The sequence below is a fragment of the Cupriavidus neocaledonicus genome, from assembly GCF_000372525.1.
In the GTDB taxonomy this organism is placed as follows: domain Bacteria; phylum Pseudomonadota; class Gammaproteobacteria; order Burkholderiales; family Burkholderiaceae; genus Cupriavidus; species Cupriavidus neocaledonicus.
Genome location: NZ_AQUR01000102.1, coordinates 115344 through 170819, shown reverse-complemented (window position 1 = coordinate 170819; position 55476 = coordinate 115344). Strand labels below are relative to the sequence as shown.

52 protein-coding genes (2 of these 52 running past the window's edge) are annotated in these 55476 nt (G+C 69.1%); 25 read left to right on the top strand and 27 right to left on the bottom strand.

The annotated features are described in order from the left end of the window. A protein-coding gene (pgi, locus tag A3AG_RS0120910; RefSeq protein ID WP_026164348.1) for a glucose-6-phosphate isomerase crosses the window boundary here: on the top strand, window positions 1-800 show its 3' end. Its footprint begins 847 nt before the window's first position; the window shows 800 of its 1647 coding nt (coding positions 848-1647); the start codon falls outside the window, past its left edge; it ends in the stop codon at window positions 798-800. Between the two features lie 38 nt (window positions 801-838). After that, window positions 839-1789, top strand: coding sequence for a carbohydrate kinase family protein (locus tag A3AG_RS0120905; RefSeq protein WP_018007304.1), 951 nt, complete (start codon window positions 839-841; stop codon window positions 1787-1789). On the opposite strand, the gene A3AG_RS0120900 is transcribed toward A3AG_RS0120905, so the two are convergent. Beyond that, complete coding sequence (locus tag A3AG_RS0120900; protein ID WP_018007303.1) at window positions 1746-2459, bottom strand: hypothetical protein; 714 nt, start codon at window positions 2457-2459, stop codon at window positions 1746-1748. The genes A3AG_RS0120905 and A3AG_RS0120900 overlap by 44 nt on opposite strands. A gap of 446 nt (window positions 2460-2905) precedes the next feature. Between A3AG_RS0120900 and A3AG_RS0120895 the strand changes: the two genes are divergently transcribed. The 3 genes from A3AG_RS0120895 to A3AG_RS0120885 all read left to right on the top strand — a co-directional run bounded on the left by A3AG_RS0120895 (window position 2906) and on the right by A3AG_RS0120885 (window position 6480). Then, complete coding sequence (locus A3AG_RS0120895) at window positions 2906-4231, top strand: MFS transporter (protein ID WP_018007302.1); 1326 nt, start codon at window positions 2906-2908, stop codon at window positions 4229-4231. A gap of 1 nt (window position 4232) precedes the next feature. Then, entirely contained in the window at window positions 4233-5474 is a 1242-nt protein-coding gene (locus A3AG_RS0120890) for a metal-dependent hydrolase family protein (protein ID WP_018007301.1), read from the top strand. A 109-nt stretch (window positions 5475-5583) separates the two neighbouring features. Next, entirely contained in the window at window positions 5584-6480 is an 897-nt protein-coding gene (locus tag A3AG_RS0120885; protein ID WP_026164347.1) for a LysR substrate-binding domain-containing protein, read from the top strand. Between the two features lie 4 nt (window positions 6481-6484). Here the strand turns inward: A3AG_RS0120885 and A3AG_RS0120880 are convergent, their stop codons facing one another. Then, a complete protein-coding gene (locus A3AG_RS0120880; RefSeq protein WP_018007299.1) occupies window positions 6485-7456 on the bottom strand; it encodes a Bug family tripartite tricarboxylate transporter substrate binding protein in 972 nt (323 codons plus the stop codon). Between the two features lie 327 nt (window positions 7457-7783). Here A3AG_RS0120880 and A3AG_RS0120875 point away from each other — a divergent pair, with 327 nt between their 5' ends. Continuing rightward, complete coding sequence (locus A3AG_RS0120875; RefSeq protein WP_018007298.1) at window positions 7784-8020, top strand: DUF2795 domain-containing protein; 237 nt, start codon at window positions 7784-7786, stop codon at window positions 8018-8020. Window positions 8021-8059: 39 nt separating this feature from the next. On the opposite strand, the gene A3AG_RS34065 is transcribed toward A3AG_RS0120875, so the two are convergent. The 3 genes from A3AG_RS34065 to dkgB all read right to left on the bottom strand — a co-directional run bounded on the left by A3AG_RS34065 (window position 8060) and on the right by dkgB (window position 10826). Continuing rightward, complete coding sequence (locus A3AG_RS34065; protein WP_145987521.1) at window positions 8060-8446, bottom strand: hypothetical protein; 387 nt, start codon at window positions 8444-8446, stop codon at window positions 8060-8062. Between the two features lie 385 nt (window positions 8447-8831). Next, a complete protein-coding gene (locus tag A3AG_RS0120865) occupies window positions 8832-9947 on the bottom strand; it encodes an alkene reductase (protein WP_018007296.1) in 1116 nt (371 codons plus the stop codon). 72 nt (window positions 9948-10019) lie between these two features. Next, window positions 10020-10826 (bottom strand): 2,5-didehydrogluconate reductase DkgB, encoded by an 807-nt coding sequence (gene dkgB / locus A3AG_RS0120860; protein WP_018007295.1) that lies wholly within the window; start codon window positions 10824-10826, stop codon window positions 10020-10022. Window positions 10827-10999: 173 nt separating this feature from the next. On the opposite strand from dkgB, the gene A3AG_RS0120855 reads away from it, so the two are divergent. Next, window positions 11000-11926, top strand: coding sequence for a LysR substrate-binding domain-containing protein (locus A3AG_RS0120855; RefSeq protein ID WP_018007294.1), 927 nt, complete (start codon window positions 11000-11002; stop codon window positions 11924-11926). Window positions 11927-11933: 7 nt separating this feature from the next. Here A3AG_RS0120855 and A3AG_RS0120850 read toward each other — a convergent pair whose 3' ends face one another. Then, window positions 11934-12842: a LysR substrate-binding domain-containing protein gene (locus A3AG_RS0120850; protein ID WP_018007293.1), complete on the bottom strand. Its 909-nt coding sequence runs from the start codon at window positions 12840-12842 to the stop codon at window positions 11934-11936. Between the two features lie 186 nt (window positions 12843-13028). Here A3AG_RS0120850 and A3AG_RS0120845 point away from each other — a divergent pair, with 186 nt between their 5' ends. Genes A3AG_RS0120845 through A3AG_RS0120805 form a run of 9 tightly spaced genes read left to right on the top strand, consistent with a single transcriptional unit; the run spans window position 13029 to window position 21364 of the window. Then, a complete protein-coding gene (locus A3AG_RS0120845; protein ID WP_018007292.1) occupies window positions 13029-14060 on the top strand; it encodes an ABC transporter substrate-binding protein in 1032 nt (343 codons plus the stop codon). Window positions 14061-14112: 52 nt separating this feature from the next. Beyond that, entirely contained in the window at window positions 14113-15192 is a 1080-nt protein-coding gene (locus A3AG_RS0120840) for an ABC transporter ATP-binding protein (protein WP_018007291.1), read from the top strand. Between the two features lie 34 nt (window positions 15193-15226). Next, entirely contained in the window at window positions 15227-16120 is an 894-nt protein-coding gene (locus A3AG_RS0120835; protein WP_026164346.1) for an ABC transporter permease, read from the top strand. Between the two features lie 12 nt (window positions 16121-16132). Then, a complete protein-coding gene (locus A3AG_RS0120830) occupies window positions 16133-16927 on the top strand; it encodes an ABC transporter permease (protein WP_018007289.1) in 795 nt (264 codons plus the stop codon). Window positions 16928-16939: 12 nt separating this feature from the next. Continuing rightward, window positions 16940-18076 carry an NAD(P)/FAD-dependent oxidoreductase gene (locus A3AG_RS0120825; protein ID WP_018007288.1) on the top strand — a complete coding sequence of 379 codons (1137 nt, stop codon included), beginning with the start codon at window positions 16940-16942 and terminating at the stop codon, window positions 18074-18076. After that, on the top strand, window positions 18066-18434 hold the full coding sequence (locus tag A3AG_RS0120820) for a (2Fe-2S)-binding protein (RefSeq protein WP_018007287.1): 369 nt from the start codon (window positions 18066-18068) through the stop codon (window positions 18432-18434). Before A3AG_RS0120825 ends, A3AG_RS0120820 begins: the two co-directional genes overlap by 11 nt. Continuing rightward, window positions 18427-19806 (top strand): FAD/NAD(P)-dependent oxidoreductase, encoded by a 1380-nt coding sequence (locus tag A3AG_RS0120815; RefSeq protein WP_018007286.1) that lies wholly within the window; start codon window positions 18427-18429, stop codon window positions 19804-19806. The genes A3AG_RS0120820 and A3AG_RS0120815 overlap by 8 nt, the downstream gene beginning before the upstream one ends. Beyond that, a complete protein-coding gene (locus A3AG_RS0120810; protein WP_018007285.1) occupies window positions 19796-20965 on the top strand; it encodes an NAD(P)/FAD-dependent oxidoreductase in 1170 nt (389 codons plus the stop codon). The genes A3AG_RS0120815 and A3AG_RS0120810 overlap by 11 nt, the downstream gene beginning before the upstream one ends. A gap of 45 nt (window positions 20966-21010) precedes the next feature. Beyond that, window positions 21011-21364: a RidA family protein gene (locus tag A3AG_RS0120805; protein WP_018007284.1), complete on the top strand. Its 354-nt coding sequence runs from the start codon at window positions 21011-21013 to the stop codon at window positions 21362-21364. 149 nt (window positions 21365-21513) lie between these two features. Here the strand turns inward: A3AG_RS0120805 and A3AG_RS0120795 are convergent, their stop codons facing one another. Continuing rightward, on the bottom strand, window positions 21514-21939 hold the full coding sequence (locus A3AG_RS0120795) for an SRPBCC family protein (protein ID WP_018007282.1): 426 nt from the start codon (window positions 21937-21939) through the stop codon (window positions 21514-21516). A 34-nt stretch (window positions 21940-21973) separates the two neighbouring features. Then, complete coding sequence (locus tag A3AG_RS0120790) at window positions 21974-22993, bottom strand: aldo/keto reductase (protein ID WP_018007281.1); 1020 nt, start codon at window positions 22991-22993, stop codon at window positions 21974-21976. Window positions 22994-23119: 126 nt separating this feature from the next. On the opposite strand from A3AG_RS0120790, the gene A3AG_RS0120785 reads away from it, so the two are divergent. The 3 genes from A3AG_RS0120785 to A3AG_RS0120775 all read left to right on the top strand — a co-directional run bounded on the left by A3AG_RS0120785 (window position 23120) and on the right by A3AG_RS0120775 (window position 28289). Beyond that, window positions 23120-24046, top strand: a complete 927-nt coding sequence (locus A3AG_RS0120785; RefSeq protein WP_018007280.1) for a LysR family transcriptional regulator — start codon at window positions 23120-23122, stop codon at window positions 24044-24046. A gap of 134 nt (window positions 24047-24180) precedes the next feature. Next, window positions 24181-27651: an adenylate/guanylate cyclase domain-containing protein gene (locus A3AG_RS0120780; protein WP_018007279.1), complete on the top strand. Its 3471-nt coding sequence runs from the start codon at window positions 24181-24183 to the stop codon at window positions 27649-27651. Next, on the top strand, window positions 27648-28289 hold the full coding sequence (locus A3AG_RS0120775; protein WP_018007278.1) for an HD domain-containing protein: 642 nt from the start codon (window positions 27648-27650) through the stop codon (window positions 28287-28289). The genes A3AG_RS0120780 and A3AG_RS0120775 overlap by 4 nt, the downstream gene beginning before the upstream one ends. On the opposite strand, the gene A3AG_RS0120770 is transcribed toward A3AG_RS0120775, so the two are convergent. The 3 genes from A3AG_RS0120770 to A3AG_RS0120760 all read right to left on the bottom strand — a co-directional run bounded on the left by A3AG_RS0120770 (window position 28270) and on the right by A3AG_RS0120760 (window position 32097). Then, complete coding sequence (locus A3AG_RS0120770; RefSeq protein ID WP_018007277.1) at window positions 28270-29301, bottom strand: patatin-like phospholipase family protein; 1032 nt, start codon at window positions 29299-29301, stop codon at window positions 28270-28272. The two genes, A3AG_RS0120775 and A3AG_RS0120770, sit on opposite strands and share 20 nt — an antisense overlap. A gap of 169 nt (window positions 29302-29470) precedes the next feature. After that, window positions 29471-31615 carry a xanthine dehydrogenase family protein molybdopterin-binding subunit gene (locus tag A3AG_RS0120765; protein ID WP_018007276.1) on the bottom strand — a complete coding sequence of 715 codons (2145 nt, stop codon included), beginning with the start codon at window positions 31613-31615 and terminating at the stop codon, window positions 29471-29473. Then, window positions 31612-32097: a (2Fe-2S)-binding protein gene (locus tag A3AG_RS0120760; protein ID WP_018007275.1), complete on the bottom strand. Its 486-nt coding sequence runs from the start codon at window positions 32095-32097 to the stop codon at window positions 31612-31614. The genes A3AG_RS0120765 and A3AG_RS0120760 overlap by 4 nt, the downstream gene beginning before the upstream one ends. Window positions 32098-32241: 144 nt before the next feature. On the opposite strand from A3AG_RS0120760, the gene A3AG_RS0120755 reads away from it, so the two are divergent. Further along, complete coding sequence (locus tag A3AG_RS0120755) at window positions 32242-33108, top strand: LysR substrate-binding domain-containing protein (protein WP_018007274.1); 867 nt, start codon at window positions 32242-32244, stop codon at window positions 33106-33108. A gap of 161 nt (window positions 33109-33269) precedes the next feature. On the opposite strand, the gene A3AG_RS0120750 is transcribed toward A3AG_RS0120755, so the two are convergent. From A3AG_RS0120750 to A3AG_RS31830, 5 genes are read right to left on the bottom strand one after another with little or no spacing between them, the layout of a single operon-like run. After that, on the bottom strand, window positions 33270-35000 hold the full coding sequence (locus tag A3AG_RS0120750; protein ID WP_018007273.1) for an acetyl/propionyl/methylcrotonyl-CoA carboxylase subunit alpha: 1731 nt from the start codon (window positions 34998-35000) through the stop codon (window positions 33270-33272). Window positions 35001-35026: 26 nt separating this feature from the next. Continuing rightward, on the bottom strand, window positions 35027-36667 hold the full coding sequence (locus A3AG_RS0120745) for a 5-oxoprolinase subunit B/C family protein (RefSeq protein WP_018007272.1): 1641 nt from the start codon (window positions 36665-36667) through the stop codon (window positions 35027-35029). A 27-nt stretch (window positions 36668-36694) separates the two neighbouring features. Next, window positions 36695-37513: a putative hydro-lyase gene (locus A3AG_RS0120740; RefSeq protein WP_018007271.1), complete on the bottom strand. Its 819-nt coding sequence runs from the start codon at window positions 37511-37513 to the stop codon at window positions 36695-36697. Between the two features lie 38 nt (window positions 37514-37551). Continuing rightward, complete coding sequence (locus tag A3AG_RS0120735) at window positions 37552-37746, bottom strand: hypothetical protein (protein ID WP_018007270.1); 195 nt, start codon at window positions 37744-37746, stop codon at window positions 37552-37554. Window positions 37747-37750: 4 nt separating this feature from the next. Further along, window positions 37751-39037: an MFS transporter gene (locus tag A3AG_RS31830; protein WP_018007269.1), complete on the bottom strand. Its 1287-nt coding sequence runs from the start codon at window positions 39035-39037 to the stop codon at window positions 37751-37753. Between the two features lie 331 nt (window positions 39038-39368). Between A3AG_RS31830 and A3AG_RS0120725 the strand changes: the two genes are divergently transcribed. After that, the gene (locus tag A3AG_RS0120725; RefSeq protein WP_026164343.1) at window positions 39369-40037 is read left to right on the top strand and encodes a GntR family transcriptional regulator; all 669 of its coding nucleotides are present in this window, start codon (window positions 39369-39371) and stop codon (window positions 40035-40037) included. Between the two features lie 41 nt (window positions 40038-40078). Here A3AG_RS0120725 and A3AG_RS0120720 read toward each other — a convergent pair whose 3' ends face one another. The 7 genes from A3AG_RS0120720 to A3AG_RS0120690 all read right to left on the bottom strand — a co-directional run bounded on the left by A3AG_RS0120720 (window position 40079) and on the right by A3AG_RS0120690 (window position 47558). Next, entirely contained in the window at window positions 40079-41569 is a 1491-nt protein-coding gene (locus A3AG_RS0120720) for a M81 family metallopeptidase (RefSeq protein WP_018007267.1), read from the bottom strand. A gap of 19 nt (window positions 41570-41588) precedes the next feature. Continuing rightward, on the bottom strand, window positions 41589-42872 hold the full coding sequence (locus A3AG_RS0120715) for a Zn-dependent hydrolase (protein WP_018007266.1): 1284 nt from the start codon (window positions 42870-42872) through the stop codon (window positions 41589-41591). A 45-nt stretch (window positions 42873-42917) separates the two neighbouring features. Then, entirely contained in the window at window positions 42918-43622 is a 705-nt protein-coding gene (locus tag A3AG_RS0120710; protein ID WP_026164342.1) for an ABC transporter ATP-binding protein, read from the bottom strand. Next, on the bottom strand, window positions 43619-44395 hold the full coding sequence (locus A3AG_RS0120705) for an ABC transporter ATP-binding protein (RefSeq protein ID WP_018007264.1): 777 nt from the start codon (window positions 44393-44395) through the stop codon (window positions 43619-43621). The genes A3AG_RS0120710 and A3AG_RS0120705 overlap by 4 nt, the downstream gene beginning before the upstream one ends. After that, window positions 44392-45387: a branched-chain amino acid ABC transporter permease gene (locus A3AG_RS0120700; RefSeq protein WP_018007263.1), complete on the bottom strand. Its 996-nt coding sequence runs from the start codon at window positions 45385-45387 to the stop codon at window positions 44392-44394. Before A3AG_RS0120700 ends, A3AG_RS0120705 begins: the two co-directional genes overlap by 4 nt. Continuing rightward, window positions 45387-46244 carry a branched-chain amino acid ABC transporter permease gene (locus A3AG_RS0120695; RefSeq protein WP_018007262.1) on the bottom strand — a complete coding sequence of 286 codons (858 nt, stop codon included), beginning with the start codon at window positions 46242-46244 and terminating at the stop codon, window positions 45387-45389. The genes A3AG_RS0120700 and A3AG_RS0120695 overlap by 1 nt, the downstream gene beginning before the upstream one ends. Before the next feature lie 111 nt (window positions 46245-46355). Next, a complete protein-coding gene (locus A3AG_RS0120690) occupies window positions 46356-47558 on the bottom strand; it encodes an ABC transporter substrate-binding protein (protein WP_018007261.1) in 1203 nt (400 codons plus the stop codon). A 426-nt stretch (window positions 47559-47984) separates the two neighbouring features. Between A3AG_RS0120690 and A3AG_RS0120685 the strand changes: the two genes are divergently transcribed. Next, window positions 47985-48809 (top strand): FadR/GntR family transcriptional regulator, encoded by an 825-nt coding sequence (locus A3AG_RS0120685; protein ID WP_018007260.1) that lies wholly within the window; start codon window positions 47985-47987, stop codon window positions 48807-48809. 28 nt (window positions 48810-48837) lie between these two features. Here the strand turns inward: A3AG_RS0120685 and A3AG_RS0120680 are convergent, their stop codons facing one another. From A3AG_RS0120680 to A3AG_RS0120670, 3 genes are read right to left on the bottom strand one after another with little or no spacing between them, the layout of a single operon-like run. Then, the gene (locus tag A3AG_RS0120680) at window positions 48838-50052 is read right to left on the bottom strand and encodes an aminotransferase-like domain-containing protein (protein ID WP_018007259.1); all 1215 of its coding nucleotides are present in this window, start codon (window positions 50050-50052) and stop codon (window positions 48838-48840) included. A gap of 13 nt (window positions 50053-50065) precedes the next feature. Next, window positions 50066-51088, bottom strand: coding sequence for a DUF1338 domain-containing protein (locus A3AG_RS0120675; protein ID WP_018007258.1), 1023 nt, complete (start codon window positions 51086-51088; stop codon window positions 50066-50068). Window positions 51089-51141: 53 nt separating this feature from the next. Beyond that, window positions 51142-52134 carry a Bug family tripartite tricarboxylate transporter substrate binding protein gene (locus tag A3AG_RS0120670; RefSeq protein WP_018007257.1) on the bottom strand — a complete coding sequence of 331 codons (993 nt, stop codon included), beginning with the start codon at window positions 52132-52134 and terminating at the stop codon, window positions 51142-51144. A 164-nt stretch (window positions 52135-52298) separates the two neighbouring features. Here A3AG_RS0120670 and A3AG_RS0120665 point away from each other — a divergent pair, with 164 nt between their 5' ends. Continuing rightward, entirely contained in the window at window positions 52299-53240 is a 942-nt protein-coding gene (locus A3AG_RS0120665) for a LysR substrate-binding domain-containing protein (RefSeq protein ID WP_018007256.1), read from the top strand. 20 nt (window positions 53241-53260) lie between these two features. Here the strand turns inward: A3AG_RS0120665 and A3AG_RS0120660 are convergent, their stop codons facing one another. Then, window positions 53261-53812: a MarR family winged helix-turn-helix transcriptional regulator gene (locus tag A3AG_RS0120660; RefSeq protein WP_018007255.1), complete on the bottom strand. Its 552-nt coding sequence runs from the start codon at window positions 53810-53812 to the stop codon at window positions 53261-53263. Between the two features lie 96 nt (window positions 53813-53908). Here A3AG_RS0120660 and A3AG_RS0120655 point away from each other — a divergent pair, with 96 nt between their 5' ends. Both A3AG_RS0120655 and A3AG_RS0120650 read left to right on the top strand, forming a co-directional pair. After that, window positions 53909-54886 (top strand): Bug family tripartite tricarboxylate transporter substrate binding protein, encoded by a 978-nt coding sequence (locus A3AG_RS0120655; RefSeq protein WP_018007254.1) that lies wholly within the window; start codon window positions 53909-53911, stop codon window positions 54884-54886. Between the two features lie 34 nt (window positions 54887-54920). Further along, on the top strand, window positions 54921-55476 hold the start of the coding sequence (locus tag A3AG_RS0120650) for a sulfatase-like hydrolase/transferase (protein WP_018007253.1). 1013 nt of this gene lie beyond the right edge of the window; 556 of the gene's 1569 nt are visible here — the first part of the coding sequence; the start codon lies at window positions 54921-54923; the stop codon falls past the right edge of the window.

Genomic DNA, 55476 nt, shown 5'->3' with positions numbered 1-55476 from the left:
TCGCGGTGGCGATCGGCTTCGACCGTTTCCGGCAATTGCTGGATGGCGCGCGCGCCATGGACCTGCATTTCGCCAGCGCACCGCCGCCGCGCAACCTGCCGATGATCCTGGGCTTGCTGGACGTGTGGTACCGCAGCTTCCTGGGCGCCGGCAGCCGCTGCGTGGCACCTTACTGCGAGCCGCTGGAGCTGCTGCCGTCCTTCCTGCAGCAGCTGGAGATGGAAAGCAATGGCAAGTCCGTGCGGCTCGACGGCGGCGCGCTCGCGGCGGACTCGGCCGCGGTGGTGTGGGGCACCACCGGCACGAACGGGCAGCACGCCTACTTCCAGATGATGCACCAGGGCTCGCAACTGGTTCCGGTCGACTTCATCGCCACGCTGGCGCCCGTCAGCGACCTGCCTGGCCACCATACCAAGCTGCTGGCCAACTGCTTTGCGCAGGGCGAGGCGCTGCTGCGAGGCCGCAGCGCCGATGAAGTGCGCGCCGAAGGCGTGCGCGACGAAACGCTGGTGCCACACCTGGTGTTCGCGGGCAACCGGCCCAGCAATACGTTGCTGCTGCAGCGGCTGGATCCTTACCACCTGGGCGCGCTGCTGGCGCTCTGCGAGCACCGCACCTTCGTGCAGGGCGCACTGTGGCAGATCAACTCCTTCGACCAATGGGGCGTGGAGCTTGGCAAGAAGCTGGCGGCGCCGATCCAGCAGGAACTGGAAGGCACGCCTGCAGCGGCGGCGCACGATGCCTCCACCGCGGCGCTGATCCGGCGCGCCCGCGCGGCGCGGGCCACGGTGCCATACTGACGCGCGGCAGCGCAAACCCTACCTCCAAGGAGACATCGATGGCCACGCCCCTTCCCCGCTATGTCGTGTTCGGCGAAGCCCTGACCGACATGGTCCGGCAGGCCGACGGCAGCTGGCTGGCCCTGCCGGGGGGCTCGTGCTGGAACGTGGCGCGGGTAGGCGCGCGCCTCGGCCTTGCCACCGGCTTTGCCGGGGCCGTCAGCCAGGACCTGTTCGGCGACGACCTGGCACGGGCCAGCGCCGAAGCCGGCCTCGATGGCCGTTTTTTGCAGCGCATGGACCGTTCGCCGTTGCTGGCCTTTGTCGCCTCGCGCCATCCCCCGCGGTATTTCTTTGTCGGCGACGACAGCGCCGACCTGCATTTCGATCCGGCACGCCTGCCCGACGGCTGGCGCGCGGCGGCCGACGTGATCCACTTCGGTTCGATCAGCCTGGTGCGCCAGCCGCTGGCGCAACGACTGTGCGAAGAAGCCACGCAGGCCGCGCGCGCCGGCAAGCGCATTGCCTTCGACCCTAACTTCCGCGACCTGATGCGCGCGCCCGGCTATGCCGGAGTGCTGGCGCATATGCTGGCGCTGGCAACCTACGTCAAGGTCTCCGACGAAGACCTGGCCGGGCTGTTCCCCGGGCTCGATCCCGGCGCGGCGCTGGCCCGCGTGCGCGAGATGGCGCCCCGCGCCACGGTGATGCTGACGCGCGGCGCGCACGGCATGACGCTGCTGCATGGCAATGCCGCGGTCGAACAGCCGGCAATCCGCGTTGATGTGGCCGATACCGTGGGCTGCGGCGACGCGGCCATGGGTGGCTGGATGGCCAGCGTGCTTGGCGATGCCGCCGCCGACCTCGGCGCCCAGGCACGTCTTGCCAGCGCCGCGGCGGCGATCGCCGCGACCCGCGCCGGCGCCTATCCGCCGCTGCGGCAAGAGGTGGACGCGCTGCTGGCCGCTACGGCAGGAACGGCGGCGACAGCAAACGCAGGCCGACCGTAAAGAAGCGCGTCCCCGTGCCGCCGCCGAACACGTTGCCGTAGGTGGTGTCGACCTGCACCCGGTCCTGTACCACCCAGAAGCGAAAGCCGCCCTGGAACGACGGCTTGCCGCGGTTCTCGCCGAAGGTCTCGGCGATCAGGAACACACGCGGATGCAGCTGGGTCTCGGTGCCTGCGCCCCAGGTCATGCGCGTCTGGCGGTTGCCGGTGTCGCGGTTGGCGCCGAGGTTCAGGTGCGCGACGAAGCGGTCGTCGGCGAACGAGATCGACACCGGCACGTTGACATACAGGTTGCCCAGCACCTTGCCGGGCTCGGCATCGGGATGGTGGATCACCCCGCCCGACAGCGCGATGCCGTAGCCGTTGGTTTCCAGCGGCTTGAGCAGCGTCTTGGCCTGGAACTGCACGTTGGTGCCGTCCCAGCCGCCATCGACGCGCTGCAGCGAACCGCCCAGCGTCAGCTCGAGGTTGCCGGTGGGATTGCAGCCGGGCAGCGCCCACAGCTCATTGCCGCCGGACTGGAACTGCATCCACGATTCCAGCTGGCAGGCCTTGGGATCGACGATGCGGGCATCGTCCGTGATGAGCGGCCGTGCCGCCAGCGCGGGCCGGCAGGCCGCGGCCACCATGGCCAGCGCGGCCACGCGTACGAAGAACTGGTGCCACACCATGGCAACCTCCTGAGCAAACAGCCATATACCCGGCGACGATACACACGGGCCATGACAAGACATCGAAAGGCAGCAAGGGAGGTCTGGCACCGGCGGGCGCAGGCATCGGCCTGGCCGCATGGGGCATGGCAGCGCCGGGGCGGCGGCACTGCAGCGAAAGACCGCAGTGCCTCAGCGCGCCGGCGCGGCCGGGAAGGCTCCCGTTGCGCGAGAAGGACTGGGACAACTGTCCACGGATAGCTCCGTTGGCTGGAACGGGGCGCAGTGTAATGCCGGCCCGTGGTGCGGTCAACCCGACCCATGCGCCACGCGCATGGCGGCATGCGGAGATATCGCTACCGCGCGCCGGCCGCCCTCTCCTAACATCGTCTGCACCATCTGCCCGGCCGGGCGCAGGCCAGCGACCGTCCCATGCCCCGGGCAGGTGCCACAGAGGAGGAATCCAGATGCCTAACAGTGCTGCGCCAACGAGCGCGCCCTACACGCCGCCGACCCAGGCGGCGCCCGCCATCCAGCCCAGCCAGCGCCGGCGTGCCATCATCGCCACGGTGATCGGCAACGGCCTGGAGTGGTTCGACTTCACCGTGTACAGCTTCTTCGCGGTCATCATCGCCCGGCTGTTCTTCCCCACCGGCAACGACCTCAGCTCGCTGCTGCTGGCCGTGGCGACTTTTGGCGTGGGCTTTTTCATGCGCCCGGTGGGCGGCATCGTGCTGGGTGTCTACGCCGACCGCGTCGGGCGCAAGGCGGCGCTGTCGCTGACCATCCTGCTGATGGCGGTGGGCACCACGCTGATCGGCATTGCCCCGACCTATGACCAGATCGGCATCTTCGCCCCGTTGCTGATCGTGGTGGCGCGGCTGATGCAAGGCTTCTCCGCCGGCGGCGAAATGGGCGGCGCCACCGCTTTCCTGACCGAATACGCCCCCGCACGCCAGCGCGCCTACTACTCCAGCTGGATCCAGGCCAGCATCGGCGTGGCGGTGCTGCTGGGCGCCGCGGTGGGCACCTTCGTCACCAGCTCGCTGAGCCCCGAGGCACTGAACAGCTGGGGCTGGCGCCTGCCGTTCCTGCTGGGCATCGTGATCGGCCCGGTGGGCTACTACATCCGCCACCACCTGGATGAAACCCCGGCGTTTCGCGATACCGCCGAGCGCGCCGATTCGCCGCTGAAGGAAATCTTCCGGACCTACCCGCGCGAAACCACCGCCAGCTTCTCGATGGTGATCCTGTGGACCGTGTGCACCTACGTGCTGCTGTTCTACATGCCGACCTACGCGGTCAAGGTGCTCAAGGTGCCGCAGGCCGACGGCTTTGCCGCCGGCATGGCGGGCGGCTGCGCCATCATGGTGTTCGCGCCGCTGGTGGGTCTGCTGGCCGACCGCATCGGCCGACGCGTGCTGCTGAGCGGCTCGGCGCTGCTGATCCTGGCGCTGGCCTGGCCCATGTTCGCGTATATCAACCATGTGCCGGGCCTGGGCTCGCTGCTGGTGTTCCAGCTGGTGTTCGGGGTGCTGATCGCCACCTATACCGGCCCGATCCTGGCGGCCTTCTCCGAGCTGTTCCCGGCGCGCGTCCTGTCGACCGGCCTGTCGGTCGCGTACAACTTCGCGGTGACGATCTTCGGCGGCTTTGCCTCGTTCATCATCACCTGGCTGATCGCCACCACCGGCAGCAGCATGGCGCCGGCCATCTACGTGATGATCGCCGCTGCCATCAGCCTGGTCGGCACCCGCTTCGTGCGCGAACCTTCCTACCTGCAACAACGCTGACATGCTTCACCATACCCAGATCCTCTTCCACGGCGGCGATGTGCTCGAACCCGGCACCGGCGAGCTGCTGCGCGGCCATGACGTGCTGGTCGAAGGCGAGCGCATCGCCGCGGTCGGCCCCGCCATCGACGCACCGCATGCGCAGCGCATCGACGCGCGCGGCAAGACCGTGATGCCGGGCCTGATCGACTGCCACGTGCACGTGCTGGCGTCGCTGGCCAATCTCGGCCTGAACGCGGTGCAGCCCAATGTGCTGGTCGCGATCCGCGCGCTGCCGATCATGCAGCGCATGCTGGAGCGCGGCTTTACCACCGTGCGCGATGCCGGCGGCGCCGACTGGGGCCTGTCGCAGGCGGTCGCCACCGGGCTGGTGCCGGGCCCGCGCATCTTTGCCTCGGGCAAGGCGCTGTCGCAGACCGGCGGCCATGGCGACTTCCGTCCGCGCTCCGATGTGCTCGAGCCCTGCTCGTGCGCCTTCCGCGCCGGCGCCATTGCGCGCGTGGCCGACGGCGTGGACGCCGTGCGCCTGGCAGTGCGCGAAGAAATCCAGAAGGGCGCGGCCCAGATCAAGATCATGGCGTCGGGCGGCGTGGCCTCGCCCACCGACCCGATCGGCAACACGCAGTACAGCGAGGACGAGATCCGCGCCATCGTCGCCGAGGCCGAGGCCGCGCAGACCTACGTGATGGCCCACGCCTACACCGGCCGCGCCATCACGCGCGCGGTCCGCTGCGGCGTGCGTACCATCGAGCACGGCAACCTGGTCGATCGCGCCGCCGCCGACGAAATGCGCAGGCACGGCGCCTTTGTCGTGCCGACGCTGGTCACCTACGATGCGCTCGCCCGCGACGGTGCCCGCCTGGGCCTGCCGGCCGAATCGGTGGCCAAGATCGAGACCGTGCGCCAGGCCGGCCGCGACTCGCTGCGGCTCTATGCCGATGCCGGCGTGCCGATGGGCTATGGCTCCGACCTGCTCGGCGAGATGCACGACCACCAGGCCGACGAGTTCCGCATCCGCGCCGAGTTGCTGGGCAACCTGGAAGCGATCCGTTCGGCGACCTCGATCGCCGCGGCCATCGTGCAGCGCGAAGGCGAGCTCGGCACCACCCGTGCCGGCGCGCTGGCCGACCTGCTGCTGGTCGACGGCAACCCGCTCGCCGACATCAGCCTGATCGCCGGCCAAGGCGAACGCCTGAGCGTGGTGATGCAGGCCGGCCGCATCCATCGCCGCGCCGCCGGCTGAGCCAGCTGACCCCAGCCGTTGGCCACGAGTGGCCCGCTCTTTCTCCCGCCCCACCCGCCGGCACATGCCGGCGGTCTATCATGGCGGCATCTCCGGCCCGGACGCCCCCATGCGCATTTCCCCGCTCCCGCCCCTGCCCAACCTGGTCGCCTTCGAAGCCGCGATGCGGCACGGCAGCTTTACCCGCGCCGCGGCTGAACTGCACCTGACGCAGAGCGCGATCAGCCGCCAGGTGGCCCAGCTGGAACGCTTCCTCGGGCGCAAGCTGTTTATCCGCGAACCACGCGCGCTGCGCCTGACCGTCAGCGGGCAACGCTATGCCGAGGTGGTGCAGCGCCTGCTGGTCGGCTGCGCCGAGGCCACCGAAGACGTGATGAAGGTGCGCAGCCACACCGCGCTGACGGTGGCGTGCTCCAGCGGCGTCGCGGTGCTGTGGCTGACGCCGCGGCTGGCGTCGTTCCGCGCCGCCCACCCGGAGATCCAGCTGCGCCTGACCGTCAACGACAGCCTGTCGGCGCTGGCGCCGGCGGAGTTCGACATCGGCCTGTATTACCTGCGCGAAGGGCCACCGGCCGGGCTGGCCGCGCGCCGGTTGTACGGGGAGGAAGTGTTCCCGGTGTGCACGCCCGGCTATCTCGGCGGGCGCACGCTGGCGCCGTCCGACCTGGCCGGCGAGACCCTGCTGATGCTCGACGACGGCCAGCGCCAGTGGATGTCATGGCAGACCTGGCTGGCCCACCAGGGCCTGCCCGACGCCACGCCCCGCAACGTGCTGACTTCGAACCAGTATCCGATCCTGCTGCAGCTGGCCATGGAGGGCCAGGGCATCGCGCTGGGCTGGCGCCACATGATCGATGCCTGCCTGCGCGACGGCCTGCTGGTGCGCGCCTGCGACGCCAGCGCCAGCCTGGGCGGCGGGTATTACGCGGTATGGCCGCGCGACCGCATGGAACCGGCGGCGGCGCGCGCGTTCCGCAACTGGCTGGTGCGCCAGGCGGCGTCGTGAAGGCTCAGGAACCCGCCTTGTAATTCGTTTCCTTGACGATCTTCGCCCACCTTGCCGCGTCCTCGGCGATGGTGGCGGCGAACTGTTCCGGGGTGCCGCCCACCACCTCGTAGTCGATCGCGGCCAGCCGCTGGCGGATCTCGGGCTGCGCCAGGATGCGGTTCATCTCCTGGTTCAGCCGCGCGACGATCTCCCGGGGCGTGCCGGCCGGGGCCAGCAGGCCGGCCCACGAGTTGAACGCCATGCCGTCGAAGCCGGCTTCCTGCATGGTCGGCACCTCCGGCAGCGCGGGCGACCGCCTGGACGCGAACACCGCCAGCGGGCGCAGCTTGCCGGCCTTGATCATCGCCATGCCGTTGAACGGATCGATGGTCATGTCGACCTCGCCAGAGACCACCGCCTGCATCTGCGGGCCGGTGCCGCGGTACGACACGCTGACCACGTCCGGCGTGCCCGCGGCGCTCTTGAAGGTGGCGCCGATCAGCTCGATCATGCTGCTGCCGGCCGACAGGCTAAGCGGCCGGGACTTTGTCCTGGCCAGCGCGACGAACTCCTGCACGGTCCTGGCCGGCACCGACGGGTGCACCACCATCACGAAGCCGATATTGCTGATCTGAGCGATCGGCGCGAAGCTTTTCAGCGGCTCGTAGCCGGCCTTGTACAGCACCGGGCTGAGGGTCTGCGCGCCGGCGGTATTGAGCAGCAGCGTATAGCCGTCAGGCGCCGCGCGTGCCACCGCGTCGGTGCCGATGATGCCGTTGGCGCCGGGACGGTTCTCGACCACCACCGGCTGCTTGAGCGCCTCGCCCAGCTTCTGCGAAATCAGGCGCGCCACCACGTCGGTGGCGCCGCCCGGGGCAAACGGCACCACCATGCGGATCGGCTTGCTGGGATAGGTGTCGCCCCAGGCCAGCGCGGGCAGCGCGCTCAGCACGGCGGCGCACAGCATCAGGCGGCGGCGCGGATTCAGTTGCATCAAGGTGTCTCCTGGATGGCGGTGGCTGGGAGCGTGGCAGCATCGAGGGCGCATCCGCCGTTTTTCATATTTATGAATTTTATTTTACGCATATAAACTTTACCGTCAATTAGGGGTATGTGCGGACAGCGCAGACGATGCAGAACTGCGCAGAAGACGCCGGCAGCACTGATACGCGGGCGCGATTCTGCCATGGCATGTGCCTTGCGTTTCCATCAGGCTCCGACGTCGGCAACCAGACCGCAGCGCCCGGCGCCGGGGCCTGGAATGCGCAGGTGGTCCGGATCGGGAGCATCGCGCGTCCGGCGCAATCCACGGAGAGCAACCATGGCAAACGACAGGCATCCGCAAGGAACGCCGCGCACGGATCGATGGGATCCGGCCGCCCTCGAGCAGGCATTGCGCGGCCTGGACTATCCCGCGACGCGCGGCGCGTTGATTTCTACCGCGCGCGACAACCACGCGGAGGACGCGATCGTCGATGCCCTGCTGGGCATACCCGAGCAAAACTACCGGGATGCCGCGGAAGTGGCGCAGGCCGTTGCGCGGCACCTCGGCACATAGGCGGGAGCGCCGCGCATGCCGGAACCCATGCCCGGGATTTCAGCGTCGATCGCTGTACAGCGGATCCAGATCGTGCCGGAATAGTTTTCGCAGCGGACTGGGATACTGGAATGCCAGCACGGGCTCCAGTGCGTCATGCCGGTTGCGGAACACCTCGAACAGGCGGCGCCTGCCGCCCGTGTCCCAGCCGAAGACATAGACGTAGGCGCTGCCCCGCCACGCCAGCGTTTCGGCGCCGAACGGCGGGCCCACCTCGGCGAGCCGGCAATAGCGCGAACACAGCGCCAGGGCAATTTTTTCCGGTCCGGTCGGCTCGCGCTCCGGGTCGGTTTCAAACGGCGCTTGCAGGACCGCTCCAAGCGACCAAGGGTGACCGTTGGGGTGTGCCGGCGCAAGGCTATGGTCTGGCGACTGGTGGACAGGCACGGTCTGGCTCTCCTCTGGCTCGTTCTATTTCTTGCACCGCCGCGCATCGAGCGAATTTCACCGTCTTGGCGGCGCTCCCGGGTTTCCGGCGTGGCCCCGCCGGCCTGGCATCTGCTGCGTGGTCCCGCTCCGGCGCGACCTCCCCCGCGCGCCCGACGGCATACGCCAATCAAACGCGAATGATTCGCACCTTCATGACGTTTTGCCGCGCCCCAAAAACAAAGCGCCCGCCGGTGGGACCTGGCGGGCGGACATTGCCGAATGGGGGCGCATTCGGACAGTGCCGATCATGCCTAGTTATGCGGGGACGAGCATATCCCTCTAAAGCAGTACCATGGCCGCGGCGCACCCCGGTGACCGGCGCTCGGGTCCGCCGCGGAACCACTCAGGCCGCGGCCTGCGCCAGGGTCGGGTAATCGGTCAGGCCCCGGGCGCCGCCGCCGAACAGCGTGTCGCGCTGGTGCAGCGCCAGCGGCGCGCCGATGCGCAGGCGCTCGGGCAGGTCGGGATTGGCGACGAACGGACGGCCGAACGCGATCAGGTCGGCCCAGCCCGCGGCAACCGCCTCGCGCGCGCGCTCCGCGGTGTACTTGCCGGCATAGATCAGCGCCCCCGGGAAGGCCTCGCGCAGCCGCTGCTTGAATGCGACCGGCATCAGCGGCGCGTCGTCCCAGTCCGCTTCCGCGATATGGAGATAGCCGACGCCGAGCCGGCCCAGCAGTTCGGCCGCGCCCAGGTACGTGGTTTCGGGATCGTCGTCGACGCAGCCGTTGAGCGTGGTCAGCGGCGCCAGGCGAATGCCGACGCGCGACGCGTCGCCGGTACCGTCGATCAGTGCCTGCGCCACTTCGCCGAGGAAGCGCAGCCGGTTCTTCAGCGCGCCGCCGTACTGGTCCGTGCGCGTGTTGGCGCCGGAGTCGATGAACTGGTTCACCAGGTAGCCGTTGGCGCCGTGCAGCTCGACGCCGTCGAAGCCCGCCGCCATCGCGTTGCGCGCCGCGGCACGGTACTGGGCGACGATCTCGCCGATTTCCTCCACCGTCAGGGCGCGCGGCACCGAGGCCTGGACGAAGCCCGGGGTGCTGCCGTCCTCCCCCGCGATGAAGACATTGACGCCCTGCGCCTGGATCGGCGACGACGACACCGGTTGCCGGCCGCCCAGCAGGCTGGTGTGGCTGAGCCGGCCGACGTGCCAGAGCTGCGCGAAGATGCGGCCGCCGGCGGCGTGGACCGCCGCTGTGACCTTGCGCCAGCCCGCGACCTGCGCCGGCGTGTGGATGCCCGGCGTCCAGGCGTAGCCCTTGCCGAGCGGAGCGATATAGGTGCCCTCGCTGACGATCAGGCCGGCGCCGGCGCGCTGCGCGTAGTAGGCGGCCATCAGGTCGTTGGCCTCGTCACCGGGCTGGCTGGCGCGCGAGCGCGTCATCGGCGGCATGACGATGCGGTTCGGCAGCGTCAGGCCACCCAGTTGCAGCGGTTGAAACAGCGGATCCTTGCTCATGGTGCTTGTCCTGTCAGGTTCGCGGCCGGGGGCCGCGAACGGGTCATCGGGAATGTCGGCGCGCCGGGTCGCTCAGTCCCATTGCGGCGCCAGGCCGTCCGGGCTGACCTCGCGGCCGTTGCGCTCCAGCGCGGCGATCTGTGCCATGTCGTCGTCGCCCAGCCGCAGGGTCTGCGCCAGCAGGTTGCTGGCCAGGTTCTCGCGCCTGGTCGACGACGGGATCACCGAGTAGCCCAGCCGCAGCGCCCAAGCCAGCACCACCTGCGCCGGCGTGGCCTGGTGCCGCTGCGCGATCGCGCCGATCACCGGGTCGCCCAGCACCTTGCCGTACGCGAGCGTCATGTACGACGTCACATGGATGCCTTCGCGCTGCAGGAACGCCACCAGCTCGCGGTTCTGCAGGTAGGGGCTCAGCTCGATCTGGTTGGTCGCGATCGCATCCTTGCCGACCGCGGCGATGGCCTGGCGGGTCAGCGCGATATTGAAGTTGGACACGCCGATCCGCCGCGTCAGCCCCTTTTCCTGCGCCTGCGCCAGCGTGGTCATGAAGGTCTCCGGCGGCACGCCATTGCCGGGCGCCGGCCAGTGGATCAGGGTCAGGTCGACGTAGTCGGTGCGCAGCTTGCGCAGGCTCTCCTCGAGGCTCGGCACGAGCTTGTCCGGGGCGTAGTTGTCGACCCAGATCTTGGTGGTCAGGAACAGCTCGTCGCGGCGCACGCCCGACGCGGCAATGGCCTCGCCGATGTCGGCTTCGTTGCCGTAGATCTGCGCGGTGTCGATGGCGCGGTAGCCCAGTTCAAGGCCGTTGCGGACCGAGTCGATGACAACCTGGCCTTGCAGGCGGAAGGTGCCGAGGCCGAAGGCGGGAATCTTGCTCATGGTGTTAACTCCTGGGGAGAAGCCAGGGAAGGCTGGTTCGATGCAGCCATTCTGCCGTCCGGGACTGATGAGATAAACGCCTTTACTGGACAAAAATATTTGATTTGAAATCAAGGATTGCCACGCGCTGCCGCATCGTCTATAAACCAGTCTGTCCTGATTCCGGCGCACCCATGAAAATCACGCTCGACGAACTGCTGGCCTTTGCCACCGTGGTCGACAGCGGCTCGATCACGGCCGCCGCGCAACAGCTCGACCTCACCGTCTCGGCGACCAGCCGCACCCTTGCCCGCCTCGAGGAAAAGCTCAAGACCACGCTGCTGCGCCGGACCACGCGCCGCCTCGAGCTGACCGAGGAAGGCCAGGCCTTCCTGCACGACGCGCGCGCCATCATCGACTCGGTCGAAAACGCGGAAGAACAGATGCTGGCGCGGCGCGAGAAGCCGTCCGGGCGCCTGCGCGTCGACGCCGCGTCGCCGTTCATGCTGCATGTGATCGTGCCGCTGGTGCGCGGCTACCGCGAACGCTTCCCGCAGGTGGAGCTGGAGCTGAACAGCAACGAGGGCATCATCGACCTGCTCGAGCGGCGCACCGACGTGGCCATCCGCATCGGCCGCCTGAAGGATTCGACGCTGCATAGCCGGCTGATCGGCAACAGCCGGGTGCGCATGCTGGCCAGCCCGGCCTATCTCGACGCGCACGGCCACCCGCGCAAGGCGCAGGACCTCGGCAAGCACGCGCTGCTGGGCTTCAACCAGCCCGAATCGCTGAACGTGTGGCCGGTCCTGGGAGCGGACGGAGAGCCCTACCGGATCGAGCCGGCGGTGTGGTCGTCGAGCGGCGAAACGCTCAGGCAGCTGGCGCTGGAAGGCGCGGGGATCGTGTGTCTGTCGGACTTCATGACCGCGCACGACCGCGAGGCGGGCCGGCTGGTGCAGGTGCTGGCGCGCCAGACCCAGGACGTGCGCCAGCCCATCCATGCGGTCTACTACCGCAATACCGCGATCTCAGCGCGCATCGCGTCGTTCGTCGACTACCTGGTCGAAGCGATCGGCGGCAAGGCTGGGGCGCGCCAGGCGGCAGCGTGGGCCCGGCCCTGACCATGTCCTAGGCCACCACGAAGCGCGGATCCAGCCGGGCCAGCGCAAACGCGCGGGTGTGCGCGACAAAGGCCTTGAGCAGGATCGACGGCGCCCGCTGCGCCGAGAACAGCACCGAGAAGTCGGTGGTCAGCAGGGGGTCGAACATGCGGAAGCAGACGCCGTCGCCCTTGTACTCCAGTGCGGTGATCGGATCGATCAGCGCCACGCCCAGCCCCTCCTCCACGAACGCGCAGATGCTCCAGGACACCTGCGTTTCCACCTGCACCTTGCATTCGATGCCATAGGAGGCAAAGAGCGCATCGATCTGCAGGCGCGAGTCCAGCACGCGCGGATGCGAGACGAAGCGCTCCCCGGCCAGGTCGGGCGGGCGGATGACTTCCTGGCCGGCAAGCCGGTGCCCGGCGGGTATGGCGCACACCATCCGGGTCGACAGCAGCCGCTCGCCGTGCGTGCTGGGGTGGTTCATCGACAGGATGGCAAAGCCCACGTCGCAGCGCTGCTCCGAGATCATGTTGACCACCGTGCGCGACGAGTGCGGCAGCATCGTGATCTGGATCTGGGGGTGGTCCGCCATGAACGCCGCGATCGCGCGCGGCAGGAACGACAGCGCCAGCGCCGGCGCGGCGGCGATCTGCAGCGAGCCGCGCTGCATGTCGCGGATGTCGAGCGCGGTCTGGGCGATGCGGTCGATGCCGACCAGCGAGCGCTGCACTTCCTCGAACAGTGCCTGCGCCTCGGCGGTGGGATGCAGCCGGCCGCGCATGCGCTCGAACAGGGAAAACCCTATGGCCTCTTCGAGATCAGCGATCAGCCGGGTCGTCGCCGGCTGCGAGATGTGGAGCATCTCGGCGGCGCGCGTAACGGTCTGGCAAAGCATGACGGCCCGGAAGGCCTCGAGCTGGCGGATTTTCATCAGGCAAGTCTATAACAACATGTTATCGACGGCCCAAAAAAAAGAATTTTTCACGGCCACGGCATCCTCCTAATCTATCCCGACGCCGCATATTTCCGCATGTTCTTCGTTGCGGTGCAACGATAACCCCCCTGCATGGTTTTGGGGATCGATGGCAAGTTGACGGTGCATAACAGGGAGGAAAGCATGAAACAGCAAATTCTCGCCGCGGCCGTGGTCGCGTTGTGCGGCACCTCGGCCGCGCTGGCCCAGCAGCCGACCCTCTACGTCGGTTCGTACGGCGGCTCGACCGAAAAGGTGTTCAAGGAAAAGATCATCCCCGCCTTCGAGACCCGGCATAAGGTCAAGGTGGTCTATGTCGCGGGCAATTCCACCGACACGCTGGCCAAGCTGCAGGCGCAGAAGGCGCGCCAGGAACTCGACGTGGTGCTGCTCGACGACGGCCCGATGTACCAGGCGCTGCAGCTGGGCTTCTGCGATGCCGTCAAGGACGCGCCGGTCTACAAGGACCTCTACCCGCTGGCGAAGCTCGGCGACAAGGCCACCGGCATCGGCGTGGTGGCGACCGGCCTGGTCTACAACACCGAGGCGTTCCGCAAGGCCGGCCTGCCGAAACCGGATTCGTGGGAGGTGCTGGCCGACAGGAAATTCCGCCAGAAGGTCGCAATCCCGCCGATCAGCAATACCTACGGACTGCAGACGCTGATCATGTTTGCCAAGCTGCGCAAGGGCGGCGACCAGAATGTCGAGCCGGGCTTCGCCGCGCTGACGCGCGAGGTCGGCCCCAACGTGCTGGCCTGGGAGCCGTCGCCGGGCAAGATGACCGAGCTGTTCCAGAACGGCGATGTCACGCTGGCGGTGTGGGGCAGCGGCCGCGCGCAAAGCCTGAAGGACACCGGCTTCCCGGTGGAATTCGTCTATCCGAAGGAAGGCGCTCCGGCGCTGCTGACCGCCGCGTGCCCGGTGGTGCAGAGCGACGTGGCCGAGGCCTCGCAGGCCTTTATCCAGTATCTGCTCACGCCCGAGGTGCAGACCGTGCTGGCCGACAGCCAGGGCTGGGGGCCTGTCAATGCCAAGGTCAAGCTTGAACCGAAGGTGGCCGCCAAGGTGCCGTACGGCAAGGCCCAGATCGACACGCTGCTGCCGACCAACTGGACCGTGGTCAACGAGAAGCGCGCCGAGTGGACCAACCGCTGGAACCGCACGGTCGAGCGCTGAGCCCCTGGCCCGATCGCCCCACGACAGCCACCAAGACTGCCCCCGCACACCCATGAGCTTCCTGACACTGAGCGGCCTCGCGAAGGCCTTCGGCAGCTTCCATGCCGTTGAAAACCTGAGCCTCGAGGTCGAGCGCGGCGAATTCCTGTCGCTGCTCGGCCCTTCCGGCTGCGGCAAGACCACCACGCTGCAGATGATCGCCGGCTTCATCGAACCCACGCGCGGCCGCATCGTGCTCGACGGGCGCGACATCACCGCGCTGCGCCCCGAAAAACGCGGCATGGGCGTGGTGTTCCAGAGCTACGCGCTGTTTCCGCACATGACCGTGGCCGCCAATATCGGCTTCGGGCTGGAGATGCGCGGCGTCGCCGCGGCCGAGCGCGGCCGCCGCATCGACGAGGCGCTCGAACTGGTGCGCCTGGGCGGCCTCGGCAGGCGCTACCCGAAGGAGCTGTCGGGCGGCCAGCGCCAGCGCGTGGCGATTGCGCGCGCGCTGGCGATCCGGCCCGAGGTGCTGCTGCTCGACGAACCGATGTCCAACCTCGATGCCAAGCTGCGCGAGGACATGCATATCGAGCTGCGCGCGATCCAGCGCCAGCTCGGCATCACCACCATCCTGGTCACCCACGACCAGGTCGAGGCCATGACCATGAGCGACCGCATCGCGGTGATGCATGGCGGCCGCATCGTCCAGCTGGCGACGCCGTTCGAGGCCTACGAGCGCCCGCAGTCGGCCTTTGCCTCGGGTTTCCTGGGCAAGACCAACAGCCTCGCCGGCGTGGTCGAGCAGACCAACGCGCGCTGCTGCGAAGTGCGCCTGGGCAACACGCTGGCGTACGTGCCGCATGAAGGCCGCCAGGTCGGGCGCGAGGTGCAGGTCTACGTGCGTCCCGAGAAGATCCGGCTGGGCCGGTCGGGCGACGGCGGCATTCCCGGCACCGTGCATACCCGGCTGTTCCTTGGCAACCACTGGATGCTGGAGGTCGACAGCGCGCTGGGCCGGCTGCGCGTGAGCCAGCCCAACCTGGGCGAGACCCCGCCGGCCGAGGGCGCGGCGGTCAGCGTGCTGTGGCACGACCAGGACTTGCGCGTGCTGGCCTGCGAAACCGCGACGGAGGCGCGCCATGCCTGATACCGCCACCCCCAACCTTGCAGGCGCGCACGCGATGGCGGCGCGCCCGCCGGGCAAACCGTTCGCCGGCGCCGCCCCGTGGCTGCTGTCGGGCCCCGCGCTGCTGCTGTTCTGCGCGATGCTGCTGGTGCCGCTGCTGCTCACCGGCCTGCTGTCGCTGCACGCGTTCGACGGCACCCGCGGCGTGCTGCCGGCGATGACCGCCGCCAATTATCTCGAGATCCTCGGCGACAGCTACTACCACGAAATCTTCCTGCGCACGGCTGGCATGGCGCTGGCGGTGACGGGGCTCGCGGTGGTCTTCGGCGTGCCCGAGACCCTGATCCTGTCGCGCATGCGCAGCCCGTGGCGCGGCCTCTTCCTGATCGTGATCCTCGGGCCGCTGCTGATCTCGGTGGTGGTGCGCACGCTCGGCTGGGCCATCCTGATGGGCAACAATGGCCTGATCAACGAGACCCTGCAGTGGCTGGGCCTGGTCGATGCGCCGGTGAAGCTGGTGTTTACGCAGACCGGCGTGATCATCGCGCTGACGCACGTGATGATGCCGTTCATGGTGATCTCGGTATGGGCCTCGCTGCAGAAGCTGGACCCGCAGGTCGAGCAGGCCGGCCAGGCCTTCGGCGCCTCGCCCTTCACGGTGTTCCGCCGCGTGATCCTGCCGCAGATCCTGCCGCAGATCCTGCCGGGCATCCTGTCGGGCAGCATCATCGTGTTCGCGCTGTCGGCGTCGGCCTTCGCCACCCCGGCCATCCTCGGCGGGCGCCGCCTCAAGGTGGTGGCCACCGCCGCCTACGACGAATTTCTGAACACGCTGAACTGGCCGCTCGGCGCCGCCATCGCGGTGCTGCTGCTGATCGCCAACGTGATCGTCATCGTCGGCTGCAACCGGCTGGTGGAGCGCCGCTTCCGCCAGGTCTTCGACGCCTGAGGAGCTGATGCCATGCGCAAGAACGGTCCCCTTTCCCTGCTGTACCACGCCCTCTTCATCGCCTTCATGGTGGCGCCGCTGCTGGTGGTGGTTGCCGTGTCCTTCACCGGCAAGGGCTATATCTCGATGCCCACCGACGGCCTGTCGCTGCGCTGGTTCCGCGCCATTGCCGGTGCGCACGAGATCGTCGACGCGATCTGGCTGTCGCTGACGCTGGGCCTGGTCAGCGCCACCATCGCTGTGGCGCTGGCGGTGCCCGCGGCGCTGGCGCTGGTCCGCCATCGCTTTCCCGGCCGCGGCGCGCTGATGGCCTTCTTCCTGTCGCCGCTGATGATTCCGCACGTGGTGCTGGGGGTGGCCTTCCTGCGCTTTTTCACCACGCTGGGCGTAACCGGGTCGTTCTTCTGGCTCGCCCTGACGCACGTGGTGGTGGTCATGCCCTACGCGCTGCGCCTGGTGCTGGCCGCCGCCACCGGGCTCGACCGCGATGCCGAGCGCGCCGCGCTCTCGCTGGGCGCCAGCCGCTTCACGGCATTCCGCCGCGTGGTGCTGCCGCTGATCCTGCCCGGCGTGGTGGGCGGCTGGATGCTGTCATTCATCCAGAGCTTCGACGAGCTGACCATGACCGTCTTCGTCGCCACGCCGGGCACCACCACGCTGCCGGTGGCGATGTACAACCAGATCGCCCAGACCATCGATCCGCTGGTGGCTTCGGTGTCCACGGTGCTGATCGCCGGCACGCTGGTGCTGATGGTGCTGCTGGACCGCATCGTCGGCCTCGACCGCGTGCTGATCGGCAAGAACTGAACTTCGACTGACATGACCACATCCGATCTGATCGTGATTGGCGGCGGCCTGGTCGGCACCGCCATCGCCTACGGCGCCGCCGGGCAAGGCCTGCGCGTTACCGTGCTGGACGAAGGCGACGACGCCCTGCGCGCCTCGCGCGGCAACTTTGGCCTGGTCTGGGTCCAGGGCAAGGGCCTGGGCATGGAGCCCTACGCGCGCTGGACGCTGGGCTCGGCGCGGCTCTGGCCGCAGCTGCGTGATGCGCTGCGCGACGAAACCGGCATCGACGTCTGCCTGCGCCAGCCCGGCGGCTTCCACCTGTGCTTTTCCGAGGCGGACATGGCTGAGCGCCGCCAGCGCCTGCAGAGCATCCACGACGCGCTGCAGGGCGACTATCCGTTCGAGATGCTCGGCCAGCGCGAACTCGCGCAACGGCTGCCGGGCGTCGGCCCGGAGGTGGTCGGCGCCAGCTATACCCCGATGGACGGGCACACCAATCCGCTCAAGCTGCTGCGCGCGCTGCATGCGGCCTGCCAGCGGCGTGGTGTGCGTATCGTCGGCCGGCACGGCGCGCACTCGATCCGGTCCGAAGCGGGCGGCTTTACCGTCCATGCGGGCGAAGCCGGCCAGGCGCGCTTTGCCGCGCCGCGCGTGGTGCTGGCCGCCGGCCTCGGCAACCGCAGGCTCGCCGCTGAGGTCGGCCTGCATGCGCCGGTGGCGCCGAACCGTGGCCAGGTACTGGTCGGCGAGCGGGCCACCCACTTCCTCGACTTTCCCACCACCTACGTGCGCCAGACCGACGAAGGCACGATCCAGCTGGGCGACTCGATGGAGGACGTCGGCTTCGACGACGGCACCAGCGCCGGCGTGCTCGCCGAGATCGCGCGCCGCGGCGTGCGCAGCTTCCCAGCGCTGGCCGGCCTGAAGCTGGTGCGCGCCTGGGGCGCGCTGCGCGTGATGAGCCCGGACGGCTACCCGATCTACCAGGAAAGCCCGACCTGCCCCGGCGCCTTCGTCACCACCTGCCATAGCGGCGTCACGCTTGCCGCCGCGCACGCGCTGCGCGTCGCCCCGTGGGTGGCCGGCGGCGAACCGCCGCAGGGGATCGACGTATTCACCGGCGACCGCTTCCTGAACTCCAACCAGACCTTCCACCATGCCCACTGATCGCCTGTTCAAACGGATCGCCGCGTCCGCAGCCCATGGCGGCGCCGACTCCGTCACCATCGAATTCAACGGCGCGCCGCTGCGGGTGCCGGCCGGCTGCAGCGTTGCCGCGGCGCTGCTGGCCAGCGGCGTGACCCGCTTCCGCAATTCGCCGGTCAGCGGCGAGCCGCGCGCGCCGTACTGCATGATGGGCGTCTGCTTCGAATGCCTGATGGAGATCGACGGACAGCCTAGCCGGCAAAGCTGCCTGGTGACGGTGCGCGAAGGCATGCGCGTGCACACGCAGGACGGCGCGCGCACCTTGCCCTTGCCCGCGCCGGCAGAGGCTGGCCACGCCGCGGAGGTGGCCCATGGCTGAGCGTGACGTCGACATCGCCATCATCGGCGCCGGTCCGGCCGGCATGGCGGCGGCGGTGGCCGCCGCGGCCAGCGGCGCGCGCGTGGCCCTGCTGGACGAGCAGGAAGCCTGCGGCGGCCAGATCTACCGCGCCATCCAGAGCGCGCCACCGGAACGCCTGCGCATCCTCGGTCCCGACTACGCCGCCGGCCGCGCGCTGGCCGAGCGCTTCGCCGCCAGCGGCGCGCAGCACATCACCGGCGCGGCGGTGTGGCAGGTCACGCGCGAGCACACCGTGCACTACCTGCGCCAGGGCCGTGTCGCCAGCCTGCAGGCGCGGCAGGTGATTCTCTGCACCGGGGCCATGGAGCGCCCGTTCCCGATCCCCGGATGGACCCTGCCCGGCGTGCTGACCGCCGGCGCCGCGCAGATCCTGCTCAAGAGCGCCGACGTGGTACCGGCCGAACCGGTGGTGCTGGCCGGCTGCGGGCCCCTGCTCTACCTGCTCGGCTGGCAATACGTGCGCGCCGGCGTGCCGATCCGCGCCATCGTCGGCACCACCGACGGCGCCGACTACCAGCGCGCGCTGGCCCATCTTGGCGGAGCGCTGGCAGGCTGGCGCTACCTGAAGAAGGGCCTGGCGCTGATGCGTGCGCTGAAGCGCGGCGGCGTGCCCTTCTACAAGGGCGCCACGGACCTGGCGGTCGAGGGCGACGAGGCGGTGCGGGCGCTGCGCTTCACCAGCCGCGGGCAGTCGCACCGCATTGCCACGCATGCCGTGCTGCTGCACCAGGGCGTGGTGCCCAATACCCAGTTCAGCTGGGCGCTGCGCGCGGCGCACCGCTGGGACGACACGCAGCTGTGCTGGCAGCCGGTGGTCGACGACTGGGGCGCGCTCGACCTGCCGGGCATATTCGTCGCCGGCGATGGCCGCGGCATCGGCGGCGCGGTTGCCGCCGCGCTGCAGGGCGAGCTGGCCGGCCTGGCGGCGGCCCATAACGTCGGCCGCCTCGACGCCGCGCAACGCGACCGCCGGGCCGCGCCGCTGCGCGCCGCGCTGCGCTCGCACCTGAGCATCCGGCCCTTCCTCGACGCGCTGTACCGCCCCAAGCCGGCCAACCGCGTACCGGCGGACGACGTCATCGTCTGCCGCTGCGAGGAAGTGACCGCCGGCGCCATCCGCGGCTTCGTCGCGCTGGGCTGCAGCGGGCCCAACCAGGCCAAGTCGTTCGGCCGCTGCGGCATGGGGCCGTGCCAGGGGCGCCAGTGCGGCCTGACGGTTACCGAGGTCATCGCCGACGCGCGCGGCGTGCCGCCGCAGGAGGTCGGCTACTACCGCATTCGTCCGCCGATCAAGCCGGTGACACTCGGAGAACTGGCCAATGAAGGCTGACGCGCGCCACGGCAGCGGATCCGATGCCGACGTGATCGTGATCGGCGGCGGGCTGCAAGGCACCTCGAGCGCGCTGCACCTGGCGCGCAAGGGCCTGCGCGTGACGCTGCTCGAAGCCGACTATTGCGGCCGCCACGCGTCGGGGGTCAACGCCGGCGGCGTGCGCACGCTGGGGCGCCACCTGGCCGAGATTCCGCTGGCATTGGCGTCGCTCGCGCTGTGGCACCGGCTGGCGGACCTGACCGGCGACGACGCCGGTTTCGTCCCCAGCGGCCAGCTCAAGGTGGCAGAGACCGACGCCGAACTCGACGTGCTGCGCCGGCGCGTGGCCCAGCTCGAAGCACTGGGCTTCACCCACGAAACGCTGGTCGACGCGCACACGGTGCGGGCCCTGGTGCCGTCGATCGCCCCCCATGTCACCGGCGCGATCTGGGCACGTCGCGACGGCCATGCGCTGCCCTACCGGGCCGTCACCGCGTTCCGCCGCGCCGCCGAGGCCGCCGGCGCCACCATCCATGAAGCCACCCCGGCCGGACGCCTCGAATACGCGCGCGGCAACTGGCACGTGCACACCCCGCGCGGCGTGTTCCGCGCGCAGCGGCTGGTCAACGCGGCCGGCGCATGGGCCGGCACCTTCGCGGCGCAGCTCGGCGAGCCCGTGCCGGTCGAGGCCGGCGGACTGATGCTGATGATCACGCATCGCGTGGCGCCGTTCGTCAGGCCGGTGCTGGGCGCCACCGGGCGCGCACTGTCGTTCAAGCAGTTCGACAACGGCACCGTGCTGATCGGGGGCGGCCTGCGCTGCCCTGCCGATGCCCGGGCCCGCCACGGCGAAGTCGACATGCTCGGGCTCGGCGCCAGCGCGCAGACCGTGACCGCGCTGTTCCCGCACCTGGGCCCGCTGGGCATCAATCGCGCCTGGGCCGGGGTCGAGGCGTTCCTGCCGGACCAGATACCGGTGATCGGGCCAAGCCGGTCTGCACCGGGCGTGGTGCATGCCTTCGGCTTCTCCGCGCACGGCTTCGAACTGGGGCCGATCGTGGGACAGATCGTTGCCGATCTTGTCACCGAGGGCCGCTCCGCCCTGCCGATCGACGCCTTTGCCGTCGACCGTTTCGACCAACCCCGCAGTGCCATGGCCGGCGCGCTGCGCGACTAGCTTCCAGCCGGCTCCCTTTCCAACTTTTTTCCCGAGGTCTTACGGATGAGCAATATCCAGCGCTTCCAGTCCACCAAACGCCTTTCCCGCCTCGTCGTGCATAACGGCGTGGTGTACGTGGCCGGCGTCACCGCCACCGATCCTTCCGGCGATATCGGCGCGCAGACGCGCGATGTGCTGGAGAAGATCGACGGCTACCTCGCCAGCGTCGGCAGCGACCGCAGCCGGCTGCTGTCCGCGCAGATCTGGCTCAAGGATATCGACCAGGACTTCGCCGGCATGAACGCTGCCTGGGAAGCGTGGATCCCCGAGGACGCGGTACCCACGCGCGCCACCTGCGAGGCCAGGCTGGCGCGGCCGGAACTGCTGGTGGAGATCATCGTGACGGCGGCGGTCTGACGCCGCAGCGCGCCAGACCGCCATCCCGCGGCCTTACTCGCCGTACTGGAACAGCACGCGGCCCTCGCCCGGCACGTCGGCGGCCGCGTGGGCCTGCGTCATCGTGCCAGCCATGGCCGCCACGGCCATCCCTAGCGCAAGCATGCGCTTCATGACGCCGCTCCGGCCAGTGTCGCTTGCAGGGCCTGCAAGCCATCGCGATAGATGCCCTCGAACAGCCGCGATGCCTCGTCGTCGCTCACCCCTGCGGGCGTGAACTGGCCGGACCACTCGACGCGAGCGCCCTGGTCGCCGTCGATGCCGACCACGCGCAGCGTGGAGCGGTAGCCGGTAACCGGGAACGGCGCCCGCAGGATCGAGTAGGTGTAGCTGCGCGCGTCCTGGTCGAAGGCCTCGAGCTGTTCGACGATGGCGTCGCCATCCGGATTGACGAGGCTGCGCACACGGCCGCCCTCGCTCAGTTCGCTCCTGGGAATATACGGCAGCCAGTCGGGCAGCGAATCGAAGCCGCCAATCAGTTGCCAGACGCGGTCCGGCGACACCGGCAGCGTGATCGTTGCAGAAGCTTGTGCCATGGCTGGCTCCTTGAAATCAGAATGCACAACAGGCTCAGACGCGATCGCCAGGCAGCGGCGCGTTCACCGCGACCAGTTGCTGCGCGCGCAGCTCGCGCCAGAAATCGACCGGAATCTTCTCGTTCAGCGCCGCCACGTCCTCGGCGATGCGCTCCGGCCGGCTCGCGCCCGGGATCACCGCGGCCACCGCCGGATTGGCCAGCACGAATTGCAGCGCCGCGGCCTTGATGCTCACCCCGTGGCGTTGCGCGACCGCCTTGATGCGCTCGACCCGGGCGATGATCTCGGGCGGTGCCTTCTGGTACTCGAAGTGCGAGCCGCCGGCGAGGATGCCGGAGCTGTACGGGCCGCCGACGACAATCTCGGTGTGGCGCTCAGCCGCCTTCGGCATCAGGCGCTGCAGCGCGCGCTCGTGGTCGAGCAGCGAATAGCGGCCCGCCAGCAGGAAGCCGTCCGGCTGCGCCTCGTCCAGGTCCAGGGTCAGTTCGATCGGCTCGACACGGTTCACGCCCAGGCCCCAGGCCTTGATCACACCTTCGTCGCGCAGCCTGCTCAGCGCGCGGAAGGCGCCGGTGCGTGCGGTCTCGAAATAGGACAGCCAGGCGTCGCCGTAGAAGTCCTGGGCGATGTCGTGGACCCAGACGATATCGAGCCGATCGCTCTTCATTCGCTTCAGGCTGTCCTCGATCGACCGCAGCGTGGCATCCGCCGAGTAGTCGTTGACGATCTTGTTCGGGCGCCCGGCCGCGAACAGGCCGCTCTTTTCGCCCAGCGCCCGCGCGCCGGCGTCCTCGACTTCGTCCAGGATCAGGCGGCCGACCTTGGTGCTGAGCACGTATTCATCGCGCGGGTGCCGGGACAACGCCTCGCCCAGCCGGATTTCGGCCAGCCCGGCGCCGTAGAACGGCGCGGTGTCGTAGTAGCGCACGCCTTGCGCCCAGGCCGCGTCCACCGTGGCCTGCGCCTCCGCTTCCGGGATGTCGCGGAACATATTGCCCAGCGGGGCGGTACCAAAGCCGAGTACGTTGCCGGCCAGTTTGTCCTTGATGCTCATGACTGCTCCACAAAGTAAGTTGGGGTGAAGGCAGTCTAGGGTGGCGGGTTAAGTCTGTCCAAGACGGAATTTGAAAGACTTGATACCCTATCGGTCTGACTGTCGCGTATCGCCCCAGAGCTACACATGCTGGATATCCGCCAACTCCACTATTTCGTCGCCGTGGCCGAGGAAGAGCACGTCGGCCGTGCCGCCGAGCGGCTCCATATCTCCCAATCGCCACTTAGCCGGCAGATTGCCCAGCTTGAAGAGAAGCTGGGGCTGGTGCTGTTCGAGCGCTCCCAGCAGCGCATACGCCTGACGCGCGACGGCCGCACTTTCCTGGCGGAGACGCGGGCCTTCCTCACCCACGGCACCCGGCTCGAATCGCTGGCCCGCCGGCTCGGGCGCGGCGATGAAGGCGGCCTGTGCATTGGCTACCTGGAATACGCGATGCACTCCGGCATCCTGCCGAACGCGCTGCGCGAGCTGCGCCATGACCGGCCCGCCGTCCATATCGCGCTCTACAACCAGCAATCGGCAACGCAGCTCGAAGGACTGCGCCAGCGCAGCCTCGATATCGCGCTGGTGTGCGAGCCGCCCTTGCCGGACGATCCGGACCTCGAGGCCGCGCAGGTACTCAACGACCCGATGCTGCTGGCGCTGCCCGAGGGGCATCTGCTGGCTGGGGCGAAGTCGCTCACCCCGGCCGACCTCGCCGCGCAGAAGTGGATCGGCGTGATGCACCAGGAAACCGCGCTGCGGCACGACGCCTTCATCGCGGCCTGCGCCAGGGCAGGTTTTACCCCCACCATCACCATGGAAGCGACCGAGCCGCTGGCCGCGTTGGGGCTGGTGGCCGCGGGGCTTGGCATGACCACCATCCAGCAGAGCCTGCGTCACCAGGCCCCCGCAGGCGTCGTGCTGCACGAACTGTCGTGGCTCGACTACCGCACCCCCTTGTGGGCTGCCTGGCACAAGGTCAACCTGCGGCCGCTGGTGGAGATCTTCCGCAAGACGCTGCTGCAGTCGAGCAGGATGGCCATGGCGCACACCGCGGCACAGGCAGCGTGAGCCGCACCGGTATTGCGCTGCAACGCTGGCATCCATCCGTGGGTTGCCGCGCGGCGGCGTCCTTGACACCCACGCTATCCCGCCTCTAATAGCCTTAGGCACCGTCAAGCTGGCAATGACGGCCGGGAGGCGAAATGCGCTGCAGCCAATGTGGCTTCGGCAATCTTGCTGGCGCCAACTTCTGTGAGGCGTGCGGGGCGCGGCTTGCCCGCGTGTGCCCGCAATGCGGCGCCGAGGCCACCGCGGCGGCGCGGTTCTGCCGCGTCTGCGGCGTTGGCCTGCCCGACGCGCCCGCCAGCACCGCGCCTGCGCCCGCCCCGGCGCGCCCAGACAGTCCGGCGCCGGTCCACTACACCCCGCCGCACCTGGCGGGGCGCATCCTGGCCGAGCAGGCGGCGATGGAAGCCCGCGGCGAAACCGCCGGCGAGCGCAAGACCATCACCGCGCTGTTTGCCGACATGGCCGGCTCCACCGCGCTGACCCAGGACCTGGACCCGGAGGACGCGCGCCGGCTGATCGATCCCGTGGTGACGCTGATGATGGAAGCGGTCCACCACTACGAGGGCTACGTCGCCAAGTTCCTCGGCGACGGCATCCTGGCGCTGTTCGGCGCGCCCATCGCCCACGAGGACCACGCCCTGCGCGCGCTCTACGCCGCGCTGCGCATGCAGGATGCGATGCACCGGCACAGCGACCGCGTGCGCCTGGAGCAAGGCATTCCGCTGCAGGTCCGCATCGGCATCCATACCGGCGAGGTGGTGGTGCGCTCGATCCGCAAGGACGACCTGCACACCGACTACGATCCGGTCGGCCACACCATCCATATCGCCTCGCGCATGGAGGGCATCGCCACGCCGGCGTCGATCCTGGTGAGCGAGTCGACCCACAAGCTGACCGAGGGCTATTTCGAGTTCACGGCACTGGGCACTACCACAGTCAAGGGCGTGCGCGAGCCGCTGGCGGTGTACGAGGTGATCGGGCCGGGGGCGTTGCGCACGCGGCTGCAGGTGGCAGCGCACCGCGGCCTGGCGCGCTTCGTCGGACGCCAGGACGAGCTGGCGCACCTGAACGCGGCGCTTGAGCAGGCCAAGGCCGGCCACGGGCGCATCGTCGCGGTGGTCGGCGAGGCCGGGGTCGGCAAGTCGCGGCTGTTCCATGAGTTCAAGGTCAGGTCGCAGCAGGGCTGCCTGGCGCTGGAGACGTTCTCGGTGTCGCACGGCAAGGCCTTTGCCTACCTGCCGCTGATCGAGATGCTGAAGAACTATTTCCAGATCACGGCGCACGACGGCGACCGCAGCTGCCGCGAGAAGCTGACCGGCAGGCTGCTGACGCTGGACCGCTCGCTGGAAGAGCACCTGCCCTACCTGCTCTACCTGCTGGGCGTGGTTGAGCCCGACTCGCCGCTGCCGACCATGGACCCGGCGCTGCGGCGCCAGCGCACCTTCGACGCGATCGCGCGGCTGCTGGTGCGCGAAAGCCAGAACCAGCCGCTGGAAGTCATCTTCGAAGACCTGCAATGGCTCGACGGCGAGACCGAGGCCTTCCTCAACATGCTGGTCGACCACGTGCCCGGCGCGCGCATCGTGCTGCTGGTGAACTACCGGCCCGAGTACAGCCATCGCTGGGACGCGGGCGCGCATTACTCGCAGCTGCGCCTGCAGCCGCTGGGACAGGCCGAGGCGCAGGAACTGCTGACCGCGCTGCTCGGCGACGACCCCAGCCTGGTGCCGCTGAAGCGGCTGATCCTCGACAAGACCGAAGGCAATCCCTTCTTCATGGAGGAAGTGGTCCAGACCCTGGCCGAGGAAGGCGCGCTGCTGGGCCAGCCGGGCAGCTACCGCATCGAGAAGGCGCCGGCGCTGCTGCACATCCCGACCACCGTGCAGGGGGTGCTGGCCGCGCGTATCGACCGGTTGCCGCTGGCGCAGAAGGAACTGCTGCAGACCCTTGCCGTGATCGGCAAGGAATTTCCGCTGGGCCTGGTGCTGCGCGTCACCGGCCTGCCGGAAGACCGGCTCCATCCGCTGCTGCGCGACCTGCAGAGCGCCGACTTCATCTACGAACGGCCCGCCTTCCCCGAGGTGGAGTACGCCTTCAAGCACGCGCTGACCCAGGAAGTGGCCGGCAGCTCGCTGCTGACCGAGCGCCGCAGCGCGCTGCATGAAAGCTCCGCGCAGGCGATCGAGGCGATGTTCCAGGGACGGCTCAAGGACTACTGCAGCGAACTGGCCCACCACTACAGCCACAGCGGCAATGTGCCGAAGGCGGTCGAATACCTGCACTGCGCCGGCCAGCAGGCGCTGCAGCGCTCGGCGCAGGAGGAAGCGATCCGGCACCTGAGCGAGGCCATTGCCCTGCTCAAGCGCCAGCCCGACAGCCCCGAGCGCGCGCGCCTGGAGCTGACGCTGCTGCTGACGCTGGGGCCCGCGCTGATCGCGGCGCGGGGCCAGGCCTCGCCCGAAGTGGAGGCCAATTACCGGCGCGCGATGTCCCTGTGCGAGCAGGGCCGGCAGACGCCCTATGTGTTCTCGGCGCAGCTGGGCATGTGGGCGTTCTACCAGCTGCGCGCGCAATACCAGGTGTCGCTGCCGCTGGCGCGGCGCCTGCTGGCGCTGGCCACCGAGTCGCAGAAGCCCAAGCAGCTGGCCGAAGGGCACCGCGCGCTGGGCGCCACGCTGTTCCGCCTGGGCTTGCTGGAAGAAGCGCGCGCGCATATGGAGGCCGTGCTGGCCGTGCCGCATCCCGAGCACTCCGCCTACGACTTCCTGACCGGCTACGGCCGCGACCCGATGGTCCATGCCACCAGCACGCTGGCCTGGATCCTGTGGTACCAGGGCTTTGCCGACCAGGCGCTGGCGCGCAGCCGCGAGGCGCTGGCGCTGGCCCGCGCGCGCCCGGATGCCTACAACCTGGCGTTGTGCCTGGTGTTCGCGGCGGAACAGTACCGCTGGCGCCGCGATCCCGCGCAGGCCCGGGAGTATGCGGAAGCCGCCATTGCGATTTCGTGCGAACAGGGCTTCCCGATCTACCTGGCCTGGGGCACCGTGCTGCAGGGCTGGGCGCTGTCCGAGCAGGGCAGCCACGAGGAAGGCATTGCGCGGATGCGGCGTGGCCTGACGGCTTACGAGGCCACCGGCGGCGAACTCGGCATGCCAAACCTGCTGGCGATGCTGGCCGAGGCCTGCGGCAAGGCCGGCCAGCCCGCCGCCGCGCTGGACGTGCTGACGCGCGCGCAGGCCATGGTCGAAGACACCGGCGAGCGGCTCGACGAAGCCGTGGTCTATCGGCTGCGCGGCGACATGCTGCTGCAGCTGGCCGCGCCCGATGCCGGCGCCGCCGCCAGCCATGAAGCCGAGGCCTGCTTCCAGCGCGCGCTGGCGGTCGCGCACGACCAGGGCGCCAGGCCGCTGGAGCTGCAGGCCGCGCTCAGCCTGGCCCGGCTGTGGCAGCGCCAGGGCAAGGGCGACGCCGCGCGCGAAGCGCTGGCGCGCATCCACGCCAGCTTCAGCGAGGGCACCGATGGCGCCGACTGGCAAGAGGCGCAAGCCTTGCTTGCCGAGCTTGCCAACAACGCGGCCCGCGACGCGGGTCCGGCGCGCGCATGATCACCGCCGCCGCCAACCCGCTGCAAGAGCGCTTTGTCGCGCTCTGGACCCTGGCGGGCGGCACCCGCGCGGCGGAAGCGTATGCCGACCTGGCGCGCTGCTACGGCGAGCCGAGCCGGCATTACCACACCCTCGACCATGTGCGCCGGTGCCTGCGCGACCTCGACTGGGCGCGCAGCGCGATACCGGATGCCGCCGACGTGGAACTGGCGCTGTGGTGCCATGACGTCATCTACGTGCCGGGCGCCGCCGACAACGAAGCGCGCAGCGCCGCGTGGCTGCAGCACTGGTCCGCCGGCACCGTCGCCGCCGCCGCGCGCGTCGCCACGCTGATCCTGGAGACCACCCACGCCGACGTGCCGGCCAGCCTGGCGGGGCGCTTCACCGCCGACATCGACCTGGCCGCGCTGGGCTACAGCCGCGCGCGCTTCCAGGACAACGGCGCGCGCCTGCGCGCCGAGCGCACCGACCTGGACGATGCCGCCTATGACGCGGCCGAGCGGGCCTTCCTGCAGCGCCTGCTGGCCAGTCCCCGCATCTATGCCACCGACCTGTTCCAGTCGCGCTACGAGGCGCAGGCGCGCGCCAATCTCGCCTGGCGGCTGGCCCAGCCGGGGCCTACAGGAATTCGCCGGTGATATCGACGCTGGAGCGCTGGCCCACGCAGTCATAGTTGCGCTCGAGCCAGAGCGTGGCGGCCTGCCGGCCCTGGTCGCGCAGCGTGCACAGGAAATTCCAGTCGGCGTTGTACTTGGTCGAGACCCCGAGCGCGGCCATGGTCTCGTCCGAGCGGATCGAATGGATCCACATCTCCTTCATCTCGTTGCGGTCGATCTTGCCCTGCTGGATCAGCGTGGTGACGAAGCCGATCGCGCGCATCTCGCGCATCAATGACGAGTTGAAGCTGACCTCGTTGACCCGGTTCAGGATCTCCGCCGCCGTGGTCGGCACGCCGCGCCGCACGATCGGGTTGATGTGGACGATCACGACATCGTGGGTCTCGCAGTGATAGATCAGCGGAAAGATCGCCGGGTTGCCGACATAGCCGCCGTCCCAGTAATGCTGGCCGTCGATGCTGACTGCCTGGAACAGCGTGGGCACGCAGGCCGACGCCAGCACCGCGTCGACGCTCAGCTCTTCCTGCGCGAAGATGCGGATGCGGCTGGTCTCGATATTGGTCGCGCACAGGTACAGCCGGATCGGGCAATGCGCGCGCAGCGCCGCGAAATCCACCTGGCCAAGCAGCACGTCGCGCAGCGGATTGGCATTGCCCGGGTTGAACTGGTACGGCGACAGCAGGCGCAGCGTGATGTCGGCCATGGCGTACAGCGGGGAATGGTTCAGCCCCAGCGTATGGCTGCCCTTGAACCACGGCAGCCAGCGCAACGGGTTGAAGCGCTGCGCCGAATGCGCGATGGCCTGCCAGAAGTCATGCAGGGCCTGGCGCGCGCCTTCGCTGCCACCCTGCATCAGGCCATAGGCCAGCACCGTGCCGTTCATCGCGCCGGCGCTGGTGGCGCTGACGCCCTCGACCGCCAGCCGGCCATCTTCCAGCAGGCGGTCCAGCACGCCCCAGGTAAATGCGCCGTGCATGCCGCCGCCTTGCAAGGCCAGCGCCACGGGCTTGACTTGGACAGGCTCGGGCGGCATAGGAGTCTTCCCTCGGGCGGCGACAAGGCGCCATGCTCCAGTGTAGGGAAGAACCGCGCCGGGGGCGTAGGGCGCCGTGCGTGGTATGACACACAGCGCTGCGCCGCTGCGTCATGATGGTCCCCGCAATCGTGGCAGCGGCATCACTTGCTGACGTACCCGCGCCCCGCTATGCCAGCTCGAAGCCGTGCCGCGCCAGCGGCAGCGAGCGCAGGCGCTGGCCGGTCGCGGCAAACAGCGCATTGGCCAGCGCCGGCGCCAGCGTCGGCACCGCCGATTCCCCCACGCCGCCGATACGCTCGCCACTGGGCGCCAGCACCGCCTCGAAGCGCGGCGCCTGCGCCAGCCGCAATAGCGGATAGTCATGGAAATTGGATTGCTGCACGCGCCCGTCGGCAATGGTGATGGCACCCGACAGCGCCGCGCTCAGCGCCCAGATGCTGGCGCCCTCCAGCTGCCGCTCGACCGTCGCGGGATTGATCACGACTCCACAGTCGATCGCATTGACGATGCGGTGCAGCGTGATGCGCCGGTCCTGCACCGACAGCTCCAGCACCGTCGCGCACAGCGAGCTCCACGCCTGCGACAGCGCCACGCCCTGGAAGCGCCCTGCCGGCGCGCTGCCCCAGCCCACGTGCTGCGCCAGGCGCTGCAGCAAGCGCGCCGGACGCGGACGATCGGCCAGCAGCTTCAGCCGGAACTGCAGCGGATCGGCTTTGGCGTGATGCGCCAGTTCGTCGATGAAGCTCTCGGCGAAGAAGGTGTTCTGCGTATAACCCACGCCGCGCCAGAACCCGACCGGCACAGCGGTATTGACCAGCGCATGGCGCACCGCCACGTGGGGCAGCGCGTAAGGCAGGTCCACCACCCCTTCGACCGATTTCGGGTCGACCCCGCCCTTGACCCGGTCCGGGAAATTGCGGACATAGATCGACGAGCAGGCCAGGCGCGCATCCAGCGCGCGGATGCCGGCCGCGTCCGGGGCCAGCACCGCGCTGAAGCGCGCCGCCGCCGCGGGCCGGTAGAAGTCGTGCTGAATATCCTCCTCGCGCGACCAGATCAGCTTGACCGGCTGCCCCGCCGCCTTCGACGCCAGCGCGGCCTGGATGAAGACATCGAACTCCTCGCGCCGGCCGAAGCCGCCGCCGACGAAGGTTCCATGTACGACGATCCGGTCGGCGGGCAGCCCCAGCACGCCCGAGAGCCGCTGCGCGATCTCGCCGCAAACCTGGGTCGGGCCCCAGATCTCGGCGCGGTCGGCGCGCACGTCGGCGGTGGCGTTCATCGGCTCCATGGTGGCGTGGGCGAGGTATGGCACTTCGTATTCGGCGGTGAAGGCCGGCGCGCCCTGCATCTGCGTGTCCGGATCGCCATGGCGCAGTGCCACCGACGAGGCGCTGCGCGCGGCATCGCGGTAGCCCGCCATCAGCGCCGCGTCGCTGGCCAGCTTCCCTGGCGGCAGTTGCCAGTCGGGCTGCAGCGCGGCCAGGGCATTGCGGGCGGTCCAGTAGCTGTCGGCCAGCACCACCACCGCGTCGTCCAGCGGCACCACGCGCCGCACGCCGCGTACCGCCAGCGCCGGCCGGGCATCGACCCGGCGCAGCGTGCCGCCGAAGGCCGGGCACGCCATCACCGAACCGACCAGCATGCGCGGCACCCTGACGTCGACGCCGAACACCGCGGCGCCGCGCGTCTTCAGCGGAATGTCGAGCCGGTCCGTCGGGCGGCCCAGCAGCTTCCAGTCGCGCGGATCCTTCAGCGCCACGTTGGCCGGGCGCGGCAGCGTGGCCGCGCGGGCGGCAAGCGCACCGTAGCCCTGCGTGCGACCGCTGGGCTCGTGCCGCACCACGCCCTGCACCGCGCGGCACTGCGCGACCGGCACGCTCCAGCCTTGCGCGGCGGCCTCGCGCAACATCTCGCGCGCGGTGGCGCCGATGCGGCGCAGCGGCTCGAACGACCAGCGCGCCGAGGTGCTGCTGGCGGTCGCCTGCACCTTGAACATGCGGTTGTTGTAGACCGGGTCGGTGGGAGCCAGCTCGGCGCGCACCTGGCGCCAGTCGCACTCGAGCTCTTCGGCGATCAGCATGGGGGCGGAGGTCATCACGCCCTGCCCCAGCTCGGCCGACGGCACCATGATGGTCACGCTGCCATCGGCATCGATGCGCAGCCAGGCGTTGACGTCGTCCGGGTCGCGCGCGGGCGCACCGGCGTCGGCCGCCTTCGCCAGCGGCAGGTGGAAGCCCAGCACCAGCGCCGCGGGCATGGCGCCGGCGGCTTGCAGGAAACGGCGGCGGCTTGTGTCGGGATGGCTCACGATGACGCCCTCCCCTTGGACTCGCCCGCATTCTGCGCGTTGGCGGCGCGCAGAATGGCGCGTTCGATGCGCGGATAGGTGCCGCAGCGGCACAGGTTGGTGATGCCGGCGCGGACATCCTCCGGCCGCGGCGACGGGTTGTCCTTCAGCCAGGCGCAGGCGGCCATGATCATGCCCGACTGGCAATAGCCGCACTGCGGCACCTGCTCCGCAATCCACGCACGCTGGACCGGATGCGAATTGTCGGCCGACAATCCTTCGATGGTAGTAATGTCGGCGCGCGCCACGCTGCCGACAGGCGTGATGCAGGCGCGCACCGCCTTGCCGTCGACATGCACGGTGCAGGCGCCGCACAGGCCGGCACCGCAGCCGAACTTGGTGCCGGTATAGCCAAGGTAATCGCGCAGCACCCACAACAGGGGCATGTCGCGTTCGGCCTCGACGGCGTGGCGCCTGTCGTTGATCTTCAACTGCAGTTTCATGGGGGTCTCCTCGTTGCGCACCGGCTTCCGGACGGCCGGTTCGGCTGCGGCCCAGTATCGGCCGGGCGGCATGGCGGGACAATCGACTTGTTTTGCCAGCACCTGTGAGGCAAGATCACAGCCATGATTCGCCGGCTCCCTTCGATGCAAGTGCTCCAGGCCTTTGCCGCCACCGCGCGCACGGGCAGCATGACGCGCGCCGCCGATGCGCTGTGCGTGACGCATGGCGCGGTCAGCCGGCATATCCGTGCACTGGAGTCACAGCTGGGCTGCACCCTGTTCCTGCGTGCCGGCCGGCAGCTGGGGCTGACCGCCACCGGCCGCGAACTCGCCGACGACCTCGAGCGCGCGCTGCGCGCGGTAGAGCTGTCACTGGCCGGCGCGGCCGAGCGGCGCGCGCGCGAACGCCAGTCGCTGCATGTCAATGTCAGCCCCGAACTGGCCGGCGCCTGGCTGGTGCCCAGGCTGCCGCAGTTGCGCGAGGCGCTGCCCGGCCTGGACCTGTCCATCGCCGCCAGCACCGGGGACCCCGACTTTTCCCGTGCCGACCTGGACGTCAGCCTGCGCTACGGCCCCGCGCCCTTCACCGGCTACCAGTGCCTGAAGCTGCTGGACGACGACATCATCGTGGTCTGCAGCCCGGGCTTCGCCAGCCGGCACGCCGGCATGACCGCGGCCGATGCCGCGCGCCTGCCGCGGCTGCGGCACGCGCGCTTCCGCTGGTCGCAGTGGGGCGCCGCCGCGGGGGTGGTATTGGACGAGCCCGAGGACGGCATCGTGTTCGACTGCCGCGCCCTGCTCATCGAAGCCGCGGCCAGCGGCATGGGCCTGGCGCTCACGCGGGGCTTGCTGGCGCGCGAGGCTATCGCTGCGGGCCGGCTGGTGCGGCCACTGGCGGACAGTTTTCCTGCCAGCCATAACTGCTACATCGTCTGGCGTGGGGATAATCCCAAGCAGGGCTTGATTAGGGGCTTTGCGGAGTGGTTGCGGGAGGAGGCTTTGCGGCGGTGAGACGGATCGCCTGTCTGGACCAGATTGGCGCCACCGTACCGTATTGCTGCCGGTTTGTGACCCCGCTCACGAATCCTGGCTCCAGCGCCCTTATCGTAGCCTCCTTCATAACGCAGCCACATGCGGCGCGCCCTGGGAGTTTGCCATCCGCTGGACTGAAGTCACTCGATATTTGCCAGCCGCGTCCCCGCCGTCAGGAAAGTGCCCGCGGCCGCCTGCCACGTTACGCGGCCGGCGCGATGCGCGTGGACCTGCATCTCCATCTTCATCGCCTCCATCACGGCGATCGGGTCGCCTTCGTTGACCTCATCGCCGACTGCCACCTTCCAGGCCTGCACGGTGCCGGCGATCGGGGATGGCAGATCGGCGGCGTTGGAGGCTGCCAGCTGCGCGGGTGTCGTGGCACTGCCCGGCGCCGGGGCGTCGGCCAGGCCGCGCAGCAGTTGCGCCGGCAGCCCGAGCACCATGCGACGGCCGTCGATCTCGATGGCGGTGCGCAGCAGGCTGCCATCGTGCTGGGGCTCGGCGCGTGCGGCCGCGGCCAGCGGCTCGGCGAAGTCGGACTCGATCCAGCGCGTGTGCACCCTGAAGCCATCCGCGCCGAGGAAATCGGCGTGGTCGATCACGGCACGGTGGAACGGCAGCACCGACGCCACGCCTTCAATGCGGAACTCGCGCAGCGCGCGGCGCGCGCGTGCCAGCGCCTGTTCGCGCGTCGCGCCGGTCACGATCAGCTTGGCCATCAGCGAATCGAACGTGCCAGGCACCACCGAGCCCGACTGCACGCCTGAATCCACGCGCACGCCGGGCCCCGACGGGACGTCGAAGCGCTGCACCGGGCCGGGCGTGGGAAGAAAGCCGCGGCCGACGTCTTCTGCGTTGATGCGGAACTCGATCGAATGGCCCAGCGGTACCGGCGTTTCAGTGATCGACAGCGGCAGGCCGTCGGCCACGCGCAGCTGCTCGATCACCAGGTCCACGCCCGTGGTCTGCTCGGTCACGGGGTGTTCAACCTGCAGCCGGGTGTTGACCTCCAGGAAGGAGATCGCACCGCCGGTGCTGAGCAGGAACTCGACGGTGCCGGCGCTGGTATAGCCGGCGGCGGCGCAGATGTCGCGCGCGGCGGCGTGGATGCGCGCGCGCTGCGCGTCGGTCAGGAATGGCGCCGGCGCTTCTTCCACCAGCTTCTGGTTGCGACGCTGCAGCGAGCAATCGCGCGTGCCCAGCACCACCACATTGCCATGCTGGTCGGCCAGCACCTGCGCTTCGATATGGCGCGGCTTGTCGAGGAACTGCTCAACGAAACACTCGCCGCGGCCAAAGGCCGTGACCGCCTCGCGCACGGCCGAAGCATACAGCTCCTCCACCTCGTCCATGCGCCAGGCGATCTTCATGCCGCGGCCGCCGCCGCCGAAGGCGGCCTTGATGATGATCGGCAGGCCGTACTTGTCGGCAAAGGCCAGTACCTCGTTAGCATCCGTGACCGGGTCGGAGGTGCCGGCGACCAGCGGGGCGCCGACCTGCAAAGCAATCTTGCGCGCTTCTACCTTGTCGCCGAGCCGGGCGATCGTCTCTGGCGACGGGCCGATCCAGGTCAGGCCTGCATCGATCACCGCACGGGCAAAGGCTTCGCTTTCCGACAGGAAGCCGTAGCCGGGATGCACGGCATCGGCACCGCTGCGGCGCGCGATATCGAGCAGCTTGGGGATATTCAGGTAGGTGTCCGCCGGGCGCTCGCCGTCCAGCCCGTAAGCCTCGTCGGCCAGGCGCGCATGCAGCGCGTCGATATCGGCGTTGGCATAGACGGCGACGGATCCCACGCCATAGTCGGCGCAGGCGCGGATGATGCGGACGGCGATCTCGCCGCGGTTGGCAATCAGGACTTTCTTCATCGCAAATCTCGGTTGGAGGCGCGCGCTCAGGCGGCAGACGGCTGCAGTTCAGTCGAGTTCAGTTCTTCGAAGGCGCCGATCGGGTTGAAGCGCAGCCAGGCGCCAACCGGCACCTGGCCGGCGCGGTCCAGGTGGTGGGGTGCCACCGCGCCGATCACGGGATAGCCGCCGGTCAGCGGGTGGTCGGCCAGGAACAGCACGGGCTGGCCGCTGGGCGGCACTTGCAGCGCGCCGAGGACAGTGCCCTCGCTGGGCAGTTCGCCGGGGATGGCGCGCTCCAGCGGCATTTCGCCGGCCAGGCGCAAACCCACGCGGTTGGACTGTGGCGTGACCCGCCAGCGCTGCGCCGCGAAGCGCGCCACGGACTCGCGCGTGAACCAGTCGGTACGGGGACCCAGCACCACGTCGAGCACCACCTCCTGTTCGATGTTGGGGAGGTCTGGGGCAGGCAGCGTTGGCATGCCGACCACGGCGCCCGCGGGCGCTGGCAACAGGCCGAGCAGGTCGCCCACTTTCAGCGGCGCGGGGCCGACGTTGGCCAGTGTGTCGGTGGCGCAGCTGCCGAGCACCGGCGCAACGGCAAAGCCGCCGCGTGCCGCCACATAGCAGCGGGCGCCGGCGACGGGCTGGCCGATGCTCAGCGTGTCGCCATCGGCGAGCGCCACGGCCTGGTGGCTCGGCACGCTCCATTGCCGGCCATCGGTAGTGCGCACCGTCAGCGGTGCATCGGCGCCGGTGACCGCCAGCACGGTTTCGCCGTGGCTCTGCAGTTGCAGGCCGCCACCCACCGTCTCGAGCGCGGCGCCGTCGCTGCGGTTGCCCACCAGCCGGTTGGCTGTCTTGAGGGCCGCCTGGTCCATCGCGCCCGAGGCCGAGACTCCCTGCCCGGCCTGGCCGTGGCGGCCCAGATCCTGGAACACGGTCAGCAACCCCGTCCCCTTCACCTTCAGCGCGGCGGCGCCGCGCGCAGCGCTTTGGTGGCTGCTGCGATCGCCCGCCGGGGAAACATCGGGCACCGGCCGGCCAACGCTGCCGGTATCGAACGCGCCATCGAGCGTAGCGATATCGACAAAACGCACGCGATAGCCGGGTTGCAGCAGCGCGGGCTGTGCGCGGCCCAGGTCCCACATTGCCATCGGGGTGACGCCGATGATCTGCCAGCCGCCGGGGCTGGCCTGCGGATACACACCGCTGAAGGTACCGGCCAGCCCCACGGCGCCAGCCGGAATGCGCGTACGAGGCGTGCTTCGGCGCGGCACGTCGAGGCTGGGGTGGCCGCCGCTCAGGTAGGCAAAGCCGGGAGCAAAGCCGGTAAAGGCAACGGTGTACTCGCTGCCGGAGTGGCGGCGCACCACTTCCTCCGGCGTGATGCGCAACAGGTGCGCGACCTCGGCCAGGTCCTCGCCGTCATAACGCACCGGAATCTTGACCAGCACGCTGCCGCGCTCGACACGTTGCGACAGGTCGCGCGCGGCGATGGACCGCACCAGCGCGGCGGCGCTGGTGGCCGACGGGCGGAAGTGCACGAGGATGGTGCGCGCGGCAGGCACCAACTCGTCCACGCCGTAAAGGGGATCGCGCTGCAGCGAGGCCAGCAAGGCCAGCGTCTGGCCCAGTTCGGCCAGCTCCACCAGCAGCGCATTAGAGGTAACGGGCAGGAAACGCAAGACGAGCTCCGCAGTGACCCGGCGGTCTTAAACGTGATACGCGCTGTCAGGCACGTCGGTGATTAACATGTGACCCGGCGCATGGGTCACGGCAAACGGCACGCCGGACGCCATCACGGCCGCCTGGGGCGTAACGCCGCAGGCCCAGAACACCGGGATCTCGCCCGGCTCGATCCGTACGGCGTCGCCGAAGTCGGGCTTGGCGATGTCGGCAATGCCCAGTGCGGCCGGATCGCCGACATGGACGGGGGCGCCGTGCACCGATGGGAAGCGAGCGGTGATGCAAACCGCATCGGCAACCCGATGCGCTGGGATGGGCCGCATGGACACCACCATCTCGCCATGCAGGCGGCCAGCGGGCCGGCACTGGCGGTTGGTGCGGTACATCGGCACGTTGCAGCCGTCGGCGATATGCCGCACTTCGATGCCGGCCTCTTGCAGCGGCGTTTCAAAGGTGAAGCTGCAGCCGATCAGGAAGGTGACCAGGTCTGGCTGCGCGGCCCACAGCGCCGTGGCATCCGCCACTTCGTCTGCCAGCTCGCCATCGCGCCAGACGCGATACAGCGGAATATCGGTGCGCAGGTCAGCCCCCTGCGCGAGCGCGGTCTGGTATGCTCCCGCTTCGGTCACGTCAAGCACGGGACAGGCCTTCGGGTTGCGCTGCGCGTACAGCAGGAAGTCCCAGGCCCAGTCGCGCGGCAACGCGATCATGTTGGTTTGCGTCATGCCCGGCGCAATGCCGGCGGTGGGCTGCACCGTGCCGGCGCGATAGCTTGCGCGCGCTGCGCGGGCGGCACGGATGGCGTCCGCGGCGGCCATGGCGCGCTCCGGTGCCAAAGCTTGCATATGTGTTTCTCCAGTGATTTCAGGTGCGGCTTGCCGGCTCAGGCGAACGCGCGGATGTTGACGCCGTCGCGCCCGAGTGCCTCGCGCGCGGCGCGCGCCACGCTGCCGTCGATGGCCCGTACGGTGCCTTCACGCACCGCCCACACAGCGCGTTGCGCCACTTCGGCGGCATCGTTGCCCATGCTCCATGCGCCGAAGCTCTCGCGCAGGTCGTTGTTGAGGTCGATCTGCATGATGTCAGGCTACCGTGCGTGAAGTTGCTGCGTCAGCCGGTCCTTCGGCGCCAGGCTCGGCTTCGCCGAGCAGTTCGCGCCCCTGCGTTTCCGGCAACAGCAGGCAGGCGACAACGACCAGCCCATAGGCGCCGGCGGCGAGATAACCGATGGCGACGCCCAGCGACATCGTCGCGCTCATATGTCCGATCATGGCAGGGAACACCGAGCCGACCGCGCGGCCGAAGTTGTAGGAAAAACCCTGGCCGGAGCCGCGGATATGGCTCGGATAGAGCTCCGTCAGGTAAGCCCCCATGCCCGAGAAGATGCCCGACAGGAAGAAGCCCAGCGGGAAGCCCAGCAGCAGCATCGCCGCGTCGGTGATCGGCAGTTGCGTATAGCAGATCACGAGGCTGGCCGCGCTCACCGCGAACAGCATGAAGCAACGCCGGCGCCCCAGGTGGTCGGACAGCCAGGCGCTGGTGAGGTAACCGGCGAAGGAGCCCGCGATCAGCACCATCAGGTAGCCGCTGGTGTTGAGCACTGACAGGTTGCGCTCCATCTTCAGGTAGGTGGGCAGCCACGTCGTTACCGAGTAGTAGGCACCTTGCATGCCGGTCGCCAGCAGGCTGGCCAGCACCGTGACGCGCAGCACGCCCGGCTTGAAGATCAGCATGAAGTTATTGCTTTGCCCGGTGCGCGCCAGCTTGGCCCTGGTTTCCTGATACACCGCGGGTTCGCTGATATTGCGGCGGATATAGAGGATAAAGATCGCCGGCAGCACGCCGGTCCAGAACAGCACGCGCCATGCGTATTGCTGGTCGAACGCGGCATAGATTGCCCAGAAGGCAATCGCCGACAGGCCCCAGCCGACGGCCCAGCTGCTTTGCACCAGACCCACGGCCTTGCCGCGATGGCGTGCACGGATCATCTCGGCGATCAGTACCGAACCGACCGACCATTCGCCGCCAAACCCGAGCCCTTGCAGCATGCGGGTCACGAACAGCTGCTCCGGCGACTGGGTGAATCCGCTCAGGAAGGTAAAGAAGCTGAACCAGAGCACGGTCAGCTGCAGGATCCGCACGCGGCCGTATTTGTCGGCCAGGATGCCGGCCAGCCAGCCGCCGACGGCCGAGCTGATAAGCGCGCCCGTGGCGATGTAGCCAGCCTCGGCCTTGGTCATGCCCCACACCAGGATGAAGGTGGGAATCATGAAGGTGTAGATCATGTAGTCGAATGCATCGACGCCATAGCCGACGAAGGCGGCAAAGAGCGTCTTGCGCTCTGCCCGAGTTGTTTCTTTAAGCCACATGGTTTGCGCTCACTGAAAGGGATAAAGCGTGTACAAGGCTCATCGAGCCGTCGTCACGACGATGTTCCGGTAGCGAGCGGCAACGCTAACCAGCGGCGCCGCTCGCCAGCGCTGTTTAGCAAAATACATGCCGTGTTGATCTATATGCACGTATCACTCAACCACCTTGAAAACATTGTTCAACAATCTGTCGACTCTATCGATCGTGGTATACACCTAAGCCAGCGGCGGAGGCACGGTTGGCGCCAAACATGTGCATATTGTTCAACAAGGTGCGCTAATATCCCGGCCCAGGGGCATGCCGGTACCAGCCGGCTCCATTCAAGCCAACATGACCACCAGTACTGACATAAGAAATTTGGCCGAGCGGGTCACGGAACAGATGCGCCAGCGCATCGTGCGTGGCGACTTCGCACCGGGGCAGCGCTTGTCGGAAGCGGCGCTAAGCGAAAACCTGCAGATCTCGCGCAACACCTTGCGGGAAACCTTTCGCGTGCTGACCAAGGAAGGACTGCTCAAGCACGAACCCAACCGCGGGGTGTCCGTGGCGATTCCGACCATCGCGGCCATCATCGATATCTACCGCGTGCGCCGCATGATCGAATGCCAGGCGATCGCCCAGGCCTACCCCAGCCATCCGGCCAGGAAGCACATGCGCGAAGCGGTGGAAATGGGACTGCGCTGCCGCGACAACGGCGACTGGCAGGGGGCGGGCACCGCCAATATGGAATTCCACATGGCCATCGTGGAACTGGCCGACAGCGAGCGGCTGAACGTGATGTTCTCCCACCTGCTGGCCGAACTGCGCCTGGCTTTCGGCCTGCTGCAGGATCCGGAATTCCTGCATGGCCCTTATGTCGAGATGAACCAGCACATCCTGCAGTTGTTCGCATCGGGCAAGCTGGCGGAGTGCGCTGCGGCCCTTAACGACTACCTGGTGCAGTCCGAACGGATCGTGCTGTCGGTTTGCGCGCGGCACCCGGTGTTCAAGGGGCGTTGAGCGCTGGCGCGCAAACTCGCGAAAGCTCGCGCCAGGCGCTGCTATCCCGCCCAGACAGTCGTATCGTCCAGCGGATAAACCGGCCCCTTGACCCGCCGGAAGGGAAACCGCTCGTAGCGCGAACTGGTAACCCCCTCCCCGTCGCACTCCACCACCGCCTTGGCAATCGGCACGAACACCGGCCTGCAGTACATGCGCGACTTCAGCAGCAGGAACCTGGCCCGGTGCGGATCGATGCCGATATGGGTAAAGATCCCCAGGTCCCAGTGTTCTTGCGGGGTTTCGGTGACGATCACCTGCGCCGCGCCGATGTCTAGCAAGGCGGTGCGTCCCATGCGGATGCGTTGCCCGGTGTAGGTCGGCCCGGTGATGGTGTACTCGCCGTCGGTGATCGCGCTGACCGTGCCGGTCAGCGACCGGCTCTGGGGATAGACCTCCAGCTGCGGCAACGCCACCTTGTCGCCGACCGGCAGCGTGATGCGGGCGCCGACGCCGGCGTCGACCAGCGCCGCCACCGCCTCCGGGTCGCACACGGGCCCGACCGCGATACCGGTCAGGCCCTGCGCCAGCGCCTCGTGCAGTACCGCCATGTTGTCGCAGGTGCCGCCGGACATGCAGTTGTCGCCATGGTCGAGCAGCAGCACCGGCCCTTCCTGCGCACCGCCCGCGCTGTCGGCAAGCTGCGCTGCGCGCGCGATGGAGCTGGCGAGCGGCTCGGCCTGGTAGCCGAAGGCGTCGCGCTCGGCCCAGGCCTGCGCCGCGATCCGGCTCGCCACCTCGTCCGCCCTGGCCGGGTCGCCGTCGCCGACCACGATCACGCTCAGGCAGGGCGCGGCGATGTCGGCCAGGCCGAAGCCGGCCAGCACCGACACCGCCAGCATGCCATCGCGCTCGGCCTCGCGCGCCAGCGCCACGGCGCGCTGCATCGCGCCTTCGTCGGTGCGGCTGCGCAGGGTGTGGGTGATCAGCGGCGGGCGCCGCCACGCCATCACCGGGCGCACGCGTCCCGCGATCATGTCGAGCAGCAGCCGGCCGGCGTGCTCGCCGGTTTCATACATGTCCACATGCGGATAGGTCTTGAAGCTGACCGCGATGTCGGCATGGTCGACCAGCGCCTGCGTGATGTTGCCGTGCAGGTCCAGCGCGATCGCGACCGGCGCGTGCGGCAGCACGGCGCGCAGGCGGCGCAGCAGGTCGCCTTCGCCGTCGTCGCTGTTTTCGGCCACCATTGCGCCGTGCAAGTCCAGCATGACCGCATCGCAGCCTTCGGCGGCGGCGATGATGGTGTCGCACAGGTGCGTGTAGGCATCGGCGGCGACACGGCCGCTGGGGTTGGCGCCGGCGATCACGGGCACCACGATGTCGGCGCCGGCGGCCTCGGCCAGATCGATGAAGGCGGCGGCGGCGGTGCGGGTGCCCTTGGCGGCGCGATAGGCAGCGTCGCCATAGGCAGGCGCGAACGCAGCCAGTGGCGTCGGCACCGGTGAAAAGGTATTGGTCTCGTGATTGAGCCGGGCAATCAGGATCTTCATCGGGCAGTCCGTTCAGTTGTCATGGCCGCGTGGCGGCATCGAGCATGGCGTGCAACAGCACGTTGCAGCCGGCCTCGAGGTGCTCGGGTCGGGCATCTTCGATTTCGTTGTGGCTGATGCCGTCCTTGCACGGCACGAAGATCATCGCGGCCGGTGCCACGCGGGCCAGGTAGACCGCGTCATGGCCGGCGCCGCTGATCACCTCCATGGCGGAATGGCCGAGCCGTTGCGCGCCGCCGCGCACCGCCTCGACCAGCCGCGCATCGAACGGCTGCGGCGGGAAGTACACCACCTGCCGCAGATCGATGGCGATGCCGCTGCGCGCCGCCAGGGCGTCAACCTGCGTACGCAGCGCCGCGTCCATCGCGGACAGCACCGTGTCGTCGCCGGCGCGCAGGTCCACCGTCATCGTCACCTTGCCGGGAATGACGTTGCGCGAATCGGGATGCACGCCCAGGCAACCCACCGTGCCGCGGCCATGCGGGGGATGATCGAGCGCGATGCGGTTGACGATGCCGACCAGCTCCGACGCCGCCAGCAGTGCATCCTTGCGCAGCGCCATCGGCGTGGGGCCGGCATGCGCTTCCATGCCGGTCAGCACCACGTCGTACCAGCGCTGGCCGAGCGCGCCGGTGACCACGCCGATGGTGGTGTCGTTGGCCTCCAGCACCGGTCCCTGCTCGATATGCGCTTCAAAGTAGGCGCCGACCGGGCGCGCACCGACCGGCTCCGGCCCGGCATAGCCGATGGCCTGCAGCGCCTGCCCGACGCTGATGCCGTCGCGGTCGCGCTGCTGCAGCACGTCCGCCAGCGCGAACTCGCCGATGAAAGCGCCCGAGCCCATCATCACCGGCACGAAGCGCGAGCCTTCCTCGTTGGTCCACACCGCAACCTCGAGCGGGGCATCGGTGACGATGCCGGCGTCGGCAAGCGTGCGCAGCACTTCGATGCCGGCGAACACGCCGTAGTTGCCGTCGAACTTGCCGCCGGTCGGCTGGGTGTCGATATGGCTGCCGGTCATCACCGGCGGCAGGGCGTCGTCGCGCCCGGCGCGCCGCGCAAAGATATTGCCGATGCCATCGACGCGGATGGTGCATCCGGCCGCCTGGGCCTCGGCGACGAAAAAGTCGCGGCCCTGGCGGTCGAGCTCGGTCAGCGCCAGCCGGCATACGCCTCCCCTGGGGGTGGCGCCGATGGTCGCCAGGCGCATCAGGGTGTCCCACAGGCGCTGGCCGTCGATGCGCAGGTCGGCGCGCGCGCCGGCGCTCGCCGCTGCCGCGCGCGCTGCTTGCAATGTCGTCATGTCATTCCTCGTCCCGGTCGGCCCGCGGCCGCCGTCATCCATGGTTCAGGCCGCCAGGCCGACGCCGAGATAGCGGTCCTTGACCGCCTCGTCGGCGCGGAAGGCATCGTTGCTGCCGGTGTAGACCACCCGGCCCTGCTCGATGATCACGTGGCGGTCGGCCAGCTGCGTGCAGACCTCGAGGTTCTGCTCGACCAGCAGGATCGGCACGCCGGCGGCCTTGATGACCTTGAGCTGCGCCACGATTTCTTCCACGATCACCGGGGCCAGGCCTTCGACCGGCTCGTCGAGCATCAGCAGGCGCGGATGGTTCATCATGGCGCGCCCGATCGCGAGCATCTGCTGTTCGCCGCCGGACAGCTGCGCGCCGCCGTTGCTGCGCCGCTCGCGCAGGCGCGGGAAGATGCGGTAGATGTCCTGCAGCTGCCACGGCGAATCGCGGCGCCCGGCCAGCTTGAGGTTCTCTTCCACCGTCAGCAGCTTGAAGATGCCGCGGTGCTCGGGCACCAGGCACAGGCCTTCGGCGGCGATCCGGTGCGGCGCCAGGCCGGCAACGTCCTTGCCGCGAAAGATCACGCGCCCGCCCCTGGGCTGGACCACGCCGGCGATGGCCTTGAGCGTGGTCGACTTGCCGGCGCCGTTGCGCCCCAGCAGCGTCACCAGTTCGCCCTCGCCGACCGCCAGCGACAGGCCCTGCAGCACATGGCTCTTGCCGTAGTAGCCATGGATCTCCTGTACGTCGAGCATCATCCCTTGCCTCCGGTGATCATGTTGCCGAGATACGCGGCGCGCACGCGCGGGTCGCCGCGCACGGCCGCGGGCGGCCCTTCCATCAGCACCTTGCCTTGCTGCATCACCGTGACGGTGTCCGAGATATCCATGACGATGTCCATGTTGTGTTCGATCAGCACCACGGTGTGGTCCTGCGCCAGCCCGCGGATCAGCCGCTTCATCGCGCCGAGGTCGTCGACGCCCATGCCCGAGGTGGGCTCGTCAAGGAAGATCGCGCGCGGCCGCGCCGCCAGCGCCATGCCGACCTCCAGCCGGCGTTGCTGGCCGTGCGACAGCACGCCCGCCGCGGTGTCGGCGACGCGTGTCAGTTCCAGCCGTTCCAGCACCTGGTCGACGACCTCGCCGCAGGCCAGCTCGCCCACCGGCAGGCGCCATCCGCTCATGGCCTTGCGCGGCGACGTGCCCAGCGCTGCGAGGCGCAGGTTCTCGCGCACCGGCAGGCTCGGGAACAGGCTGGTGACCTGGAACGAGCGCGCGATGCCGCGCTGCACGCGCTGGTAGTCGGCTTCCGCCGTGACGTCGTTGCCGTCGAAGACGATGCGGCCGGCGCTGACTTCCTTGGTCCCGGTCAGCATGTGGAACAGCGTGGTCTTGCCGGCGCCGTTGGGGCCGATCACCGAATGAATCGTGCCCGGCATCACGCGCAGGTCGACCCCGTCCAGCGCCATGAACTTGCCGTACTGCTTGACGATGCCGGTGGCTTCAAGAATCGGTGTGGTGGCGGTGCTCATGCGCGTTCCTCCTGCGTGGCGGGGGCGCGGCGCACGCCGCGCAGGCGATCCCATAGCGTGGCGCCCAGGCCCCACAGCCCGCGCTGCATGAACAGGCTGACCGCGATCAGCAGGAAGCCGAGCAGCATGAGCCAGCGCGGCCACAGCGTCGACAGCCAGTCCGCCAGCAGCACATAGAAGGCGGCGCCCAGCACCGAGGCAAAGATATTGCCGGTGCCGCCGATCACGGTCATCACCAGGATCATCTCGCTGGCGTGGTAGTCGATATTGGTCAGCGGCGCGATGCCGGTCAGCATCGCGTGCAGCGCGCCGGCCAGCCCGGTGACCGCGCCGGAGACCATGAACGCCAGCAGCTTGAACGCCTTGACGTTGTAGCCGACCGCCAGCGCGCGCTCTTCGTTGTCGCGGATCGCCAGCAGCGTGCGTCCCAGCACCGACTCGGTCACGCGCAGCACCGCCAGGAACACCGCCAGGAACAGCACCGCGACAAAGGCATAGAACTGCCACGGCGACGCCAGCGGCACCAGCGCATGGCCGGCCACCGACAGCGGCGGACGCGGGATATCAAGCAGGCCGTTGTCGCCGCCGGTGATGCCGGGCGCGGTATAGGCCAGAAAGTAGAACATCTGCGCGAACGCCAGCGTCAGCATCACGAAGTAGGTGCCGCGCTGCCGGATCGCAAACCAGCCCACCAGCGCCGCCGCGGCCGCGCCGATCGCGATCGCCAGCAGCAGCGCCAGCGGCATGGGCAGGCTGGCGCGGGTCAGTGCCAGCCCCACCGCATAGCTGCCGAGCCCGAAGAAGATGCCCTGGCCGAACGACAGCAGGCCGGTGTAGCCGAGCAGCAGGTTGCACGCCATCGCGGCCATCGCGTAGATCAGCACTTCGGTGGCCAGGGTGCCGGAGCGCATCGTCAGCGGCAGCAGCAGCGTGACGCCAAGTGCCAGCCACCAGAAGCGGTAGCGCAGGAGCCATTGTCTTTGCATCGCCATCATCCCCTCCCCAGCAAGCCATGCGGACGCAGCAGCAGCACCGCGGCCATGGCGACATAGATCATCAGCCGCGCGCCCTCCGGCCACAGCGTGCTCATCAAGCTCTGCACCACGCCGACCAGCAGGCCGCCCACCAGCGCGCCGGTGAAGCTGCCCATGCCGCCGACCACGACCACGATAAAGGCCACGCCCAGCGCCTCGACGCCCATGAATGGCTCGGCGCCGCGGATCGGCGCGGCCAGCACGCCGGCGATCGCCGCGGTGGCCGCGCCGAGCGCAAACATCAGGCTGAACAGCCGGAACACATTGATGCCGAGCAGCGACACCATCTCGGTCGATTCGCTGCCCGCGCGCACCGCGCTGCCCAGGCGCGTGCCTTCCAGCAGCCACCACAGCCCGATCGCCAGCAGGCCGGTAAAGCCGATCACGAACAGGCGGTACTTGGGGTAGATGAAGTCGCCCCACATCACCACGCCCTGCAGCGCATCCGGCGGCGGCACGTCGACGCCGAGCGGCCCCCAGCCGACGATGATCAGTTCCTGGATGGCGAGCGCCAGGCCCACCGTGACCAGGATGTGGAACTCGTGCGGCTGCGCATAGACATGGCGCAGCATGACCTTCTCGGTCAGCCACGCCAGCGCGCCGATCACGATCGGGGCCAATACCAGCGCCACCCAGAAGTTCATGCCGATTTGCAGCGCCTGGAAGCAGAGGTAGGCACCCAGCGCGTAGAAAGCGCCATGCGCGAAATTGACGAAGCGCAACAGGCCGAACACGATCGACAGCCCTACCGCCAGCAGGAAGTAGAGCATGCCTATGCCGACGCCGTTGATCACCTGCAACAGATAGACGTTCATGAGTCGTACGGATGTAGGAAGCCGCCACGCCGCGCGGGACTGCGCGGCACGGGGCTTCGGTGTGCTTCAGTGTGTGAATCGCCGGGGCGGCGGCCCCGCGGCGTCAGGGCATCAGGCCATCTTGCACTGGGTCTGCTCGACCGGCAGGAAGGCCTTGCCGACGCTGACGATTTCGGCGTAGTCGTCCTTGTCCTTCATGCTCGACTTGGCCTTGCCCTTGAGCAGGTAGTAGTTCTTCAGCACCTGGTGGTCGGCGGCGCGGATTTCCTCCGGCCCGGTCAGGCCTTCGTACTTCATGCCTTCGAGCGCGGCGACCACGGCCTTCGGGTCAGCGCTGCCGGCCTTGATCATGCCGTCCACCATGATCTTGGTGCAGATGTACGAGCCGGCCAGGCTGTAGTTGGGATTGGCCTTGAACTTGGCCTGGGTGCGCTTGACCAGGTCGCGGTTCAGCGGCGTATCGACGCCGTGCCAATACTGCGCGCCGAAGTAAACGCCCTCGCACAGGTCGGCGCCGAGCGACTCGAACTGCTCCAGCCCCGACGCCCAGGCCAGCAGGATCGTGGTGTTCTTCTTCATGCCGAAGCTGACCGCCTGGCGCAGCGTGTCGGCGGACTGCGAGCCGAAGTTCAGGATCAGCAGCACGTCCGGCTTGGCAGCCAGCGCATTGGTCAGGTAGCCGCTGAACTCTTTCTCGGTCAGGGCGTGGTAGCTGTTGCCCACGTGCTCGATGCCCTTCTCCTTGAAGATCGCCTTCGCCGCCGACAGCAGCCCGTCGCCGAACACGTATTGCGGCGTGATGGTGTACCAGCGTTTGGCCTTCGGCATCGATTCGATCAGCGGCCGCACGGTGCGCTCGATCGCGCCGAAGGTCGGCACCGACCAGCGGAAGGTGGCGCGGTTGCAGTCCTTGCCGGTGATCTCGTCGGCCCCGGCGGTAGTAACGAACACGCCGCCGAACTTTTCCGCCTCCTTGCCCATCGCCAGCGATTCGGACGACAGGATGCCGCCGGCGAAATAGCGCGCCGCCTTCTGCTGCGCCAGCTCCTGCACCTTGCGCACCGCGGTGGCGGGCTTGCCTTCGGTGTCGAGCACGCTGTAGCGCAGCGGCCGGCCCAGCACCTGTCCGTACTGGTCGATGGCGAGCCGCATGCCCAGGTCGGCGAATTTGCCGTTGGCGGCGAAGGCGCCCGACATCGGCACCGGGCAGCCGAATTCCAGCGCCTCGCCCGCGGCAAGGGCGCTGCGACCATGGATCAGGGAGGTGGGGACGGCAGACAGCGCCGCCAGTTTCAGAAGGTCACGACGATTCAAGGCTCACTCCTCGTTATGTGGGGATCGGGCTGCACGGGGCGAAGGTCCGGCCAACGCCATGGCCTGGCGCTGCACCGTTGCCCCGACACGCTGGTGACTTTCGCCCGGCGCCGACACTGCCCGAGCAAGAATCGAACCTGTTTATTCTATTTATACGTATAAATAGAATAGAATTATCTTAGGAGTCGGCCGGAATCGTTGTCAACAAAGGAAAGGTCAGGGTTTACACACCCTCGGCGCGAGACCCACGTGCGCCGCGCAGGGGGCGACGGCGGGACAGCAAGGTGCGGGCAGCGCCCCGGCCATGCCAGCCAATCGGGCAGCATGCACGCGGCTGGGGCGAGCCGCGGCCCTGCGGCGGCGCGCTTGGCTAGAATGCAAGCGCCCGGGCCTCCATGGCTTGCGGCGCATGACAAGGAAAGAGCAATGGCAATGTTTCGGGAGGGCAAGACCGGGGCCATCGAGATCCGCAGGCAGAAGCGCGCGGACCTGGTGGCGGAAGAGCTCAAGCGGCTGATTACGCAGCGCAACCTGCGCCCGGGCGACAAGCTGCCGCACGAGGTCAAGCTGCAGCAGATGTTTTCCGTCAGCAAGAGCACGATCCGCGAGGCGCTCAAGTCGCTCGAGGTGCAGGGCCTGATCCGGGTCAGCACCGGGCCGGCGGGCGGCGGCACGATCGTCGAGGTGCCGCTGGACCGCACCTTCCAGCTGATGCAGAACTACCTGTTCTTCAAGGACGTCGGCATTGCCGACATCTACACCGTGCGCCGCCTGCTGGAGCCGGAACTGGCCGCCGGCGCGGTGCCGCATCTGACCGATGACGATTTCAGGGCGCTGGAGCGCACCATCGACCTGTGCGACCCCGCCTCGGCCGCGGCGGCGACGCCGCTGCTGGACCAGCGCCAGGAAGACCTGACCTTCCACGACATCCTGGCCGCGGCGAATCCCAACCCGATGCTGCGGTTCTCATGCGAGCTGATCAACGAGATGATCCGCCAGCTGGTGGTGTTCGGCAACGACACCCCTGCCTGCGAGCACGAGAAATTCGGCGCGGCCAACGTCAAGTTCCACAAGCGCATCGTCGACGCCGCACGCCAGCGCGACGCCGAGACGGTACGCGCACTGATGTCGGCGCATATGGAAGAGTGCACGCATTACGTCACGCGCATGAACGGGCGGGTCCATGGCCGCCTCGTGCTCGACTCGGAAATGCCGCGGCGCGGCCGGATGCTGCCGGCCGACGACGAATGAACCACGGCCCGGCGCACCCGCTATCGCGTCAGCCGGCCGCGTCCAGATGCGCCGCCGCCCGCTGCAGCCGCGCCACGCCTGCGGCAATCTGCTCCGGCGCCGCGCCCGCGAACGACAGCCGGAACGCGGGCCGTGCGCGCCGCTGCGCGTAGAAGCCGGCGCCTGGCACGAACAACACCTTCTCCGCGATCGCATGCGGCAGCAGCGCAGCCGCATCGTCGACGCCTTCCAGCGCTGCCCACAGGAACATGCCGCCGGCGGGCAAGGCAAAGCGGATGCGCTCGCCGAAGGCCTGCCACAGCGCCTGGGCCAGCCGGTCGCGCTTGTCGCGGTAGAACGCGATCTCGCGCTCCACCTGCGCGGGCAGGCGCCCGTCCGCCAGGTATTGCGCGACCGCCAGCTGGATCCACGGCGGCGTGCAGAGATCCGACACCTGCTTGGCGATCACCGCGCGGCGGATGATTTCCGGCGCGGCCACCATCCAGCCGATGCGCAGACCTGGCGCCAGTGTCTTCGACAGGCTGGCCAGGTGCACCAGCCACGGTCGGGCGCCGGGCACCCGGTCGCTCAGCGCCAGCAATGACGGCGGCGCGGCGCCGTCGAAGCTCAGCGCGCCATAGGGATCGTCCTCGACCAGCACCACCTGGTGCCGCGCCGCCAGCTCCAGCAGGCGCAGCCGGCGCTCGTGCGACAGCGTGGCGCCGGTCGGGTTGGCGAAGGTCGGCACGGTGTAGATCAGCCGCGGGCGCACCGCGCCGTCGGCCAGCATCGCGGCGAGCGCGTCGACGTCCATGCCGTGCTGGTCGGTCGGCACCCCGCGCACGTCCGCGCCGGCCAGCCGCAGCGCCTGCAATGTCGCCGAATAGGTCGGCTCCTCGACCAGCACCACGCTGCCCGGCTCGACCAGCGCGCGCACCAGGAAATCGAAGCCCTGCTGCGAACCGCTGGTGACGATCAGCTGGTCCCGCGCCACGGCGGCACCGCGCTGCGCCATCAGCGCCGCCAGTGCGTCGCGCAGCGCGGGCGCGCCTTCGGTGGCGCCGTACTGCAGGCATTCGGCAGGCCGCTCGCGCAGCACCCGCGCGGACGCCGCGCCGATGCCGTCGGCATCGAACAGCGCGGCCGAAGGGTAGCCGCCGGCGAACGAGATCATCTCCGGATCCGCCAGGTACTTGAACAGCTCGCGGATCGGCGAGCCTTCCGGCTCGCGCAGCGCGGGAACGAACGGGTAGGCGGCGCTCATGGTCGGGCCGGCCTCAGCATTGCGCGGCGGTCATCTTGAAGATGCCCTGCGCGTTGCCCGCATCGAAGCCGAGGTCGGTGCGCGTGACCGCCTGCGCGTCATCGACGTAGCGGTCGCGGGTGATGAACTCGTAGAACGAGCCGGGCACTTCCCGCACCACCTCGGCGCCATCCGCGCCGACAAAGGCGCGGCGCACCGGGTCGGCGCGGAACGCGGTCTGGCGCACGCGGCCGCTGCGCGACACTTCCACCTTGTCCTTGATCGGCCGGCCCAGGCGCTTCTGCGCCTCGGCCAGCGCGAACACGTCCTCGACGCGGTCGGTGGCGTGGTTGAAGGCATTGCCTTCGGTGGCGATCCACGCCATCTCGGCCGATTCGGCCAGCAGGGCCTCGTAGTCGGCCAGCCGCGGCGCTGCGTGATGGCGCTCGAAGCAGCGCGCCAGCGCACCGATCAGCTCGCCGGCGTCCGCCAGCGGCAACGACCCTTCGCGCTCGAGTTCCCACAGCAGTGACTGCGCGCGCGGCGTCAGCGGATCGACCGAGGTTTCGAGGACGCGGCTGACCGCCTGCTGGAAGCCCGCGCTGAAGCGCTCCGGATGCAGCTCGCTGACAAAAAACTGCGCGATCTCTTCCGGCGCGTCTTCATGCGCGTACGAGCGGCCGGTCATGCCGATGCGGTCGAGCGGATAGGTGCCGTTGAGGCGGTAGCCCAGCGGACGCAGGATGCGCGTGAAGGCGGCCTCGCCGGCGGGCAGCGCGCCGTGGTCGGGCCAGCGCACGGTGCGCAGCGCGCCATGGTCGAAGTGGACCTTGCCGCCCGCGGCGGCGACGTCATCGGTGTAGGCCTTGCCGGTCGGCACGCGCTCGAGGATGCCCGCGAACAGCACCAGGTTCAGCGCGTGGGCAATCTCGGCGCGCGACGGGCGCCCGGCTGCGCCGGCCGGCAATTGCGTGGGCGCGCTCACCAGCGCGGACAGGCGCTCGGCGCCGGCGGCGCCAAGGTGCAGGGAAACGAGTGGGTTGATGTTGTCGCTCATGATGCAGGGAAGGCCGCAAGGCCGGATAACGGGATGGAAATCAATGACGGCTTTCAGTCCACCGAAGCGCCGGACAGGCGCACGATCTCGCCCCACTTCTGGCGGTCTTTCTTCAGCACCTCGGCGAAGGCTTCTGGCGTGCCCGGAGCGGGTTCCGCGCCCAGGTCGCGCATGCGCGCCTGCACGGCGGGATCGCCGAGCGCGCGCGCCAGGTCCTGGCTGATCTTCTGCGCCACCGCGCTGGATACGCCGCGCGGCGCCAGCAGGCCGAACCACGGGCTGGCGTCGAAGCCCGGCACCGGGCCGGCGGCGGCCACGGTCGGCACATTGGGCAGCGCCGACGAGCGCGCCGGCGTGGTCACCGCCAGCGCCTTGAGCTTGCCGGAGCGCACGAACGGCAGCGATGCCGGCAGGTTGTCGAACATCACGTCGACGCTGCCGCCCATCAGGTCTGCAATCGCCGGGCTGCTGCCCTTGTAGGCGACGTGGCTCATCTCGGTGCCGGTCATGCGCTGGAACAGCTCGCCGGCCAGGTGCGTCGAGGTGCCGTTGCCGGCCGACGCCATGTTGACGCGCCTGGGGTTGGCTTTCAGGTAGGCGATGAACTCCGCCAGCGTCTGCACCTGGGCGCGCTCGGCAAAGGCCGGCGACAGCACCACCACGTTGGGCACGCGCGCCACCATCGTCACCGGCGCGAAATCGGCCACGGCGTCATAGGGCAGCTTCTTGTACAGCGTCGGGTTGATGCCGAACTCGCCCACCGAGCCCATCAGCAAGGTATAGCCGTCGGCGGTGGACTTGGCGGCGACGCCGGTGCCCACGATGCCGCCCGCGCCAGGGCGGTTCTCCACCAGCACCGGCTGCTTCCATTGCAGCGCGAGCCGCTCGCCCACCAGCCGCGCCACCATGTCGGTGGTGCCGCCCGGCGGGTACGGCACGATGATGCGGACGGGCTTGGCGGGGAAATCCTCGGCGGCGACGATGCCGGATAGGGTCATGCCAAAGGCGAAAGTGCCGGCGGCCAGCGCGCTGAACAAGCGTTTCATTGTTGTTTTCCTGTCTACCTGATGGTTGTCGTTATGGGGGTGCCGCGATGGTGGGGGCCACGGGACCAGGGCTGAATCATTTCTCATCAAGTCCGCCGGTTCAAGCGAGATTTCGGTATAAGATGATGACTTTATGTCATCAACTAACCCGTTCCCTTCCCGCGATGCGGCAACGCCTTCCCAGCCTTTCCAGCCTGCGCGCCTTCGAAGCCGCCGCGCTGCACCTGAACCTGCGCCGCGCGGCCGCCGACCTGTTCATCACGGAAAGCGCGGTATCGCGCCAGATCGCCGCGCTGGAAAGCCTGCTCGGCGTGCAGCTGTTTCACCGCGCCAACCAGCGCATCACGCTGACCGCTGCCGGCGCGCTGTACAGCGTCCAGGTGCGCGAGATGCTGCGCAAGCTGCAGCGCGACACGCTGGAGGTGATGGCGCATGAAGGCGCGGGCGGCACCGTCGAGCTGGCGTGCGTGCCGACCCTGGCGGTCGAATGGCTGATCCCGCGGCTGCCCGACTTCTACGCGCGCCATCCCCGCGTGGTGGTCAATATCAGCGCGCAGTCCGACGTGTTCCTGTTCGACGGCACGCCCTACGACGCGGCGATCCACTTCGGCGAAGCGGTCTATCCCGGCGCGCGGGCCGATCTGTTGTTCGGCGAAGAATCCGTGGCGGTGTGCCACCCGCAGCTGTTCGGCCGCAAGAAGCGCATCGACGCGCACGACATCGCGCATGCGCCGCTGCTGCACCTGGCCACGCGCAGTTTCGGCTGGAAGCAATGGATGGAGGCGGCCGGCATCGATAACGTCAACGCCATGCGCGGCGCCCGCTTCGACCACCACAGCATGGTGATCGCCGCGGCGCGGGCCGGCCTGGGCATCGGCCTGGTGCCGCGTTTCCTGGTGGAAGAGTACCTGGCGAGCGGGCAGCTGGTGAGCCCCGTAGCCCGCTCGTTGCGCTCGACCAGCGCCTATTACCTGGTCCAGCCCGATACGCGCCCGATGAGCCATGCCATGCAGCACCTGCGCACCTGGCTGCTGGAGGCGGCCTCGGCATTTGCCGAGGGCCAGGGCACGGGATCGGTGGGACCGAAGTCGGCCGCGCGGGATTGAAGGCCGCAGGCGTGCGCGGCCTACCCTTTTTCCCCTCGCCACACGCGCTGCAGCTCCCACGCCGGCGCCTCGCCCGCCGGCTGCGGCAAGGCCTGAGCCTCGGCCAGCATGGCGCCGGCCTGCGCCTGCAGCTTGTCGAGGCAGCGCGACAGCACCAGCGCCTCTTCGGCCGTCAGGCAGGCGGCCAGCTGCGCATTGAAATCCCGCGCCTGCGCAAAGGCGGTGCGGTAGACCGCTTCGCCCTCCTCCGTCAGCGTGAACGCGGCCGCGCGCCGGTCCTGCGAGCGCGTTTCGCGGCGCACCAGGCCGCGTTCCACCAGCGCGTGGACGGCGCGGCTGGCGAGCACCTTGTCCAGGCCGGCGCTCTGCGCCAGTTCGGTCAGCCGCGTGCCGGGCTGCTCGCCCAGGAAGGAGATCATGCGCCATTCGCGCCGCGTCACGCCCGCCCGGGCGCGCAGGTGCAGCGCGGCCGCGCCCAGCGCGACGCGGTTCAAATGGTAGACCCGGTAATTGATGAAATCGGCCAGCCGCCGCGGCCGCTGCAGGCGGTTGCCGCCGTTGTCGCGCGCCATGCCACACCCTCGATTTAGTTGACTTTGTCAATTATATCGACGGGTGTTAGCTTCCCCTCCATGCCGGCCGCCGGCGCATCACCGACAGGAGACATCGTGAGCCCCCGCAACTTCCTTCCCCGCCTTGCCGCATGCCTGCTGGCCGTCGCCGCGGCCTGGTCCGCGCCGGCCAGCGCGCAGTCGGACCGGCCGCTGCGCATCCTGGTGGGCTACCCCGCCGGCGGCACCGCCGACCTGGCCGCGCGCCTGGTCGGCGACAAGCTGCGCGAGACCCTGAACCAGACCGTGGTGATCGAGAACAAGCCCGGCGCCGGCGGGCGGCTGGTGATGGACTACGCGCGCACGCAGCCGGCCGACGGCAATACGCTGGTGGTGGCCAACTCGGCGGTGATGACCATCGCGCCGCTGGTCTACCGCAAGCTCAATTACGATATCCAGCGCGATTTCACGCCGGTCGCGCAGGCAGCCAACTTCCAGCTCGCGCTGGCCACCGGACCCGGCAGCCCGGCGCGTACGCTGAAGGATTACGTGGCCTGGCTCAGGGCCGGCGCGCAGAACAACTCCTACGCCTCGCCCGCGCTAGGCAGCATTCCGCATTTCTTCGGGCTGATGATCGGCAAGCAGGTCGGCGTCGACATGCTGCACGTGCCGTTCAACGGCTCGGCGCCGCTGATGAGCGCACTGGTCGGCGGCCAGGTGCCGGCCTCGGTCGACACCCTGGCCGACCTGACCGAGATGCACCGCGCCGGCAAGATCCGCGTGCTGGCAACCTCGGGCACGCATCGCTCGGTGGCACTGCCGGACGTGCCCACGTTTACGGAACTCGGCTACCAGGGCATCGAGGGCGAAGGCCGCTATGGCGTGCTGGCGCCCGCGGGCACGCCGCGCGCGACGCTGCAGCGGCTCAACGCGGCCATCGTCAAGGCGGTGCAGTCGCCCGATGTGCGCGACAAGTTCCTGAAGCTGGGGCTCGAACCCGCCACCGGTCCCGCCGAGGCCTTCGCCGGGGTGCTGAAGGCCGACGCCGCCAAATGGGCGCCGGTGGTCAAGGCGTCGGGCTATACCGGCGACTGATGCCGACAGCCGGCTTCCCGCAACCTTCCCGACCATGACGATCCGCAATACCCTCTTCATCATGTGCGACCAGCTGCGGCGCGACCACCTTGGTTGCTATGGGCACCCGACGCTGCGCACGCGCAATATCGATGCCCTGGCCGCGCGCGGCGTGCGCTTCGACCGCGCCTATGTCACCTCCGGCGTCTGCGGCCCCAGCCGCATGAGCTTCTACACCGGGCGCTACGTCAGCAGCCACGGCGCCACCTGGAACCGCGTGCCGCTGTCGGTCGGCGAAATCACGCTGGGCGAATACCTGAAGGACAGCGGCCGCGCGCTGGCGCTGGCGGGCAAGACCCATGTGATGCCCGACCACGCCAACCTGAAGCGGCTGCACCTGGACGGCGGCACCGAGCTGGAAACGCTGCTGCGCAGCGGCCACTTCACCGAAGTCGACCGCCATGACGGCCATCATGCCGAGCCGCGCAGCGCCTATGCCGACTGGCTGCGCCGGCAAGGCTACGACAGCGCCGACCCGTGGACCGACTACGTGATCAGCGCCGAGAACGCGCACGGCGAGGTCGTCTCGGGCTGGCACATGCGCAATGCCG

What these genes read in the sequence shown, in the direction of transcription:
- A3AG_RS0120735 (WP_018007270.1), bottom strand. Translation starts at nt 37,746, where the DNA reads ATGCAGATCGACCTCAACAACGACCTGCGCGAGAGCTTCGGCGCATGG.
- A3AG_RS0120770 (WP_018007277.1), bottom strand. Translation starts at nt 29,301, where the DNA reads ATGCCGCCCGAGCCTGTCCAAGTCAAGCCCGTGGCGCTGGCCTTGCAA.
- A3AG_RS0120835 (WP_026164346.1), top strand. Translation starts at nt 15,227, where the DNA reads ATGGCGGCGCGCCCGCCGGGCAAACCGTTCGCCGGCGCCGCCCCGTGG.
- A3AG_RS0120720 (WP_018007267.1), bottom strand. Translation starts at nt 41,569, where the DNA reads ATGAAGATCCTGATTGCCCGGCTCAATCACGAGACCAATACCTTTTCA.
- A3AG_RS0120725 (WP_026164343.1), top strand. Translation starts at nt 39,369, where the DNA reads ATGACCACCAGTACTGACATAAGAAATTTGGCCGAGCGGGTCACGGAA.
- A3AG_RS0120670 (WP_018007257.1), bottom strand. Translation starts at nt 52,134, where the DNA reads ATGAAACGCTTGTTCAGCGCGCTGGCCGCCGGCACTTTCGCCTTTGGC.
- A3AG_RS0120700 (WP_018007263.1), bottom strand. Translation starts at nt 45,387, where the DNA reads ATGGCGATGCAAAGACAATGGCTCCTGCGCTACCGCTTCTGGTGGCTG.
- A3AG_RS0120760 (WP_018007275.1), bottom strand. Translation starts at nt 32,097, where the DNA reads ATGAAACTGCAGTTGAAGATCAACGACAGGCGCCACGCCGTCGAGGCC.
- A3AG_RS0120695 (WP_018007262.1), bottom strand. Translation starts at nt 46,244, where the DNA reads ATGAACGTCTATCTGTTGCAGGTGATCAACGGCGTCGGCATAGGCATG.
- A3AG_RS0120790 (WP_018007281.1), bottom strand. Translation starts at nt 22,993, where the DNA reads ATGAGCATCAAGGACAAACTGGCCGGCAACGTACTCGGCTTTGGTACC.
- A3AG_RS0120875 (WP_018007298.1), top strand. Translation starts at nt 7,784, where the DNA reads ATGGCAAACGACAGGCATCCGCAAGGAACGCCGCGCACGGATCGATGG.
- A3AG_RS0120840 (WP_018007291.1), top strand. Translation starts at nt 14,113, where the DNA reads ATGAGCTTCCTGACACTGAGCGGCCTCGCGAAGGCCTTCGGCAGCTTC.
- A3AG_RS0120845 (WP_018007292.1), top strand. Translation starts at nt 13,029, where the DNA reads ATGAAACAGCAAATTCTCGCCGCGGCCGTGGTCGCGTTGTGCGGCACC.
- A3AG_RS0120755 (WP_018007274.1), top strand. Translation starts at nt 32,242, where the DNA reads ATGCAAGTGCTCCAGGCCTTTGCCGCCACCGCGCGCACGGGCAGCATG.
- A3AG_RS0120710 (WP_026164342.1), bottom strand. Translation starts at nt 43,622, where the DNA reads ATGATGCTCGACGTACAGGAGATCCATGGCTACTACGGCAAGAGCCAT.
- A3AG_RS0120675 (WP_018007258.1), bottom strand. Translation starts at nt 51,088, where the DNA reads ATGAGCGACAACATCAACCCACTCGTTTCCCTGCACCTTGGCGCCGCC.
- A3AG_RS0120685 (WP_018007260.1), top strand. Translation starts at nt 47,985, where the DNA reads ATGGCAATGTTTCGGGAGGGCAAGACCGGGGCCATCGAGATCCGCAGG.
- A3AG_RS0120750 (WP_018007273.1), bottom strand. Translation starts at nt 35,000, where the DNA reads ATGAAGAAAGTCCTGATTGCCAACCGCGGCGAGATCGCCGTCCGCATC.
- A3AG_RS0120830 (WP_018007289.1), top strand. Translation starts at nt 16,133, where the DNA reads ATGCGCAAGAACGGTCCCCTTTCCCTGCTGTACCACGCCCTCTTCATC.
- A3AG_RS0120825 (WP_018007288.1), top strand. Translation starts at nt 16,940, where the DNA reads ATGACCACATCCGATCTGATCGTGATTGGCGGCGGCCTGGTCGGCACC.
- dkgB (WP_018007295.1), bottom strand. Translation starts at nt 10,826, where the DNA reads ATGAGCAAGATTCCCGCCTTCGGCCTCGGCACCTTCCGCCTGCAAGGC.
- A3AG_RS0120795 (WP_018007282.1), bottom strand. Translation starts at nt 21,939, where the DNA reads ATGGCACAAGCTTCTGCAACGATCACGCTGCCGGTGTCGCCGGACCGC.
- A3AG_RS0120715 (WP_018007266.1), bottom strand. Translation starts at nt 42,872, where the DNA reads ATGACGACATTGCAAGCAGCGCGCGCGGCAGCGGCGAGCGCCGGCGCG.
- A3AG_RS0120865 (WP_018007296.1), bottom strand. Translation starts at nt 9,947, where the DNA reads ATGAGCAAGGATCCGCTGTTTCAACCGCTGCAACTGGGTGGCCTGACG.
- A3AG_RS0120665 (WP_018007256.1), top strand. Translation starts at nt 52,299, where the DNA reads ATGCGGCAACGCCTTCCCAGCCTTTCCAGCCTGCGCGCCTTCGAAGCC.
- A3AG_RS0120660 (WP_018007255.1), bottom strand. Translation starts at nt 53,812, where the DNA reads ATGGCGCGCGACAACGGCGGCAACCGCCTGCAGCGGCCGCGGCGGCTG.
- A3AG_RS0120880 (WP_018007299.1), bottom strand. Translation starts at nt 7,456, where the DNA reads ATGCAACTGAATCCGCGCCGCCGCCTGATGCTGTGCGCCGCCGTGCTG.
- A3AG_RS0120905 (WP_018007304.1), top strand. Translation starts at nt 839, where the DNA reads ATGGCCACGCCCCTTCCCCGCTATGTCGTGTTCGGCGAAGCCCTGACC.
- A3AG_RS0120705 (WP_018007264.1), bottom strand. Translation starts at nt 44,395, where the DNA reads ATGAGCACCGCCACCACACCGATTCTTGAAGCCACCGGCATCGTCAAG.
- A3AG_RS31830 (WP_018007269.1), bottom strand. Translation starts at nt 39,037, where the DNA reads ATGTGGCTTAAAGAAACAACTCGGGCAGAGCGCAAGACGCTCTTTGCC.
- A3AG_RS0120785 (WP_018007280.1), top strand. Translation starts at nt 23,120, where the DNA reads ATGCTGGATATCCGCCAACTCCACTATTTCGTCGCCGTGGCCGAGGAA.
- A3AG_RS0120810 (WP_018007285.1), top strand. Translation starts at nt 19,796, where the DNA reads ATGAAGGCTGACGCGCGCCACGGCAGCGGATCCGATGCCGACGTGATC.
- A3AG_RS0120855 (WP_018007294.1), top strand. Translation starts at nt 11,000, where the DNA reads ATGAAAATCACGCTCGACGAACTGCTGGCCTTTGCCACCGTGGTCGAC.
- A3AG_RS0120850 (WP_018007293.1), bottom strand. Translation starts at nt 12,842, where the DNA reads ATGAAAATCCGCCAGCTCGAGGCCTTCCGGGCCGTCATGCTTTGCCAG.
- A3AG_RS0120780 (WP_018007279.1), top strand. Translation starts at nt 24,181, where the DNA reads ATGCGCTGCAGCCAATGTGGCTTCGGCAATCTTGCTGGCGCCAACTTC.
- A3AG_RS0120815 (WP_018007286.1), top strand. Translation starts at nt 18,427, where the DNA reads ATGGCTGAGCGTGACGTCGACATCGCCATCATCGGCGCCGGTCCGGCC.
- A3AG_RS0120900 (WP_018007303.1), bottom strand. Translation starts at nt 2,459, where the DNA reads ATGGTGTGGCACCAGTTCTTCGTACGCGTGGCCGCGCTGGCCATGGTG.
- A3AG_RS0120820 (WP_018007287.1), top strand. Translation starts at nt 18,066, where the DNA reads ATGCCCACTGATCGCCTGTTCAAACGGATCGCCGCGTCCGCAGCCCAT.
- A3AG_RS0120890 (WP_018007301.1), top strand. Translation starts at nt 4,233, where the DNA reads ATGCTTCACCATACCCAGATCCTCTTCCACGGCGGCGATGTGCTCGAA.
- A3AG_RS0120680 (WP_018007259.1), bottom strand. Translation starts at nt 50,052, where the DNA reads ATGAGCGCCGCCTACCCGTTCGTTCCCGCGCTGCGCGAGCCGGAAGGC.
- A3AG_RS0120885 (WP_026164347.1), top strand. Translation starts at nt 5,584, where the DNA reads ATGCGCATTTCCCCGCTCCCGCCCCTGCCCAACCTGGTCGCCTTCGAA.
- A3AG_RS0120895 (WP_018007302.1), top strand. Translation starts at nt 2,906, where the DNA reads ATGCCTAACAGTGCTGCGCCAACGAGCGCGCCCTACACGCCGCCGACC.
- A3AG_RS0120775 (WP_018007278.1), top strand. Translation starts at nt 27,648, where the DNA reads ATGATCACCGCCGCCGCCAACCCGCTGCAAGAGCGCTTTGTCGCGCTC.
- A3AG_RS0120740 (WP_018007271.1), bottom strand. Translation starts at nt 37,513, where the DNA reads ATGCAAGCTTTGGCACCGGAGCGCGCCATGGCCGCCGCGGACGCCATC.
- A3AG_RS0120805 (WP_018007284.1), top strand. Translation starts at nt 21,011, where the DNA reads ATGAGCAATATCCAGCGCTTCCAGTCCACCAAACGCCTTTCCCGCCTC.